Consider the following 57671-nt stretch of genomic DNA (forward strand, 5'->3'; position numbering starts at 1 on the left):
GCCCGCGCGCCGGCCCCCGGCCGCGCCCCGCACCCCCCCCCCCCCCCCCGCCCGGGGGGGGGGGCGGGGGGGGCGGCCCGGGGGGGGGGCCCCCCCCACGGCGTGGGGACCGAGGGCTCGCCCCCGTCCAGGTGGGATCAGGCGGCTTGGACGAGTTCGGCGCGGCCGAACAGGAGGGCGTAGCCGGGCGGGAGTTGGGTCAGGATGCGGTTGAGGAGGTCGTTGCCGGTGAGTTGTCCGACGAGGGCCAGGACGGTGCCTACGTCCCACCGCGTGGTGGCGTGTGTGCCGCCGGTGCGTGTGGCGAGGTCTTTGACGAAGCCCCAGCCGGTGAGACGTTCGGCGTCGGGGGCGGCGTCCGTCATGATCCGGGCGGCCTCGGTGGGCAGGCGCGCGGCGAGTTGCACGCGCTCCTCACCGGTCAACTGCCTGCCGAGGGCCGCCAGTACCATCCTGACCGTGCGCTCCGCCCGGTCCCTGGTGGGATACGCCCCGTCGTACCGAACCCGTTCCAGCATCTGACCGTACGTCATCACGGGTGCCGGGGGCGGTGTCTGTACCTGGGCGAACATGGTGCGGATGCCTCTCTTCATCAAGAGAGTCGGGCGGAGACGGTGATCGTGGGCGGGGATCAGGTGTGGAGTTCCCTGCGTCCTGCTCCCGGGCCGACGGTGATCTTGCGGGGCTTGGCGCGCTCGGTGACCGGGATGCGCAGGGTCAGGACGCCCGCGTCGTAGTCGGCCTCGATCCGTTCCGTGTCGAGCGTGTCGGCCAGCATGACCTTCCGGGAGAAGGCTCCCAGGGGCCGCTCGGAGAGGTCCATGCGCGCCTCGTCGGAGTGGGCGACCGGGCGCCGCTCCGCCTTGATGGTCAGCATGTTCCGCTCAACGTCGATGTCGATCGCCTCGGGCGAGACACCGGGCAGATCCAGCGCGATCACGTAGACGTCGCCGTCCCGGTAGGCGTCCATCGGCATCGGGGACGGCCTGGACCAGGTGCCGGTCGCACCCAGGAGCTGCTGGGAGAGACGGTCCAGCTCACGGAATTCGGTACGCATCAACATCGTGAAACACCTCCAGTTGGCTTGGGCAGAAACTGCCGATGCGCTGCGGCTGACACCGTTGTAACATGTCATCGAAACGATGACAACCAGGATGTCGTCGAAAGGATGACGCGCCGAAGGAGCGACCGTGACCGCAGCGGACCAGCCCCCACCAACCCCGGGAACCGCCCTGCCCCCCGCCACCTTTCTCGCCGCCTCGGCCGCCCTGGACGCGATCGACCAGGCCGTGCAGACGGCGCAGACAACCGACCCTCCCGACGAAACCGGTGCACCGCGCACCAGCAGCGAACAGGCCCTGGCCGCCCTGCTCCTGCTCCGCGAGGTACGCGAACGGCTCGCCGCCTGGGAACCGGGCCTGATCGAGGCCGCGAGGGACGCCGGAGCCAGCTGGGCCGACCTCGCCGGCCCGCTGGGCGTCGCCAGCCGCCAGGCCGCCGAACGCCGCTACCTGCGCGTACGCCCCGGCGCCCCCGGCACCACCGGCGAACAACGCGTCCAGACCACCCGCGACCGGCGTGCCGGCGAGCGCAGCGTCAGCCACTGGGCCCGCGACAACTCCGCCGACCTGCGCCAGCTCGCCGGCCAGATCACCGCCCTCACGGGACTACCCCCCGACGCCCGAGCACGCCTCGGCCTGCTCGCCACCGCCCTCGCCGACGACGACCCCGCCGCCCTCCTGGCCCCGCTCACCGCCGCCCGCCCCCACCTCGAAACAAGCCACCCCGACCTCGCCGACCGCGTCGACACCATCACCCGCCACACCGACCACCTCCGCCACGACGACACCTGACACGCCGGACGCCACAGGGACAATCGGCGTCCCGTCGAAGGCGATGGAGTCGGTCGTGGCACTTCCCGCCGCCCTGACGCGCCTCCTCAGCCCAAGCACCGCGCCGATTCCCTGAGATCCGGGGCGTGGCCGGTGCAGCCGCTGGGCAGTGGCAGGAAACGACGCCGCCGCCCTCCTCCTCATGATTCCCGTGTACGACGCCCGAGGGGCCGCGCGACCCGAGGGACTCAGCCCATTGCAGAACGGCCCGTTGTCCCGCCGAGGTGTCCGGCTGTTGCCCTCCAGGCGCGAGCGGTCGGTTCGCCTCTTCTCCAGTTCGCCGGGGGCGGACAGGAAAGGTCCCGCACAGAGTGGCCATCGGGTCGGGAGGCATGTCAACGTAGACGACATTCCCCGGAAATCCCAGGTCAGAGACGTGCACGTCCGCAGCCGTCGCTCGAGCGAGCACGGCCTGATCACCTCTGACCCAGCCGTGCGGCTGCCCGAGGCGCGGCTCAGTGGTGTGTGAACCCGTCGTGCTCCGCCGACGGACGACCCTCCTGATCGGACAGGGGCGAGATGCCCTGGAGACTCTTGCGTGCCCACCCTTTCTCCCGTGCGAGGCGGTTCCGTGGAGACCATGGAGACGACCGTCGGCGATCTCATCGATCTGCTGTCCGCCTGCGACCGGAGCGCTCCGCTGCGCCTGGCGATGAACCCGTTCTTCCCGATGGAGCACCAACCCGCCCAAGTCGTCCAGGCCGGCGAGAAGGAGCGGCCTGTTGTCTATCTGGCCGGGGCCGTGATCCGGACAGCCACTCGGGCCTCTGCCGCCCGAGGTCGCCGCTGCCCTCACCTGGCAGGGCCCCGTCCAGGCACCCCCGCGACGCACCCGCCGCTCCGCGCGGCGAGCCGATGGTCAGTAGTGCCCGCTCGATCTCCTGGAGGTGTTTCTGAATCCAAACTCCCCGCCCGACCCGCTCGGACCGGCCGCCCCGTCCGCATACTGGGTGGGTCCCCGGCATCTGACCGGTGACGACGGCCGGCTCTACGACTCGGTGGCCGACACGCTCACCCGCCTCGGCTGGACGAACCTGACCATCGTCCGAGGCAGGCAGGAGCCGGAGTAGGCGCCGGAGGGCCGGCAGGTCCTGCGCGGCACCGTCCTGCACATCAGCCCCGACACGTTGCGGTGGGCCCAGTGGGTCCTGGCCGACGAGCCGTCCCTTCTGGGGGAGTTGCCGGTCGCCTGGCAGGTCTCCGTCCGTACGGACGTGAGCGGTCCACTCGCCGCGTGGTCGGCCTACTTCATCCCCGAGGTCCCCGGTGAGATCCTCGGCGACTTTCTCCACGCGCTCGACGCCAACGACTGGTCTGCCGTGTCGCTCGGCGGCCCCGAGCTGGTCCTCGACGCGGTCACCGCGCACGGCTGGCTGCGCGGCATCGACCAATCGGATGCCAGGGCGACGGACCCGACCTTCACCACCCGTCTCGGCCTCGGCGAGGTGCCCCCGCTCATCCAGGACGGTGATCCGCGGTCCCCGACCGTCGCGCCGGACGACGCGGGCCGGGCCGGGTGGCAGGCGTGGGCCGAACCCGTGCTCGGCGCACCGTACTTGTGGGCGGCGTCGTTCTCCGCGGGCGTGCGCGGGAAACGCTCCTGGTGGTGCTCGACCAACTGCCGGAGACCGAGAAGCAGCGCACGGTGATCCTTGGTGATCTCGCCATGGTGGAGGCCATCGACCGGGGGCCTGAGGAAGCCTGAGCCTATGCCCACCAGGCCCTGGACCAGCTCGAAAGCACCTGGTACGCGACCGACATGGAACGAGCGAGGGAGATGCGCAAGCGTCTCACGCCGTACCAACACCAGCCGTGTGTAATCCAGTTGGAGGAACAGCTCTACGCGTGGGCGACGACTGTCAGTGCTCTTGCTGGTTGAACTCCCTGATGACCGTGGACAGTTCCGAAAGGCTCTCGATCCGGAAGGTGGGCAGCTTCGTCTTCTCGCTGTTCCACTGGATTGTGGCCCACGGCCCACGACGGACCAGTGCGGTCAACATCCCAGCAGCTAGTGCCGGCTCAATGTCGTTGTCGAGGCGGTCTCCCACATAGACGATCTCGTGGTTCTCGTGGGGCACCGCATCGGCAACCCGGTTGAAGAAGAGAGCGTCAGGCTTGGACGCGCCCCCCAGTCGTCGCTCGTGCCGATCAGATCCACGTTGTCGCTGAACAGCGACCGTAGAATCCCCCCGGCGCGAACCGTCTGGTTCCCCGCGATACCGAGCCACAGCCCATCCTTACGCAACTGGCCCATTGCGGGGCGAACGTCACCGTAGAGATCGTCTTCGTTAAAATGCTCGGGCTGACCGGCCGCCGCCCGCGCCGCCCGCTGCCCCGTCAGGTCAAACCCTGGTGCGAACTCAGCGAACACCTCGCGGTAGTCGCGTCCTTGGGAGACAACCGCGCCGAACATGGCCGCGAACGTGTGGCGCGACACACCGAGCCAGTCCGCCCACGTGCCGTACTCCCGTGTCTCGTCAACCAGGCACTCGCCAACATCAAATACAACTGCATGAATCATGAGCAGATCGTAGGTCGACAACTGGCCACCGCTGTCGGATACCGGCAAGGTGCCGTGTCGGCAAGCGCCGCACCGTCACAGAACCGCTCCGGGCTCCAGAAGAGAACCCAAGAAAGATCAGACAGCGACGACAGCGGCGAGGAAGCCAACGACGGACAGCGACCGACCTCCCCGCGACTCAAGGCCTTCTTCGTCGGTGCCCTGGGATCCATGGGCGCGGTGACGGTGGTCAACCTGAACCTCCTCAGCCACTCCCCACCGCCCCCAGTCCGTGGCTATGCCGCAACTCCCGCAGCGGTAAGGCCAGGCCACGAGTTCCTCCTCCGTAGTCGACATCCTGGGCGTCTCGCAGCTAGCGCCTCACCGTCGGCAGTCACAGAGGGCCGCCGCAGGCGGTCGGTACCTGACGCCGCCAGGGATCTTGATGAACCTCGATCTGACAGGTGGGCGCTGAGCTGAGCTTGTTCTTTATGGTCTGAGTCGCCTGAAAGCGTGCGGCAAGGCCAATCCAGCCCCTGAGTAGGGTTGTGGCCATGGCCAAGGGAATGGGGCGGCGGCCCAAGGTGGATCTGGACAGCGGCGTCGAGGACGCGACGATGCTCATCCTGGAATGGCTCGGCGAGCAGGGTGTAGGTGCCATGATCCGGGTCGACGCGGAGCGCATGCGTGACGGTCAGCCGGCGTGGACATTCGCAGCCTCTGGTGGGCCTCTGGATGTTGGGATGAGGGCCGATGGGGCCTCGGCCGCCGAGTGCTTGGGCAGGGCATTGCTTGGATTGCGAGAAGCCGGGCTGGTCGTTCCCTTCTGAAGCCGTGTTCAGCGTCTGAGCTGGTCGCGTTCGGTGATGCTTTCGGGGCATCTGGTGGTCTTGCCGACGTCATAGCGGGTGGCGGGGCGCCGGTTCTTCGAGCCGAGCGGCCTGCCGGGGCCGGGCCGGTTGGGTTTTGGCGCACGGGCCGGACAGGGCAGGTTCGGGCGGAGGTTCCTGAACCCCCGGCGAACCCGGGCCGGGGTGAGCCGGCCGGGCTCGGCCGGCTTCTCCCACGGACGACGAAGGTCGGCGACCAGGGGCCGGGCGAGGCGGAGTTGGGTGTGGGCCGCGATGATCAGCCAGGTCCACCGGTCCGCCGCCGCGGGCGTGCGGATCTTCGGGCGGGTCCAGCCCAGCGTCTGCTTGATCATCCGGAAGGTGTGTTCCAGGTCGAATCTGCGCAGGAACGCCTGCCAGCGCAGATCGACGTCCTCACCCGACAGGCCGGTTGCCGACGACCAAAGCCAGACCGGCAGTGGATCGTGACCGCCGGGCAGGCGGTCGACCTCCAGACGGATCAACGTGCCTTCGATGACCGGGAGTTCACCGGTGTGATCGATCCATGCCGAGCGTGTGGTCAGCCTCGGGTTAATGCGGTCCCAGGCCATCACGCGAGCGGCGCCGTAGCGGTCGGTGACCTGCACGGTCTCCGCGTCCGGATCGCCCCAGGAATCCGGCTTGGCGAAGCGGAACTCCTTGCCGTGCTTCGGTGGGCGTCCTCCCTGTGGCGGAGAGATCCACGGGACCGGAACTGGCTTACGCATCACACGGTCCGTGCGCATCCGCCCCAGGACCTCCACAGGCAGTCCGGCCAGGAGATGGGCCATGCGCGGAGCGTCGTATCCGGCATCGAAGACAACCAGGATGTCGCGGTCACCCGGCTTCCAACGCCCCATCTCGATGAGGTCGGTGACCACCCGGCGGACCTGGGCGCCAGTGACATCGTCGGCCGGCCCCAGCCGCAGCGCGTCCAAGATCTGACACCACGAGGTCCGGCCCGACTCCAGCGCGGCGACGAACGAGTAGGGCCAGCCGGGCACGAACTGGTCCGATGAGCGTCCGCTGCGGCCGTAGACGTGACAGAACAAGCGGTCCGCACTGGTCGGCGCGTCCGGCCGTAGCCAGTGGGTGACATCCACGGCCAGGGCCAGGCGCCCGTCGGCGGCCTCGGGCTGCGGCAGCCCGGCCAGCACCTGCCGCAGCCGTGGTACATCGACGTTCCCGCCGTTCAAGGCTTCGTACATCGCGCCGTGCCCGCGCCGGTGTTCGGCGGTCAGCGTGAGGTCGACCGGCGTCTTCACCGGCCCGTCCGCACACAACAGGGCGTCGGTCAGCTCGAACGTATCCCGCCGGACATCGTGATGCAGCAGACTCATTTCCCCACGGCCTTCGTACTGGTCAAGTGCATCTTTCGTCGGAGCACAGATTCAGACGAAGGCCGTGTTCACGTCCCCGGAATCCTCGTTTGAGCGAGCACGTTCGGCGCATCGTTCGAGGTTAGACCATAAAGAACAAGCTGAGTGCCTGTTTCGGAAGCCAGAAGTGGTGGAATCCTCCGCATGTGTGATCACGGCATCCTCGGGGAGAGGGGGCCGGAGTCGGCGGGGGTCGTCGTCTTTCTGATGCGTTGAGGCTTACTTCGCTGCTCCCTGAGCGGATCAGTCCGGGGTAACCAATGGAATCTGTACTTGCATCGCTTTGGGGACTCGTCACCTTTGCTGGATTCGTCAACTCACTGCTGATTCCGAGGGCTGACGACTACGTGACGAGGTTCAGGGACTCAGTTGGGGAGCGCGAGCGGCGGGAAGCACACCGGTGGACCATGACTATTCGTATCATCCCAGTCGTGATCTTGTTTGTGGCCGCCGTCTTGGTCGTGGCGGCACGAATCACTATTGACACCAGCGCGATGGATCTTTGCCTGCTGGTGCTGACCGTGCTTGCGCAAGCAGGTTTTACTGGGGCTGTGCGGTATCTTGTACCAGCTGTCCCGGCCTCTATTCCGAGCATCACCGTGACACGCGGCGTGGACTGGCAGCAGCTCAGGTCACAGAACACCACACGCCAGACCGCAGTCCGTTTCGTCAATGCCTCCGCAGTCCCGCTGGATTTGAACTGGGTCGACTGGGGCGGTCAGCTGCAATCCTATGGAACAATTCAGCCCGGCCAGCATCGGGTGCAGAGCACTTATGTCGGGCATCCGTTCTTGTTGAGGACCGCTGATGGGCGCGACGCGGCTATAGTCGAGCCACTCTCACGGCCAGCGGTCGTGAGGATCGGCAATACCGATCTCCCCAGCGGACCAGGCGCGCCAGTGCAATAGCTCGTCAGGTGTCCGCCGACGCGAGTTTCCTGGGCCAGTTGGCCGGAGCGGTGGTGACGGCCAGTCGCGCGTGCGCGCGCCGGGCGAACTCTGCGGCGATGGGCTCTCTCCGCCATTCGGCGAGTTCGCTGATGAAGGCGTCGACGTAGCCGCGCGCCCGTACGGAATGAACCGTGGCGATGAGGCCAACTGCTCTGTCGGCCACGGTGATGGCCTGTTCGAGTTCCCGGGCGTGAAGGTAGGCCGTCGCGGTCGCCGTGAGCCGCAGTCCCACCGAGCGGGTGTAGGCGTCTGCCGACATGGCGTCCGCTCGGCCGTTCCACATCAGCGCCGCACTGGGTTTCCGCAGATCCCGGTAGACCTCGGTCGCGTCGGCGGCGAGTCGCGTGTGAGTGACATTGGCGATCCACCGTGGCTCGTCGCTGTCCTTCAGAGCCCGGTCGAGCAGTGCCTCGGATGCGATGAGGGCGGCCGTGGCCGCTCTCTCGTCGCCGGTCTTTGCGTGGGCCCGCGCTTCCATCAGTTTGGCGAAACCCAGCACCCGGGGCGCGGCGCGGTTCTTGGCCCGCTCGTAGGCGCCTTGGGCCATGTCGACAGCCTCACTGGGGTACCCGCGGAGCACGGTCTGGAGGGCCATCGTCGACAGGACGTAGCAGCCCATGCCCACGTCGCCGCCGGCCCGTGCCAGCCGCAGGCCCTGGATGAAATGGCGCTGAGCGGTGTCGTGTTGGCCGGTGTCGACCGCAGTCCAGGCGGCAACGCGGGCAAGTTCGGCGGTGACGGTGAAAAGTTCGCGCCCCGTCGCCTCGGTGTAGGCACCGCGCAGCAGCGGGGCGGCGCGTTCGCTGAGGCAGGCGCTGGCGGAAGCGGCCTCTCGGCTGCCGCCTCCGTACTTGGAGTCCCAGCGCTGCGCCTCGCTGACGGATTTCCACAGACCCGTGATGTCGTTGCGTCCGACGCGAGGTCTGGAGACTCGGGCCAGGCCGGTGTCGGCCGGGTGGACGAGCCATCTGGTGACGGGCGTGGCGTAGGAGCTGATGGCGAAGCCGATGACGTCGCGTCGTTCCACGTCGCTGTCGCTCCAGAAGTCGGCGGCGCCGAACACGGCGTCGGACGGGTCTCGCTCGAATCGAAGTCCGAATGTCGGCGTCTGACGCGAGTTGCGCGTCCATGCCGATCTCTTCGGTGGTGACTGCACGGCCCAGGCGTTCTCCAAGCGCTTCGGCTATCAGGGACGGTACTGGGGGGCGGGGGGACATCCCGCGTTCAGTCCAGTTCACGACACCCGTATGGACGCACTTCGCGGCGATCCCCGGGCAGGTCTCCTTCATGCCCCGGCCCGGGGACTACCTCATCGTCGACCAACGCCGCTCCCTGCACGGCCAGGACTAGAAGAAGCCCAGCTTCTTCGGCGAGTACGACACCAGCAAGTTCTTCGTCTGCTGGTAGTGGTCCAGCATCATGCGGTGGTTCTCGCGGCCGATGCCCGACTGCTTGTAGCCGCCGAACGCCGCGTGTGCCGGGTACGCGTGGTAGCAGTTCGTCCAGACGCGGCCCGCCTGGATCGCGCGGCCCGCGCGGTAGGCGGTGTTCATGTCGCGGGTCCAGACTCCCGCGCCCAGGCCGTACAGCGTGTCGTTCGCCGTCTTGATCGCGTCGTCGAAGTCGGCGAAGGACGTCACCGCGAGCACCGGGCCGAAGATCTCCTCCTGGAAGACCCGCATGCGGTTGTCGCCCTCGAAGATGGTGGGCTGGACGTAGTAGCCGCCGGCCAACTCGCCCTCGTACTCGATTCGCTGACCTCCCGTCAGGATCTTCGCGCCCTCCTGCTGGCCGATGTCCAGATACGAAAGGATCTTCTGGAGCTGGTCGTTGGACGCCTGGGCGCCGATCATCGTGTCCGTGTCCAGCGGATGGCCCGGCACGATCGCCTCGGTGCGGGCGATGCCCGCCTCCAACAGGTCGCTGTAGTGGCCGCGTTGGATCAGTGCGCGGGACGGGCAGGTGCACACCTCGCCCTGGTTGAGGGCGAACATCGTGAAGCCCTCAAGTGCCTTGTCGCGGAAGTCGTCGTCCGCGGACCAGACGTCGTCGAAGAAGATGTTCGGGCTCTTGCCGCCCAGCTCCAGCGTGACGGGCTTGATGTTCTCGGAGGCGTACTGCATGATCAGCCGCCCCGTGGTGGTCTCGCCGGTGAACGCGACCTTCGCCACCCGTGCGCTGGACGCGAGCGGTTTGCCCGCCTCCACGCCGAAGCCGTTGACGATGTTGACCACGCCCGGCGGCAGCAGATCGGCGACCAGGCTCATCCAGTAGTGGATCGACGCCGGGGTCTGCTCGGCCGGCTTGATGACCACCGCGTTGCCCGCCGCCAGCGCGGGCGCCAGCTTCCAGGTCGCCATCAGGATGGGGAAGTTCCACGGGATGATCTGCGCGACCACGCCCAGCGGCTCGTGGAAGTGGTACGCGACGGTGTCGTCGTCCAGCTCGCTCAGCGAGCCCTCTTGGGCCCGGAGCGCGCCCGCGAAGTAGCGGAAGTGGTCGATGGCGAGCGGGATGTCGGCGGCCAGTGTCTCGCGGACCGGCTTGCCGTTCTCCCAGCTCTCCGCGACGGCCAGCTCCTCCAGCTTCGCCTCCATACGGTCGGCGATCTTGTTGAGGATGTCCGCGCGCCCCCCGGCCGACGTCTTTCCCCAGGCCGGAGCGGCTCCGTGGGCCGCGTCCAGCGCACGTTCGACATCGGCCGCGGTGCCTCGGGCGATCTCGGTGAAGGGGCGGCCGTTGACCGGGCTCGGGTTCTCGAAGTACTTGCCCTGGGCCGGCGGGACGTACTCGCCGCCGATCCAGTGGTCGTAACGGGACTCGTACGAGACGATCGCGCCGTCGGTGCCCGGCGCTGCGTATCGGGTCATCTCTGTGGCCTCCCGGTGGGGTGCCGCCCGCCTTTGGACGGCGCTCACCGTGAGGCTAGGAGCGCGGACGTTGCGACCACGTTGCGCAGCGCACTCCCTCGACGTGCCTCCTCGACGTGCGGCTCAGTCCGCCTTGATCATGTCCGCGCACTTCTCGCCGATCATCATCGTCGTGATGCACGGATTGACCGCGGGCAGGAACGGCATCACGGACGCGTCGGCCACCCTCAGCCCCCTCACGCCCTTCACCCTCAACTGCGGGTCCAGCGGCGAGTCCGCGTCGTCCGCCGCCCCCATCCGCACCGTGCCCGCCGGGTGGTAGACGGTGTTGTGCGTCTTGCGGATGTAGTCGAGCAGCTCCTCGTCGGACCGCGCGTCCGGCCCCGGTGCCAACTCCCGTCCCTTCCACGCCGCCAGCGGTTCCTGCGCGGCGATCTCACGGGCGAGCCGCAGCCCGTACGTCATCACCCGGATGTCGTGCTCGTGGGTGAAGTAACGCGGATCGACCCTCGGCTTGTCCCGGAAGTCGCGCGTACGCAGCCGTACGGTGCCGAGCGAGCGGGCGCGGGTGACGTTCGGCGTCAGACAGAAGGCGTTGTCGGTGGTCGGATAGCCGCGCCGGTAGGTGTTCATGTCGAAGGGCACCGAACCGTAGTGGAACATCAGGTCCGGCCGGTCCAGACCCGGCTCGGTCTCGGCGAAGATCCCGATCTCCCACCACTGCGTGGAACTGGTGACCATGGGCCGCCGCGCCTCCCACATGATCACGCCCTCCGGGTGGTCCTGGAGGTGGGAACCGACGCCGGGGGAGTCGACCCGTACGTCGAGACCGTTCTCCCGTAGATGCCCGGCCGGGCCGATGCCCGACAGCATCAGCAGCTTCGGCGAGTCGATCGACCCGCAGGAGACCACGACCTCACGGCGCGCGTAGACGGCGCCGCTGTGCACGGTGTCCGGCTCCAGATACTCCACCCCCGTGCAGCGGTGCCGGTCGCCCGGGTCGTCGAACAGCAGCCGCTTCGCCTGGAGTCCCGTACGCACCTCAAGGTTGGGCCGTCTGCCGAGGATCGGGTGCAGATACGACACGGAGGCGGACGAACGCGTGCCGTCCGGATGCGAGTTGATCTGGAACCAGTGCGCTCCCCGCAGCACCGTCCGGCCCGTGTTGAACGGCGTGGTGGGGATCCCGGCCGCCGCGCATGCCTCCAACAGGGCGGTGCCGCAGGGGTCGTTCGGCGGGATCGTCATGATGTTCACCGGGCCCGAACGGCCGTGGTGGTCGCCGGGCGCGTCGTTGGTCTCCAGCCGCCGGTAGAGCGGGAAGCAGTCCGGCGCGCTCCAGCCCGCGCAGCCGAGGGCGCCCCACTCGTCCAGGTCCTCGGCCGGCGCCCAGAAGGCGATGCACGAGTTGTGCGACGAGCAGCCGCCGAGGACCTTGGCGCGGGCGTGGCGCATGAAGTCGTTGCCGTTCTCCTGCGGTTCGACCGGGTAGTCCCAGTCGTATCCGGACTCCAGCAGCGCCATCCACCGGTCGAGCTTCAGCACATTGTCGTCGCCCACGTCCGAGGGGCCGGCTTCCAGTACGCAGACGGTGACGGCGGGATCCTCCGTCAGGCGCGCGGCGACGACGGCCCCCGCCGTACCACCGCCGACGACGACGTAGTCGAACTCGGCCACGGGACGTGCTGCGGACATCGCTTCTCCAGACGCGGGGGTTGGGTGGGGGAGCCGTGCGGCGGCTACTCGGCGGGGGTGGCGGGCGACGTGGGGTCCGCCGACTGGAAGGCGTGCTCGGCGAGCACCCCCGTCTTGTGCCGCTGGACGAACCAGTAGTAGGCGAAACCGCCGAGCGCGACGATGCCGATGAACACGAACGCGCCCCAGCGCAGATACCAGTGCTGCGGACCGGTCGCGTTGTACACCGCGGCGCGCGGCCAGGCGAGGTTGAGCGACATCGCGAGGCCCCACACGACGGCGGCGATGTTGACGGGCAGCCCGAACCGGCCCAGCGAGAAGCTGCCCTTCAGCGGCTGCCACTCGCCACGCAGCCGCTGGATCAGCATGGGCAGCGTGACCAGCAGATACGCCAGATAGATCATGATGATCGCGATGCTCGTGATCACCGAGAAGATCTGCGGCTGGTTGATGTTGATGACCAGGATGACGACGCCCACGACACCCATCACCACGGCGGGCACGACCGGTGTGTGGAAACGCGGACTGACCCGCGCGAGATGCGAGCCCGCCGGCAGGTTGTTGTCCCGCGCCATGGCGAACATCAGCCGGATGCCCGCCGCCTGGACCGCCAGCACACAGACGGTGATCGCGATGACCACGCACCACAGGAAGACCTCGCCGACGGTCTTGCCGAGGGTGCTGAGGACGACGAACTGTAGACCGCCCGTCGAGAGCTGCTTGGACGCCAGGTCCGGCACCGACAGCAGTGCGGTGAGCAGGATGAGCCCGCCGAGGAGGAAGGAGGCGATGAGCGCGCGCAGGATCGCGCGCGGCGCGTTGCGGCGCGGGTTGTGCGACTCCTCACCGAGCGACGAGGCCGTGTCGAAGCCGTACATCACATACGCGGACGCCAGCGACGCGGTGAGGAACGCGCCGAAGTACCCGAGTGTCTCGCCGGTGCCATGACCGTGCGTGTCGGTCAGCACGGTGGCGGGGCCACGGGTGATGTGCACGGCCAGGAAGATGACCAGCGCGACGGCGGCGATCAGTTCGATGAACACACCGGCGGAGTTGATCCGGGCCATGAGCTTGACGCCGAAGGCGTTGACGGTGGTGGAGAAGAGGATGAGAACGGAGCCGAGGAGTACGGCGTTGGCCGCGTCGTCGTACTTGCCGGTGCCGCTCCCGATGAACTGGAACCGGCTGTCGATCTGCGGCAGCGTGATCTGGTACGCCAGCGCCACCGCCGACAGCGTCACCATGGACGCCGTCATCATCATCCAGCCGCCGAGCCAGCCGACGTGCGGACCGCCCATCTTCTTGGCCCAGTTGTAGATGGAGCCGGCGACCGGGTAGCGGGCGGCCAGCTCGCAGAAGCACAGGGCCACCATCAGCTGGCCGACGAAGACCATCGGCCAGGACCACCAGTAGGCCGGTCCGCCGAAGCTGACGCCGAAGTAGAAGAGCTGGAAGGTGCCGGTGAGGATCGAGATGTAGCTGATGCCGGCCGCGAAGGTGTGGAAGTTGCCGAGGGTCCGCTTGAGTTCGGGCCGGTAGCCGAGCGCGCCGAGAGCGTCGTCGTCGTCCTGGTTCTGGGTCCGCGCGGGGCCGTTCGCGTCCGGCGGGGGGCCGGCGGGGGAGCCCGGCGGACCGGGTGTCTCCGGCGTACTCACTCGAACCACCCCTGCGGAGTCGGCGAGAGATTGCGCCACACGTGCTTGGCCTCCTGGTACTCGCCCAGCCCGGCGGGCCCCAGCTCCCGCCCGAAGCCGGACTGCTTCATCCCGCCCCACTCGGCCTGGGGCACGTACGGATGGAAGTCGTTGATCCATACGGTGCCCGCCCGCAGCCGCGACGCCACGCGCTGCCCGCGCCCGGTGTCCTGCGTCCAGACCGCCCCCGTCAGGCCGTAGACGGTGTCGTTGGCGACCGCGACCGCCTCGTCCTCGTCCCTGAACCGTTCGACGGTGAGAACAGGACCGAACGATTCGTCACGGACCACCGACATCCCCGGGGCGCAGTCGTCCAGCACCGTCGGCGGGTAGAAGAACCCGTTGCGCAGCTCGGGGTCGGTGGGGCGCTTTCCGCCGCAGCGCAGTACGGCGCCTTCGGCGAGACCCGCCGCCACGTACGCCTCGACCTTGTCCCGGTGCGCCGCCGAGATCAGCGGCCCGGTGCGGGCGTGCTCGTCGAACGGGCCGCCCATCGGGATCGCCTTGGCCCGGCGTACCAGCTCGTCCACGAACGAGTCGTGCAGCTCGTCCTGGACCAGCAGCCGCGCGCCGGCCGAACAGACCTGCCCGGAGTGCAGGAACACCGCCGTCAGCGCGTAGTCGACCGCGCTCTCGAAATCGGCGTCCGCGAAGACGATGTTCGGATTCTTGCCACCCAACTCCAGCGCGACCTTCTTCACCGTCGGGGCGGCGGCGGCCATGATGCGGCGCCCCGTCACCAGACCGCCGGTGAACGACACCATGTCGACGCGCGGATCCTCAGTGAGCGGCGCGCCCGCCGTCGGACCCGCGCCGAGGACGAGATTCGCCACACCGTCGGGCAGCCCGGCCTCGGCCAGCAGCCGCATCAGCATGATCGCGGTGTGGGGGGTCAGTTCACTCGGCTTCAGTACGAAGGTGTTGCCGGCGCCGAGCGCGGGCGCCACCTTCCAGGCCGTCTGGAGCAGCGGATAGTTCCACGGGGTGATCAGCGCGCACACGCCGACCGGCTCGTGGACGACGCGGCTGTCCACGCCGGGGTCGCCCGTGTGGACGACCCGGTCGGTGCCGCCCGCCGCCGTCAGATTGCCGAAGTAGCGGAAGCAGTTCGCGATGTCGTCCATGTCGTACTCGCTCTCGACGAGCCGCTTCCCCGTGTCCAGGGACTCGGCCCGCGCGAACGCCGCCTTGTCGCGCTCCAGCAGCTCGGCGACGCGCAGCAGCAGCCTGCCGCGATCGGCGGACGCCGTGCCGGGCCAGGGGCCGCGGTCGAACGCGTCACGGGCCGCCTCGATCGCGGCAGCCGCGTCCTTCTGGTCCGCCTCGTCGACGGTCGCGACGAGAGTGCCGTCCGCCGGACAGCGGATCTCGCGGACCTGACCGCCTGCGGCGGTGGTCCACTTGCCACCGATGAACAGCTCCGGCATGGCGGACTCCTCGGGTTCGGATGAAAGGGCACCGCGCGCGTCGTCTGTGGTGCTCTATCAACAGAGAGTAAGGAGCCGGGGCCGGGTCCGCCTTCCGGGAGGGACCGGAGGGGACCGCGTGGCCGCCCGCCGGTGGGGCACCCCCGGCGGTACCGGGAGCGGTTCCGGAGAGCCGTGCCGGGGAGCGGTGCCGAGAGCGATGGCGGGAGATGTCGGCGAACGGACGTGGACGTCTGGACCTCTGGACGTCCTACGGGGTCAGGCCCGTTGCCACGCGTCCAGCTCGCGCACGCGCGCGAGGGCGGCGGGGCGCTGCCGCGCGGGGAGTGCGCCGGCCAGGGCGCGCCACACCGCGAGGTCGTCCTCGCCCCAGGGGCTGTACGCCCAGTCGGCCAGCAGCCCCGGATCCCCGCGGGCGATCAGTGCCGCCCTCAACTGGTCGGCGAGCCTGCGCCGCAGGCGTACGACGGCGGGGGACAGGGAGGAGGGCAGCAGCGGCCCCGCGTACGCGCTCATGGCGCCGGTGACCGCGCCCGACGCGAGCCTTCGGGTGACGGTGTCGAAGTCCGTGTCGACGGGAGCGGTGAGCCGGTACGGCCGTGAGCGCAGCAGGTCGGGGCCGAGCAGTCCGCGCAGCCGGAACAGCTCCGCGCGCAGAGTGACGGGCGTGACGGACGCGTCCTCGTACAGCTCGATGAGCAGTTCGTCGCCGCAGATGCCCTCGGGGCGGTTCGAGAGCACCGTCAGGATCTCGCTGTGACGGCGGCCGAGCCGGGCCTTGCGGCCGTCCACGACGAGCAGCGCCTCGTCCCGTCCGAGGACCGACAGCTGTACGGATCCGGGGGCCGGGGGCGGTGCCAGCAGGGCGAGCTGGGACTCGGCGGCGCGGGCGACGGCGCCCACGAAGGCGAGGCTGTGCGGATGGGCCAGCCGGTCGCCGCCGGTGATGTCCACGGCGCCCAGCAGCCGCCCGGTGCGCGGGTCGTGGATGGGCGCCGCGGCGCAGGTCCAGGGGTGCACGGGGCGCAGGAAGTGTTCGGCGGCGAACACCTGCACGGGCCGGTCGACGGCGATGGCGGTACCCGGCGCGTTCGTGCCAGCGACGGCCTCGGACCAGCGGGCGCCCGGCACGAAGTTCATCGTGCCGGCCCGGCTGCGGGTCGCGGCGTGCCCCTCGACCCACAGGAGCCGGCCGTGCGCGTCGCACACCGCGACCAGATGCTCGCCGTCGGACGCGTAGGCGCCCATCAGTTCGCGGAAGAGCGGCATCACACGGGCGAGCGGGTGCGCGTCCCGGTAGGAGCCGAGATCGTCGTCGGACAGCTCGACACTGGCCGTCCCTTCGGGACGGACACGGGCGCGGGCGGACCGCTGCCAGGAGTCGGCGACCACGGGCCGTACGGGACGGTCGACCCGGCCGGCGGTCGCGAACGACTCGTACGCGCGACGCAGCGCTCCGCGTCGCTCCGCCGGATCCGCTCCTTCTTGCAGGGCCACCCACGCGTCGGTCAACTCGGCCTCCCGAGGCCACTACTGCACCGGCCTCTCCCATGTTCGCCCGGCGTGCGCCACCGGGCAAGGCTCCGGCGTCGCCAGGGGAGTCACAGCCCGTGCGGTGTGCGAGGAGTGGGGGCATCCTCAGGCGCGCCGGGGTTTGAGGGGGCGCTGGGTCCAGGGCCGGAGCTCTCACGCGCGCGGAGCCGTACATCGACACTGCTGGGAAAGGACGGGGAGGGGAACGGGCCCGCTCACACGCGCCCGCCCCCCCCGCACCGTCAGGCCCCGGCTCCCGCCTCCGTCTCCACCCCCACGCTCGACAACGCCGACGCCGGATCAGGCGCGGCCGGCCCCGCCGGGACCCAGCGCCCCCGCACCTTGCGGTAGGGCCACCAGCGCCCCTCCCGCCCGTAGCGCAACTGCGCGTCCGCTCCCACGACCGTCCACCGGCCCGCCACTCCCGCACGCAACTGCGGCCGTTCGCTGTCCTCCCAGGCGCCCGCCAGATCGGCCCGCACGCGGGCCAGAGCCTCGGGCTCCGGCTGCCACTCCTCCTCCAGTACGGCGAGGGCCGCCGCACCGCCGTGGCGCCAGGCCTCCACCGCCAGGTCCAGCTCGGCACGCTGCCGGCCCGTGCCCTCCGCGAGCCGCACCGCGATCAGCGGATCGCCGCACCAGGCCGCCAGTCGGACGGCGTCCTGGCCGGGCGTCAACTCCACCTCCAGCGGCTGCCGTTCGTGTCCGGCGGCCAGCGAGTCGACCAGCAGCCGCAGCGCGCGCCCCGCCGCGTCGGCCGCCAGGAACTCCAGCGCGTCCGCGTCGATCCCGGGCGGCGGTTCCGTCTCCGTGTCCAGCGACGGCGGCGTGCCGGGTTCCTGAGGGACCGGCGGGGGAGGCGGCAGCGGCGGGAGGATGTCCCGCGCGCTGAACGCCTCGTCCGCGCGTATGCCCGCCGGTTCGTCGGCCGGCTCGTCGCCCGTGCCGTCGGCCGGGCTCCGCCCCGTACGCGCGGCCCGCGCCGAACGCACCTGCAACTCGTCGAGCAACTGCCGTTCGCCCCGGCCGCGCATCAGTAGGAGGATGAACGGATCCTCGTCCAACAGCCGCGCCACCTGGTAGCACAGGGCCGCCGTATGCAGACAGAGGTCCCAGGCGTCGCAGGCGCACTGCGGCTCCAGGTCGCCGATCCCGGGCAGCAGTTCCACCCCGGCGCCCGCCGCGTCCTCCACAAGATGCGGCGGCATGTCCCGGTCCAGCAGGGCGGCGATGTGCCCCGCGCGCTCGACCGCCATGTCCAGGAACTGGTCCCACTCCTCCGTACTGAGCTGCTGCAACAGCACGTCGCTGCGGTGCGCCGTGCCGTCCCTGTCCCGTACGACGGCCGTGATCCGCCCCGGCCGTACGGACACCGCGCCGACCGCGCCGTCGCGGGCCTGCTTGCGGCCCTTCTTGAGCTGCCCCAGGTCGAGCGCCGTGTCCTCAAGGGCCTTCAGCCACGCCCGTCCCCACCAGGTCTGCGCGAAGGCGCGGCCGTGCGCGGGCGGCAGGGCGGCGAAGGTGCGTTCGTTCCCTTCCGTGCCGCGACCACCTTCCGTGCTGCGACCGCCGTCGGCGCCGCTGCCGATGCCGCTGTCGGTTCCGGTCATCGCGCACTCCCTCGCAGCTCGACCAGCTCGGCCAGCTCGTCGTCGTTCAGTTCGGTCAGTGCCGCCTCGCCGCCGGCGCCGAGGACGGAGTCCGCCAGTTGCTGCTTGCGCGCCAGCATGTCGGCGATCCGGTCCTCGATGGTGCCCTCGGCGATCACGCGGTGGACCTGCACGGGGCGGTTCTGGCCGATGCGGTACGCGCGGTCCGTCGCCTGCGCCTCGACGGCCGGGTTCCACCAGCGGTCGAAGTGCACGACATGCTCGGCACGGGTCAGATTGAGACCGGTGCCCGCCGCCTTCAACGACAGCAGGAAGACCGGGACTTCACCCTCCTGGAACCGCCGCACCATCTCCTCGCGCTGCCCCACCGGCGTTCCGCCGTGCAGGAACTGCGTCGGGACGCCTCGCGCGGCCAGATGCCCTTCGAGGAGCCGCGCCATCTGTACGTACTGCGTGAACACGAGCACGCTCGCCTCCTCGGCGAGGATCGTGTCGAGCAGTTCGTCCAGCAGCTCGACCTTTCCCGAACGCCCCGCGACACGCGGCGAGCCGGCCTCCTTCAGGAACTGCGCGGGGTGGTTGCAGATCTGCTTGAGCGAGGTCAGCAGCTTCATGACGAGGCCGCGGCGTTCCATGCCGTCCGCCACCGAGATCGCGGCGAGGGTTTCGCGTACGACGGCCTCGTACAGCCCCGCCTGCTCCGTGGTGAGCGACACCGCGCGGTCGGTCTCCGTCTTCGGCGGCAGCTCGGGCGCGATGCCCGGATCCGACTTGCGCCGCCGCAGCAGGAACGGCCGTACGAGCGCGGACAGCCGCTCCGCCGCCGCCGGGTCGCCGCCCTCGACCGCCTGCGCGTATCGCGTACGGAAAGTGGCGAGCCGGCCGAGGAGGCCCGGCGTCGTCCAGTCGAGGATCGCCCACAGCTCGGAGAGGTTGTTCTCCACCGGGGTGCCGGACAGGGCGACGCGCGCCTTGGCGCCGATGGTGCGCAGTTGACCGGCGGTCGACGAGTACGGGTTCTTCACGTGCTGCGCCTCGTCGGCGACGACCATGCCCCACTCGGCGGCGGCGAGTCGCGCCGCGTCCAGGCGCATCGTGCCGTACGTCGTGAGCACGAACTCACCGTCGGCCAGGGCGTCCAGACCGCGCGACGCGCCGTGGAAACGGCGCACCGGTGTGCCGGGTGCGAACCGCTCGATCTCTCGCTGCCAGTTGCCCATCAGCGACGTCGGGCAGACGACCAGGGTGGGGCCCGCCGCCGACGCGTCGCTCTGACGGTGCAGATGGAGCGCGATGACCGTGATGGTCTTGCCGAGCCCCATGTCGTCGGCGAGGCAGCCGCCGAGGCCCAACGAGGTCATCCGGTGGAGCCAGTTGAGGCCGCGCAGCTGGTAGTCGCGCAGCGTCGCCGTCAGGGCCGCCGGCTGGCCGATCTCCAGGTCCGTGCCCTCCGGGTCGGCGAGGCGGTCGCGCAGCGCCGCGAGCCAGCCGGACGCCTGCACCTCGACCCGGCGTCCGTCCACCTCGGTGGACCCGGTGAGTACGGCTCCGAGCGCGTCGACCGGGGTGAGCTTGCGGTCCTGGCCCTCCCGCGCCCGTCTGGCCTCCTCGGGGTCGATGAGGACCCACTGGTCACGCAGCCGGACGACGGGGCGGGTGGCCTCGGCGAGCCGGTCCAGTTCGGCGCGGGTGAGTTCCTGGTCGCCCAGCGCGAACCGCCAGTTGAAGGCGAGCAGCGCGTCGGCCGACAGGAAGGACGGCAGGCCCGATTCACCCGTGTCCGCGCGCCGGTCGCCGCGCGTGTCGCCCTCGTCGCCGGAGGGGCCGCCCGGCGTGTCGTCCGGCGTGTCGTCCGGCGGGCCGATGACGGCGCGTGCCGTCAGCTTGCGCGCCAGGGACTTCGGCCAGTGCACCTCGACACCGGTGGCGGCCAGCGCGCGGGAGGCCTCCCCGAGCAGTTCGGTGACCTCTTCGTCGGCGAGGTCGATGGCGTCGGGCACGGTGGCCGACAGGAGCGGGGCCAGCGGCGGCCAGGCGCGTGCGGCGCGTCTGAGGGCCAGCAGGGCGTCCATCCGGGCCCGGGGGCCGAACGCCTCGCCCGAGGCGTCACCGGCCCCCGTACCGGCCCACACCTCGGTGGCGTCGGCGACGACCGCCGGGTCGCTGACGCTGTGCATCTGTAGGACGGCGCGGAACGCGGGGGCTGATCCGGATGCGCCGCCGTCGGGCGAGTGGCCGTCCGGTGCGGCCGTCAGGCCGGGCAGTTCGATCCGGAGCGACAGCCGTACCCCAGCGTCGTGCCCGGCGGCCACATCGGCGGCCCAGCCGCGCAGTTCGGGCAGCCGGCGCGGCTCCGGCGCGGCGAAGGCGGGTGATCCGGCGGCGATCGGCGCGGCGGGCGTACGTACGAGACCGTCGGCGACCGCGTCGAGGAACTGCCGAAGCAGCCGTTCGGGATCGGGGAGCAGGAGCGGGTCCGCCGTCGTGGCGTCGAGCGGTACGGCGTGCGCCGTGGGCGGCATCGACGCGGCGAGCGCGCGGACGCGCTCCAGGTTGTCGGCGGCGAGGGGGCCGGCCCGCCAGGCGTCGTGTCCGCCCGTCGAGAGTCCGGGCAACAGCTTGCCGCGCGCGGCGAGTTGCAGGGCGAGCAGGGACGCCGCGCCCCAGAACGCCGCGGCGGGCGAGGCGTGGGCCGAGGCCCTGGCCCGGGTCAGCACGGGCAGTGCGTCCCGTACGGGCAGGGACAGGGCCGGGACGGTCCTGAGCCGTACGTCGTCGCCGACGACGGTCAGGTCCTCGACGCGGCCGGCGGCCGGCTCAGTCGCGTCCGTCGCGTCCGACGTGTGCCGCGAGGCGGTTGCGTCGGTGTCCGGGGTCGCGGGCGGCCCGGGCAGGTCGGGCAGGGCCTCGCCGTCCGGGCGCCAGAAGGCGATTCGGCCGGTACGGGCCGGGACGGCGGGCAGGAAAAGCGTGTGGCAGCGGGCGAGTTCGGCGATCTGGGAGGGCGTAGCCGCAGGGGGCCTGTGTACGGCGATGACACGTTCCTCAAGTTTGACTAGTGGAGATGGAGAGGCCGAAGGGTACCCCGTGCGGAACGCCGGTGGGTGGCGGCGGACGGTGACAAGAATCATGGGCCTTGGCAGGGGTGTAGGCAGCACCACCCCCTGAGTCGGGAATAACCCCCGTCACCTCGGGGTGGTGGCCGCATGGCCCTGGAGGGCCAACTCCGCGTACGTTTCTCCCGATCGGCGTGATCAAGCTTGATCCACGCCACTCGAACGGCCCCATCGACCTGCCATTTCCCACCTAAACGATCTACACGATCGTCGGCCTACAGACCGGAGACCGACATGCCCCAGGCCCCCGCAGCAGTCGCGGAGACCACCGATCCCGGCCCCGCCGCCGCCCGCACGGGCGGCAGCGACTTCGCGCCCCTTCTGCGGACGGTCCGGGAGCAGGGCCTCCTCGAACGGCGGACCGCCTGGTACGCCCGCGGCATCGCCGTCAATCTGCTCGGGCTGGCGGCGGTGGTGACCGCCATGGTGCTGATCGGAGCGTCCTGGTGGGCACTGCTCCTGGCGCCCGTGCTGGCGCTCCTCTTCGGTCGGATGTCGTTCGTCGCGCACGACGCGGGCCACTCCCAGATATGCGCCGGCCGCGGGAGGAACCGTCTCGTACAGCTTTTCCACGCCAATCTTCTGCTCGGAATGAGCCAGGACTGGTGGAACGACAAGCACAACCGGCACCACGCCAACCCCAACCACCTGGAGAAGGACCCGGACGTCGGCGCCGACATCCTCGTCTTCGCGCAGCACCAGACCGAGGGCCGTAAGGGATTCCGCCGCTGGCTCACCCGCCACCAGGCGGTGATGTTCTTCCCGCTGACGACCCTGGAGGGCATCGCCCTCAAGGTGTACGGATTCCGGTCCGTGTTCTCCAGCGCCACCAACCGCCAGACTCCGCGTGAGCGCCTCCTTGAGGGCTCACTGCTCGTCGTGCACGTCATCGCCTATCTGGCGCTGCTCTTCACGACGCTCAGCGTCGGTCAGGCCGTCGTCTTCCTGTTGATCCACCAGATGATCTACGGCCTCCACCTGGGCATGGCGTTCGCGCCCAACCACAAGGGCATGAAGATCCCGACCGAGGAGGAGTTCGCGAGCTGGGGACATCTGCGCCGGCAGGTCCTCACCTCCCGCAACATACGGGGCGGGTTCTTCACCGACTGGTTCCTGGGCGGTCTGAACTACCAGATCGAGCACCACCTCTTCCCGAGCATGCCCCGTCCCCATCTGCGGCTCGCCCAGCCGCTGGTCCGCGCGCACTGCCAGGCGGTGGACGTCGCCTATGTGGAGACGGGCCTGGTCGACTCGTACCGGCAGGCACTCGGACATCTGCACGAGGTCGGCGCACCGCTGCGCGCGGCGGCCTGACCCGTCGATGGCGGACGCCGCTCACCGGGGCGCCGGGCACGCGCGCGGCGCATAGTGGAACTGGGGGACGCCCACGAGCGTTCAATCAGCAGCAAGTGGCTTCGGCCGCGGAGGAGGAGTCGAAAATGTCGACCAGGGCAAAGATCGCTGTCGGGGGAGTGGCCGTCGGTCTTCTCCTGATTCCTTTCATCGGATTCTGGATGTCGCTGCTGGTGGTGCTCGGCGTGCCCGCCGTGGCCTATCTGATGCTCGACCCGTCGCAGCGCCGTCGGCTCAAGCGCATCACGCGCAAGGAGATCGGCCGCTGACCAGGCACTGACCGGCGCGAACGCCCCCGTACGTCCCCCGGACCCATGGCGCGGTCCCGGACCCGTACGGGGGCCCTTCACGCGCCGGGCAGGTCAGGAGGGGCGGACGGCGATGCCGTCGAGCGCCGCGAGGAGCTTCGGCAGTTCGGGGCCGCGGCCCACCGGCAGTACTTCGTTCGGTTCGTCGTCCAGCAGGATGTAGGCGATGTCGTCCGTCCTGGCCACGAGGGACCAGCCAGGGCCGTCGGCCCGCAGCATCCGGGCGCCGTCGGGCGCGAAGCCGGAGCGGACCCGGCCCAGCGGCGGGGGCGACTCCAGATAGCCGCGCAGCTCCTTCAGCACGCGCCGTACGCCGTCGTGGAGCACGCCGTTCGGACCGTCGGCACCGCCGGCCTGTGCCATGTCGTCAGAGGGCGCCTCGGCGCCCGCCCCCTCCGTGTCACCGTCGTCGGCGCCGTCCCCCGCGCCGCCCTCGGCCTTCGCGGTATCCGGGTCCCCGCCCCGCTGCTCGTCCTCGGAGTCGAACTGCGCGCGCCACGCCTCCCACTGAAGCGCGATCTCGTCCGCGCCGAGGCGGCGCTGCGCGGGCCCCCACCCGGCCGTGTCGGGCGGCGCGAGCGCCGGTCTCGCCCCGTCGTCCTCCGCACCCGGCTCGGGCTCGGGATCGTGCGGCGCGGGGATCCCCGGCGCCGCCACAGCCAGCGCCAGCGGCCAGCCGGGCAGCGCCGCGATCACCGTGCGTTCGTCCGGCGACAGGTCGTACTCCATGCCGCAGTCCCACGCGGCGATGGCCACGGCGACCAGCGACACATCGTCTACGGCCACCGTCCAGCGCGCGCCGCCGCCGTCCTGCCCGAGCACCAGCCCGTAGCCGCGTTCGTACGTCTCCAGCCCGAGAGCCGCGCACGCCTCGGGGAAGTCGTCACCGAGCACGCTGGGGAACTGCGCCGGTGTCAGCAGTACGGCCGACAGTACGAACAGTGCGTCGTCATCGGCGGGTACGTCCGGACCTGTCACGGCACCTCCCCATGCGATCGGTCCTGTCCGATCGGTCGTCGGCGCACCTTAGCCAGTCGGCCGCCCGGCCGTCGAGAGGTTGGTGGACTGCCCGCCGCGTCCGTGTCCCGCCGTCACGCGGCGGGCAGCCCCAGAAGGCTGCGCGCCACCGTCTGGGGCGACTCGTCCCGCTCTCGGGCCAGCGCGATCACGGCCCGGCACGCCAGCTCACTGACCCCGAAGGACAGCGCCTCGGGGGAGACCCAGCCGGACGCCTCGTCCATCCGGTCCTGATCGTCGTCGGCGGTCGCCGCGACATAGGTGGCAGCCGCCTCGAAGAGGTTGTGCTGCCGTGCCCGGCTCCGGGACGACGCGGCCGGTTCGACGACCGGCGCGGCGGTCCGGTTCGACAGGAACAACCGGCGCAGCTTGTCGAACATCGTGCCTCCACCCTTCGCGCATTTCTCGGGCCCGCCTTCTACGTAGGGTCGATACCCGTTCACGCGCCGGTGCACGCGGTACCGGCCGCCCCTGCGCCCCTCCGGGCTGACCGGAGAGGGTCAGTCCGCGCGTACGGCGAGTGCGAGGAACCGCTCGTCCTCGTCCACGTACGACTCCATCCGCCACCCCGCCTCGGCGAGCAGCGGACGTAGCCTGTCCTCGGCGCGCAGATCGTCCGGTGTGATCCGCCGGCCCTGCCGGGCGGCCAGCGCGGCCCGGCCGATGGGATGGAAGAGCGCCAGCCGCCCACCGGGGCGTACGACCCTGGCCAGCTCCCGCAGATCGGTGGCGGGGTCCGGCAGATGGGCGATCAGTCCGGCGGCGAAGACCGCGTCGAGACAGCCCGCACGCAACGGCAGACGGGCCACGTCGGCGAGCAGCAGGACGCCGAGCGCGTCGCGACCGCCCCGTACGGCAGCCGAGAGCATCTCGGGGGTGAGATCGGCGCCCAGCACCCTGCCCCGCGGTCCCACAGCGTCCCTCAGGGCCACCATGGCGCGCCCGGTGCCGCAGCCCGCGTCCAGGACGCTGTCGCCGGGACGCAGCCCCATGCCGGCCGCCGCGGCGGCGTAGGCAGGGCCGTCGTCCGGGAAGCGAGCGTCCCAGTCCGCCGCCCGGACACCGAAGAATTCCTTTACGTGCGTGTGGTCGTGGGCCATACGGACATGATCCCCCGCCGCGCGGCGGCCGGCCCGCCCTCGTCCCGCGTTGCGGGGCGGCCGTCGCCGGGCGAATGTCGAAGCACCTAGTCAGAGGAGGACGGTCCCATGCCCATCGCCACGGTCGACCCCGCCACCGGCGAGACCCTGAAGACGTTCGACGCCCTCGGGTCCGACGAGATCGAGCGGCGGCTGGCCGCGGCTGCCGCGGCCTTCGACCGGTATCGCACCACGGACTTCGACCACCGGGCCACGCTGATGAACCGGGCGGCTGACCTCCTTGAGGAGGATCAGGCCGACATCGCCCGCACCATGACCACCGAGATGGGCAAGCCGATCGGCGCCGCACGCGCGGAGGCGGCCAAGTGCGCCAAGTCGATGCGCTGGTACGCGCGGCACGCGCCGGAACTACTCGCCGACGAGCACCCCTCCGCCGCCGACGTCAAGGACTCGGGCGCCGCACGCGCGTACGTCCGCTACCGCCCGCTGGGCGTCGTCCTCGCGGTCATGCCGTGGAACTTCCCGCTCTGGCAGGTCGTACGGTTCGCCGCCCCCGCCCTCATGGCGGGCAACGTCGCTCTGCTCAAGCACGCCTCGAACGTCCCGCAGACCGCCCTCTATCTCGACGACCTCTTCAGGAGGGCGGGATTCCCCGAGGGCTGCTTCCAGACACTGCTCGTCGGATCCGACGCCGTCGAGGCCATCCTGCGCGACCGGCGCGTGGCCGCGGCGACCCTGACCGGCAGCGAGCCCGCCGGGCGCTCCGTCGCGGCCGTGGCGGGCGACGAGGTGAAGCGGACCGTACTCGAACTCGGCGGCAGCGACCCGTACATCGTGATGCCGTCCGCGGACATCGACCGGGCCGCGCGGACGGCGGTGACCGCCCGGGTGCAGAACAACGGGCAGTCCTGCATCGCCGCCAAGCGCTTCATCGTGCACGCCGACGTCTACGACGCGTTCGGTGAACGCTTCGTCGCCGGGATGCGGAAGCTGACCGTCGGCGACCCGATGGACGAGACCACCGACGTCGGCCCGCTCTCCAGCGAACGGGGCCGAGCCGATCTGGAGGAGCTGGTCGACGACGCCGTCAACCGAGGCGCCATGGTCCGCTGCGGCGGCCGGCGCCCCGACGGACTGAGCCGCGGCTGGTACTACGAACCCACCGTCCTCACGGATGTCTCCCCCGACATGCGCATCCACCACGAAGAGGCGTTCGGCCCGGTGGCCACCGTCTACCGTGTGGCCGATCTCGACGAGGCGGTGCGCGTCGCGAACGACACTCCGTTCGGACTGAGTTCCAACGTGTGGACGCGCGACGACGAGGACGTGCGGCGCTTCGTGACCGACCTCCAGGCCGGCGGCGTCTTCTTCAACGGGATGACCGCGTCCCATCCCGCGCTCCCCTTCGGCGGCGTCAAGCGCTCCGGCTACGGACGGGAGCTTTCGGACCACGGGATCCGCGAATTCTGCAATGTCACGACCGTCTGGCACGGTGCCGAACCGGACGGCGACGGCTGAGCGAACCGGCCCGCGAGGGCCGGTCCGGGCCTCCACCCACCCGCATCAGGCCCCCTGAACACCACTGTTTGCCCAGGGTGTTCAGGGGCACACGCTCCCCGGTGACGACGGCCACGTCGAGCGAGGAGCTGACGAGCATCATGACCCCCCGGGTGATGGCGTACCGGGTGAGGCACGAGGACGTGCCTGACACCTCGGAGGACTTCGAGCGGGCCGCCGCGCTGCCGGACGGCCCCGAGAAGGACCGGACGCGCCGGGAGATCGTGTGCGCCTGGCTCCCGATGGCCGACCGGCTGGCGGGCAGGTTCCGGCACCGGGGCGAAGCGCTGGAAGACCTGCGGCAGGTCGCGGCGATCGGACTGGTGAAGGCCGTCGAACGGTACGACCCGCACCGGGGCACCGCGTTCGAGAGCTTCGCCGTCCCCACGATCACCGGGGAACTGAAGCGGCACTTCCGCGACCGGCTCTGGTCCGTCCATGTGCCCCGGCGCGTGCAGGAGCTGCGGGCCCGGGTGGGCGACGCGCGCGACGAACTGGCCCAGCGGCACGGGATCCTGGCACCCACGATCGAGGAGATCGCCCGCCACACCGGCATGACCGAGGACGAAGTGATCATGGGTGTGGAGGCGATGGACTGTTTCAGCGTGCTGTCGCTCGACGCGAGCCTGTCGGCCACGGAGGAGGGCCCCACGCTCGGTGACTCCCTCGGCGCCCGGGACGCGGCGCTGGACGCGGTGATCGACCGTGAGTCGGTCAAGCCGCGGCTGCGCCGGCTTCCCGACCGGGAGAAGAGGATCCTCTATCTGAGGTTCTTCCGCGGGATGACACAGAGCAGCATCGCCGAAGACCTCGGCATCTCGCAGATGCATGTGTCCCGGCTGATCAACGACTCCTGCGCGCGCATCCGTAGGGAAGTGCTGCGGGACGCCGCATAGGGCGCTACGGCAGCCGGCTCGGCGCCTGCGCGCCAACCGATCCGTCCGTCATCGGGCGCCGTCCATCCCGGCGCCCGATGACCGACCGGCGGGTCAGGACGGTTTCGGCGCGGACCCGCCCTGGTGCGGGACCGCCGTCCCGGCGCCCTCCCCGTGGCCGTACTGCTCCGCCTGCATGTGGAACATCGAGGCGTACCGGCCCCCGGCCGCCAACAGGCTCTCGTGGTCGCCCTGTTCGACGAGCCGGCCCTCGTGCAGTACGTAGATGAGATCCGCGTACCGCACCCCGGACATCCGGTGTGTGACGAGCACGACGGCCCGCCGTTCGTCGGCCAGCCCCCGGATCCGGTCGAAGGCCGCGATCTCCGCGCCCGGATCGAGGGCCGACGTGGGCTCGTCCACCACGATCATCCGGGCGTCCCGGTAGTGGGCGCGAGCCAGGCCGAACTTCTGCCACTGCCCGCCGGACAGCTCGGAGGCGCCGCGGAAAATCCGGGCCAGCAGGGTGTCGAAGCCCTTCGGCAGGGTCTCGGCGACCCGGTCGGCGCCCGAGTACCGCGCCGCCGCCGTCAGGTCGCCGTCGGTGGCGTCGGGCCTGCCGATCTCGATGTTCGCCCTGGCGGTCACCGGCCATCGTTCGAAGTCCTGCGTGAGCAGCGACACCCGGTCGAAGATCTGCTCGCGGTCCGCCTCGGTGACGTCCACGCCGTCCCACGCCAGCCGCCCGCTGTCGGGCAGGTGCAGTCCGGCGAGCAGTTTCACGAGCGTGCTCTTGCCGGAGCCGTTCTCACCGACCAGGGCGACGACCGAGCCCATCGGGATCGTCAGGGACAGCTCGGCGAGCGCGGGTGTCTCCCGGCCCGGATAGCTGAAGGACACCCCCTCCAGGGTGATCACCTTCGTCGGCTCGGGGAGGGGGAGCCCGCCGGTCGGGATGGACCTGTTGCCCGCCTCCTTGAGGAAGCGCTCCATGTCGCGTACGTACAGAGACTCCTCGTGCAGCGAGTTGGTGGTCAGTACGAGAGCGCCCAGGCTCGCCGAACCGGAGCGGACGGCGATCACGGCGGTGCCCGCCACGGCCAGCTCCATCCGGCCCGACATGATGAGCGCGGCCATCGCCCCGTACGTCATGAGTGCCGCCACGCCCGACAGCGCCGCGGCGAGCAGTTCGGTGGCCGCCTTGTCCTTGGCCAGCCGAGTCGCCTCGGTCTCCGCGTTCTCCGCCATGTTGCGGTAGTGCCGGAGGAGGAAGCGCCCCACGCCGTGCACCCGTACCTCGAGCGCGGCGGAGCGGGAGATGAGCAGACCGGCGATGAGACGGCTGGCGCGCAGATGCTCCACCCAGGCCATGACCGACAGATATCGCCGCTGGGACACGCGCATCGCGCCCCAGCCGCGCGGCGCCGCGATCAGCAGGAGCATCGGCAGCAACAGCGGGTGCAGCACGGTCAGCACACCGCCGACGGCGAGCAGTGAGACGACGCCGTTCATGGTCGCGACGCAGGCACCGATCATGTGCCGCGCCGACGGCGGACCGTACTGCGCGGTGTCGATCAGCCGGCGGAAGTCGCCGTCCTCGATGGCCTCCAGCTCCACCCGGGCCGCGGCGCGTAAGTACTGCTCGTTCGCGGCCCGTTCCACCTTCGGCTCCAGCCGGCCGGCCGCCGATGTCGACCAGGACGCCAGGAGGGCGCCCGCCACCGCGACCACCGCGCCCACGATCAGGGCGGGCACCGCGTCGGAGACACGGTCGGCGGCGCTACCGCCCGCCAGGAGCGAGCCGAGCACGGAGTTGACCACCAGCAGACCCAGCGCGGCCGTCAGCCCCTGGCCGGCCTCGGCGACTCCGACGGTCAGCAGTGCCGGGCGGTCCGTGCGCCACGCGAGCCGCAGGGTGCCCGCGACCATGCGCGGCATCGCGCGCACCGCGGACAGCATGCCGATCTCGAGAGAGGCCCATTCGTGGTCCGCCCAGCCGGTGTCGTAGCGCAGCGGTCCGCCGAACAACTCTCGCTCGCTGTCCGACACCGCGCTCTCGACGGGCCTGGGCCGTTTCAGCAGTCTCATGCGTCGCCCCCGACGTCAATCCGGCGCATCGCCGGCCGGGCGGAGACCGGCCGTCTCTCGAACGCACGGTGAACACCGAGGGGCGGGGAGTTGAGCGTCATCATTCCTCCAGGTGCGACGTCGCCGTACGGGGCGTTGGATGAACGCCGCTGATCAAGTGGTCGTAACGGGGGGAGCGTTGCGAATTGTCGACGGAGGGTCCGCGTGGACGGGCGGAGACGGGCGGACGTGCGTGAAAGTGGCCGTAATCCTGTGTTCGTTTCACTCCCGTGTGACAGATGCCTCGATCGAGGGATGGCGTTGCGGTGGTGAATTGACGGAAACGGCGTCCCGGCGCCGGAGGCTGTGGAGACGGAGCGGTCTGATGCCGTTGGTGGGGCGGAGAGTTGCGAGAGCATACGGCCGGGTCCGGTGGTGATCGTTCCGACTGACGGGAACGGCCGGTTCCGTGTGACGCTCCGAGGCACCGGGACCGCTTGCCCGTGAGCAGTCGGTGCGCGAGGCTGGGCGACCGACGGGGGAGATACGGGGCACAGGGCGCGGTACCTGTCGGAACGGGGAGAGTGGTCACGAATGGCGTTGGAAGACGGGCTCGACTGGCTTCTGGAGGATCTGACCGGTCGGGTCGAGCCGATACGGCACGCCCTCGTGCTGTCCAACGACGGGCTGGTGACGGGGGCGAGTTCCGGTCTGGCGCGCGAGGACGCCGAGCATCTGGCGGCGGTCTCGTCCGGTCTGCACAGCCTCGCACGAGGCTCCGGCCGGCACTTCAACGCGGGCAGGGCGCGGCAGACCATGATCGAGTTCGATGACGCGCTGCTGTTCGTCACGGCCGCCGGGGACGGCAGTTGTCTGTGCGTGCTGAGTGACGCGGACGCGGATGTCGGCCAGATCGCGTACGAGATGACGCTGATGGTGAACCGCGTCGGCGAACATCTGGGCATCGCGGTGCGGCAGTCGGGGCCCACACATACGACGGTCACGGACGGCTGAGAGTCCCGGGAAAGTTATCCACAGGGGCAAGCGGGATTCTTGACGCGGGGATACGGTCGTCACCGAGAGTAGTCAATCACTCGCGGGGGAGACCGCCGATGTCCGTCAGGGAAATCTCAGAAACGCTCGCCGCCGGCCGGGCGGCACAGGAACTGCGCCTCAGGCGGGGCGAGTTCGAGCTGGCCACACAGTTGGGGCATGTCCGTACGGTCGGCGGGTCCGTGAGTGGCCGCCGGAGGGTCGCGCGGGGCGAGGTCGAGCGCCTTCGGCGGGCGGCGGGCTTTCCCGCCGCGCTGCGCGAGCGGGTGCGGACGGTGGGTACGGCCGAGGGGGCGGAGCTGATGGACATCAGCCCCGGCCGTTTCACCCGGCTCGCGCGTGCGGGGTATCTGGTGCCGGTGCGCTTCTATCTCAATCGCTATCGAGCGGTCGTCTGGCTCTATTTGGCCGAGGAGCTACGGGCGTTCGCGAGTGGTGAGCCGGGCCTGCTGACGGGCCGGTTGCCACGCCCGGCGGCGACCGGCGGATCCGGGGCCGGCCCCGAGGGGGCCGAGGAGAAGCCGGAGGAGGACTGCCGCCCGCGCAACTGGCGTGGGCGCCGTATCGGGCTTCTGCTGCACGAGAGCGACGACCGGTGGGAGCGGGCGGCGATCGTCGGTTCCGTGCTCGATCCGGTCCAACTCGCCGAGCTGGTACCGGATCCGTACGAGCGCGCGTCGCTGAACCGGCTGCGGCCGGACCTCGCGCCCGGTCGGCCGGGATCGGAGGCGGCGCGCGAGACCGTGCGGCGGCTGCTGACCGCCGACGACCCGGACGAGATCAGCTGGCACCGGTCCAGCCTGACCGCGCTGCTGGCCGACGCCCGGCGGGACCGGGAGGCGCCACGCCCGAGCGGTACGGCCCCCGAGCGGGTCGGCGCTCCCGAACCGGCCGACCCACCTGGGCCGGCCGACGCACCTGAACCGGTGCGGGCGTCCGAACCGGCGCGGGTGTCCGAACCGGCGCGGGTGGCCGACGCCGTGCGGCCGTCCGTGCCCGCGCGGGAAGCTGAACCGCTCCCGCACGGTGCCGGGCGGGGACGTCCGTTGCTGACCAGGCTGAGGATCAGGCGGGGCCGGGACCGGGGGAGCGCGCCGTGTCTCGTGGCGGCGGCGTCGACGGGTGAGGCCGAGCGGGACCGCTCGGCCCGACTGCCCCGGTCCGGCTAAGGACCCTCGTCCTGCGCCCGCCCGGGATTGCGGGACGGCTCCTGGATCAAGGCTTGGCCTCGCCGGTGACCATGGTGAGTTCGGGGGAGAAGCTGCCCCACTCCCCGTCCGGCAGCTTCGCGCGGATCTTCACCTTGTAGCTGACGCCGGGCTTCTTGCCGGCGAAGACGCTCTCGGTGGTCTTGCCCACGGGCGGCTTGTTGCCCCAGACCAGCGTGGTGGTCAGCTTCCCGTTGAGATGGATCTCGTACGAGGGCACCTTGCCGTCGACCTTCGGCGGCAGCCACGACAGATCGAGGTAGTACGCGCCCTCCTTGGCGTTCTTGTGGCGCGCGACCTTGAAGCCGACCGGTGCCGTGTCGGGGTCGTCGCCCGGCCCCTTCGGGGTGCTGATCTTCACCGGGTCGCTGGCCGGCGAGGTGTTGTCGGCCGCGTCGCGGGCCTGGAGGGTGAAGGAGTAGGCGGTGCCGGGGCGCAGCCCCGTGACCTTGGCCGTGGTCTCGTCGCCACCCACGCTGTGGATCTTCGAGCCACCCTGGAGGATGTCGTAGGAGGTGATGCCGTCGTCCTTGCCCGGAGCGCTCCAGGTGAGTTCGGCGCCCTTCGAACCGTCGTGCTTGCCGCGCAGCTTCACCGGCCGCGCCGGAGCCTTCTTGTCCTCCGCGGTCACGGCGGGCGTGGTGACCGGTTTCTCCTTGCTGTGCGGCGACAGGTTCCCGGCGGCGTCCTTGGCCCGCACGGAGAACGAGTAGGCGGTGGACGGCTTCAGGTCGGTGATGTCGACCATCGTCGTGTCGGCGGGAACGTCCTTGACCTTGTCCTTGCCGCGGTACACGACGTATCCGCTGACCTCGACATTGTCCTTGGCCTGTTCCCACATGACGTGTGCGGACAGCGCGCTGCCGGCCTGAACGCTGAGACCGGTAGGGGCCGATGGCGCCTGCGAGTCCTTGTCGTCACCGCCGCCGCAGGCGACGAGGGTCAGCGCGGTAGCGGTAACGAGCGCGACCTGGGTGGGGGTCCGTCGCACGATCGTCTCCTCCGTCGAAAGCAAGGGGCAATGGTCTAGACATATATGACACACTGTCGGGTGCACTTCAAGAGGCGGTGCCAGTCCTATTCCGAAAGGAACCGAACGCACAAGGCGATACGGACTCGATCGTTCGCCGATTTCTGATTGATGACAGGATGGCTCGCTGTGCAGACCAACACGCTTGTCGTCCGTCGCGCGGTGCCCGCCGACGCGTCCGACATCTCCGGACTGTGGCTGAGATCCTTCGCGGTCGCCCTCCCGAGCGTCACCCGCCCCCACAGCGAACAGCAGGTACACGCCTGGATTCGCGACATCGTCCTGCCCACCCAGGAGACCTGGGTGGCGACCGCCGGGGAGGCGGTCGTCGGCATGATGGTGATCGAGGGCGGGGACGTCGACCAGTTGTATCTCGATCCGGACCACCGGGGCCGTGGCATCGGCGCCCGGCTGATCGACCTGGCGAAGCGGCGCCGGCCGGCCGGACTGTCCCTGTGGACGTTTCAGATCAACGGCCCGGCACGGCGCTTCTACGAGCGTCAGGGCTTCGTCCCGGTCGAGAAGACCGACGGCCGGGGCAACGAGGAGAACGAACCCGACGTCCGCTACTGCTGGTACCCCGAACCGGGCCCCGGCGCGATCCCCGGTCCCGCGAGGGAGCCGGACCCGGCGGCCCACTGACGGCAGTCGTACGGCCGCTCGCGCGTGCGGGTGTGCCGGCCAAGGGTGAGATCGCGTCACATCCGCGGCGTCGGCGGGCCGTCGTGTCCGTTGACCGAGGCCGGTCGCGGGCCGCGGGCCGCCCGGCGGTGACCGATGTCGTGGACATGCCCTGCTCACCCACCTCGAACAAGGGTCCTGGGCCCGCCGGTTGGGGCGCGACCGGCCGAAACTCGTCAGTTGGTCTAGACCTTGACAGGTGGTGAGGATTCCGGTTTGGTTCCCTCACCCCCATGGCGGCCGTCCCGCAACGACGGCCGCGCGAAGGAGTGAGTCGCTTGCGTCAGCGAATCCTTGCACTGTTCACCGCATTGGTCTCGGCCATGGCCCTCGCGGTATTCCTGCCCGCCTCGACCTCGGCGGCAGCCACCTCCGCCGCCGCGTGCGTGACCGGCTGGAACGCGTCCACCGTCTACTGGGGCGGCGACACCGCGTCGTACAACGGCCGCAACTACACGGCGAAGTGGTGGACCCAGAACGAGAGACCCGGCACCGTCGACGTCTGGGCCGACAACGGCGCCTGTGGTGGTGGCCCGACGGACCCGCCGCCCACCGGTGGCTTCGTGGTCAGCGAGGCGCAGTTCAACCAGATGTTCCCGAGCCGGAATTCCTTCTACACCTACAACGGTCTCACCGCCGCGCTCAGCGCCTACCCGGCGTTCGCGAAGACCGGCAGCGAGACCGTCAAGCGCCAGGAGGCCGCGGCCTTCCTCGCCAACGTCAGCCACGAGACCGGTGGCCTCGTCCACATCGTGGAGCAGAACACCGCCAACTACCCGCACTACTGCGACACGTCGCAGTCCTACGGCTGCCCGGCCGGCCAGGCCGCGTACTACGGCCGCGGTCCCATCCAGCTCAGCTGGAACTTCAACTACAAGGCCGCGGGTGACGCCCTCGGCATCGACCTGCTGAACAACCCCTGGCTCGTCCAGAACGACTCGGCCGTCGCCTGGAAGACCGGCCTCTGGTACTGGAACACCCAGAACGGTCCCGGCACCATGACCCCGCACAACGCGATGGTCAACAGCCGCGGCTTCGGCGAGACGATCCGCAGCATCAACGGAAGCATCGAGTGCAACGGGGGCAACCCCGGTCAGGTGCAGAGCCGGATCAACAACTACCAGCGCTTCGTCCAGATCCTCGGCACCACCCCCGGCGGCAACCTCAGCTGCTGAGTCCGGAACGTCACTACGACAATCGGACGTAGTTCAGAGAACTGTTCTGCGACCTCCTCGTTGACTGGTTCGGGGCAGAGGCCCATCTGCCCCGGACCAGATCAGCGTCCGTGTCCCGCCGCCTTCGTGCGGCGGGGCCACGGCCGACGAGTGGAGGTTCGCCATGGCAGGCAGTACCCAACTGGAGCCGAGCCCCGTCGCGGCCCGGCCCGCGGAGGCCGTGGCCCTCGTGCCACCCCGGCCGCCCCGGCTACCGCGACCGCCCCGGCTAAACCGGCCGCCCCGGTCCTCTCAGCCGCCCCGGTCCAGCCGCACCCGGCGCTTCTTCCTGCGCGCGGCCTTCGCCTTCGGGGTGACCGGTGGCACGGCCGCGGCCCTGACGCCCATCTTCCGGGCCGATCCTCGCGAGACCGGCGCACCCGCCGCCGAGGTCTTCGACGAGATGTACGCCGGCCGGCGTATTCAGGGGACGGCGTCCGGAGTCCGTATCGACGGCCGTCCCCTGCATCTCATGCGGCGCGCCGACGGCGGCTACGTCAGCGTGGTCAACCACTTCGAGTCGTTCCCGACGGCGCTCGCGACCGCCCGCGCGGCCGTCGACGACCTGGGTGGTACGCAGCTCTCGCTCGCCGGACCGGCACTTCACTGACCGCAGGGAGGACCCTCCACGGTGCACATCAGAAAGAATCAGCGCAATCTCACCAGCGCGGAGAAGAAGCGCTTCGTCACCACGGTCCTGGAGCTCAAACGCCAGGGCGGTTACGACGCGTTCGTCCGCCAGCATGTCCAGTACTACCGGGCCGACGGTGACAACGGACTGCGGGCCGGCCATATGGCGCCCTCGTTCTTCCCCTGGCACCGCAAGTATCTGCTGGAGTTCGAACGGGCGCTTCAGCGCATCGACCCCAAGGTGACGGTGCCGTACTGGGACTGGACGACCGACAACACACCGGCCGCGTCACTGTGGGCGGAGGACTTCCTCGGCGGCGACGGCCGTTCGTCCGACGGCCAGGTCACCACCGGGGCGTTCGCCTACGCGGCGGGCAACTGGACCATCAACGACGGTGTGCTGGAGCGGAAGTTCCTCGCCCGCGCCTTCGGCCGCCCCGCTTCCCCGATCGCGCTGCCCACCAAGGCCGAACTGGCCTGGGCGACGGACGAACCGGTCTACGACGCCGCCCCCTGGGACTCCACCGTCACGCGCGGTTTCCGCAACCGCCTCGAAGGCTGGACGGTCGGCAGCGACAGGACGCGCTGGCGCAACCACAACCGTGTCCACCGCTGGGTGGGCGGCCAGATGCTGGGAGCGACCGCGCCCCACGACCCGGTGTTCTGGCTCCACCACGCCTTCGTCGACCTGCTCTGGGACCGCTGGCAGCAGAAGCACCCGAAGTCGACCTATCTGCCGCAGCGCAGGCTGGCCGACGACGATCCGCAGGCCGGCCGGGCGATCAGCGTGGACGAGCTGATGCCGCCGTGGGGGACCAAGCCGTCGGAGATGCTCAGCCACCGGAGTCTGTACCGGTACGACGCCTGAGCCGGACTTGGGGCCCGTACGCGCAACGGCCTCCCGCGTGTGATGCGGGGGGCCGTTGCCTCATGCGTCAATCAGGGACGTAGGTCCCGGGGAGCCGGTGGCTCAGCGGCCGTAGCCGCCGTCGTGGTGCTTGGCGTCGGCGTTGACGCACGTGTTGCCGAACGCCGGGTTGAGCAGACCGATCACGTCGATGGTGTTGCCGCAGAGGTTGACCGGGATGTGTACCGGCACCTGGACCACATTGCCGGAAAGGACTCCGGGCGAACCGACGGCCGCGGCCTCGGCGCCGGCGTCGGCAGCGGCCATACCGGCACCGCCGGCCAGCACGGCGCCCGTGCCGGCGAGAACAGCAGCTGCCTTCGCGATACGCGACATCAAGTTTCTCCTTGAACGTTTCGAGCCCAGCCGCGGGATGCGCGGCCTTCACGCACGTTCAACGCGCAAACTCACACTCGGTAACGAAATTGGTCCAATCGGTGAGCGAACTCCATGTGACAAAGGGGTGCACGGGTGTTTACCCTCAGGGTGAACGCTTGTGCACCCCCCCTTTGTGTCCGGAGAGCAGATGCCCGCAGGAGAGATATCGAAGCCGGAGCCCGTCGAAGGGCAGCGCCGCCGCTTCCTCGTCGCCGTACTGGCCTTCTGCGGTGTCGTGGTCGCCGTCATGCAGACGCTCGTCGTCCCCCTGCTGCCGCACGTCCCCGCCCTGACGGGCAGCACACCGGCGGCGGCCAGCTGGCTCGTCACGATCACGCTGCTGACCGGCGCCGTCTTCACACCGGTACTCGGCCGCGTCGGCGACATGTACGGCAAGCGCAGGGTCCTCATCGCCTCGCTCGGTGTGCTCGTCGCCGGGTCGGTCCTGTGCGCCGTCAGCTCCCACATCGGTGTGCTGATCGCCGGGCGGGCCCTCCAGGGCGCGGCGCTCGCCGTCGTACCGCTCGGCATCAGCATCATGCGCGACGAACTCCCGCCCGCGCGGCTCCTGTCCTCCGTCGCCCTCATGAGCTCGACCCTCGGGATCGGCGCCGCCGTCGGGCTCCCGGTCGCCGCCCTCGTCGTGCAGAACTTCGACTGGCACACCATGTTCTGGGCGTCGGCCGTGCTGGGGCTGGTCGACATCGTCCTCGTCCTGTGCTGTGTCCCCGAGTCCCCGCTCCGCTCCCGGGGCCGGTTCGACGCCATCGGCACGCTCGGCCTCTCCGCCACCCTCGTCAGCCTGCTGCTCGCCGTCACCCAGGGCGCGGACTGGGGCTGGACCTCCGTGCGTACCGTCGGACTGCTCGTCGCCGCCCTTGTCGTCGGGCTGCTCTGGGGCGCGTACGAGCTGCGCACCACGTCCCCCATGGTCGACCTGCGGGTGTCCGCGCGCCCCGCCGTGCTGCTGACGAACATCGCCGCCCTTCTCATCGGCTTCGCCTTCTACGCCAACTCCCTGGTCACCGCGCAGATGGTCCAGGAGCCCACGAGCACCGGCTACGGCCTCGGGGCCTCGATCGTCGTCGGCGGACTGTGTCTGCTGCCCGGTGGTCTCGCGATGGTGGCGCTCTCCCCGGTGTCGGCCAGGATCTCCGCGAAGTACGGACCCAGGACGGCACTCGCGCTGGCCGCGGCGGTGATGGCCGTCGGATACGTGGTGCGCTTCTTCACCAGTCACAGCCTGTGGCCGATCATCGGCGGTGCGACCGTCGTCGCGGCGGGTACCGCCATCGCCTACTCCGCCCTGCCCGCGCTCGTCATGCGCGCGGTCCCGGCGGGCGAGACCGGCGCGGCCAACGGCCTCAACACCTTGATGCGGTCCGTGGGGCAGGCCTTCTGCAGCGCGGTGGTCGCCGCCGTACTCGCCAACATCACCTTCCAGGCCGGCGGCCGTACCGCACCCACCCTCCACGCCTATCTGCTGGTCTTCCTCATCGCAGCCGGCGCGGCCCTGCTCGCCCTGGCGGTCACCCTGTGTCTGCCGGGCCGTGCGGTGTCGGCCGAGGCGGGTACCGTCGGCAGGGAGCAGCAGGCAAGCCGTACGTTCGCCGAGGAGGGCGCATGACGACGACCGGGCGGCACGCGGCCGACAGGACGGAGGATCCGCGCGGCGAATCCGGCGGACATGCGGGCGCGAGGCCGGAGCCGGAGGCGGGTTCGGGTGCGGAGCCGGGCGCCGGCAGGGGTGTGGATCCCGCCGAGGACGGTGGCGCGGACCCCGGTACCGGCCGGCTCGCGATCCTGCGCGCCGCGCGCCGCGCGTTCACCCAGCGTCCGTACGCCGAGGTGACCATGCGGGGCATCGCCGCCGACGCGGGCGTCAGCGCCTCGCTCATCGTCAAACGCTTCGGTACCAAGGAACGGCTCTTCAACACCGTCGCCGACTTCGGCCCCGCCGCCGACCGGCTCTTCGCCGCGCCGCCCGCCGACCTCGGCAGACACCTCGTGCTGACCATGGTCCGGCTACGGCGCGAGAACCACTCCGATCCCCTCCTGCGCGTCGTCTTCTCCCTCGGCAACATGGACGAGCGGACCCTGCTGCGCGAGCGTTTCCGCGAGCAGGTCACCGCCCGGCTCGCCGCGCTCATCGACGGGGAGCGGCGCGAGCTGAGGGCCGAGCTGATCACCGGCCAGCTCCTCGGCCTCGGCGCCACGCTCAGCCTGCACCGCCCGGGCGCCGGGGAGCGCGCCACCCCCGAGCAGCTGGCGGACCTCTACGCGCCCGCGCTCCAGCGGCTGATCACCGGTTACTGAGCGCGCGCAAAAGCGCCGGGGCTCGTACGATTTCGTACCGGCCCATACCGCCCGCTTGCGGTCCGTACCGGTGCCGGGCACACAATTGACACCAGAAGGTGCGAACAAACGACCTGCCGTGCCCGCGACTGGGAAGAGGGGCCCGTGAGTGTCGACCCGCCGCCCGGCCCTCCTTCTCCGGATCCGTCGGACCCGCCAGATCCCTCCGGCCCGTCGGACTCGGCAGCTCCCTCCGGCTCGTCCGATCCGTACGCGGCCGATCCGGACTGGCCCGCCGGCGCCGACGTGACCCTCGCGTACAACCGCGTGGGCAGCTTCGACATCGATCTGCCCCGCGAGCACATGCATCTCGATCCCGCCGCACTCGACGTGTTCGACCTGCGCCCCGACGAGTACGACGGCCATATGTCGGTCGCGAACCGGGTGCCGGCCGAGGAACTGGAGCGCATGGAGACGCTGATCCGGCGGGCACTGGAGAACGGCAAGGACATCTACGGCGCCTACTTCCGGATCCGCTGCCGCGACGGATCCCGCCGCTGGCTCCACACCCAGGGCCGTCTCGTGCGAGACACGGCGGGCCACCCGTACCGGGTCATCGGCATCGTGCGCGACGCCGCCCGTGAGCTGGACGACGCGGCCCTGCGCACCGAACTGGTCGAGACCCGTCGCCGGCTGACCAGCATGGTCCGCCGGGTCACCGCCCTGCTGGCTCGCGCGACGACCGTCGAGGACGTCACGGACGCGCTCAAGGACACCGAGGCGCTCAGCAACCTCGGGGCGGTGAGCGTGATGCTCGGTGTCGTGGAGAACGGACGCGTCCACACGGTCACCGAGGGGCGGCTGGGTCTGTACGTCCCGGAGCTCCAGTACACGCGGATCGACGCGCCGTTCCCGATGAGCGAGGTCGTCCGTACGGTACGGCCCCGCTACATCACCTCACGCGAGGAGTTCCGGCGCTGCTTCCCGCCGCTCTGGGAGCACATCGAACAGCTCCCCGTGGCGTCCGGCGCCTATCTGCCGCTGATCGTCCAGGGCAGGACCATCGGCGCCCTCGGCCTGCTCTACTCCCGCCACGGCGGCTTCACCGGCGAGGAACGCAACCTTCTGGTCACACTCAGCAGCAGCATCGCCCAGAGCCTCCAGCGCGCGATGCTCTTCGAGCAGGAGCACGATCTCGCCGAGAGCCTTCAGCGGGCCATGCTGCCGCACCGTATCCCCGAGGTCTCCGGCGCCCGCATCGCCGTGCGCTACCGCGCGGCCAGGGCGGAACGCGACATCGGCGGCGACTGGTACGACGTGATCCCGCTGCCCGGCGGCCGGGTCGGCCTGATGATCGGGGACGTCCAGGGGCATGACACGGACGCCGCCGCCGTGATGGGGCAGCTGCGGATAGCGCTGTGGGCGTACGTCTCCGAGGGGCACTCGCCCGCCACTGCCATGGCGCGCGCCTCCACCTTCCTCCACGAACTGGACACCGAACGCTTCGCCACCTGTACGTACGCGGAGGTCGACCTGTCGACAGGGATACTCCAGATCGTCCGGGCCGGACATCTCGAACCGATGGTGCGCCGCGTCGACGGCACCTGCGTCACCCTCGACACCGAGGGCGGACTGCCGCTCGGCATCCCGCACGGGGCCGACCGGCGCGGCGGTACCGACTACCCGGTCACCCGGGCGACCCTCGCCCCCGGCGAGACCCTGCTCATCTACACCGACGGGCTGGTGGAGCGGCCGGGAGCCACGCTCGACGAGGGACTGGACCGGCTGGGGCGGGCCGTGACGGACGGCCCCGAGGACATCCAGCGACTGGCCGACAGTCTCGCCGACCTGGTGGGGGAGCACGGCGGCGGCGACGACATGGCCCTGCTGCTCATGGGCAGGGATCCCGCACCGCGCGCCGTGTGACACGGCGAGCCCCGCACCATGTGACAGACGGGTCCCGACACACCTCCACGACTGTCGGGCACCGAAGTACCTCTCGGACCGTCGGACACCGACACACCTCTCGGACCGTCGGACACCGACACACCTCCCGGACCGTCGGGCGCGACACGTGACGCGCCCTCGCCGGATCTGAGCGCCCCTCGCGCCTGTCTGACGCATCATCAGCCGTGGCGATGGGTGCCCGCCCCCACTTCGGCGGACATCCCACGTCACTTCCACGGTGCCCCCTGTTCCCCCCGACGTGTCCCCGAACCCCTGGCGAACCGGGGCACACACGGCGATGCTGGGCGGCTGACAGCGCTTTCCATCGGCGCCAACCCCCCGTACTACAGGAGAACTTGTGGGCCCAGGCATTGCCCGCCGGTCCGTCGTGCTGCTCGCGGCGGTCACCGCACTGACAACGGGAGCCATCACCCCGTCCGTCGCCGACTCCACGCCCGACCCCCGTCCGCGCAACGCCGCCGAGGTGCTGCGCCCCGTCGCGCCACCGCCGGCCAGCAGACCGGAGGGCACCCCCAGATCCGTCGTGGACGGCGACGGCATCGAGACCGCGCGCGGCTCCCGGCCCGTCGCGCCGGGGGTCAGCCTCACCTCGTACGACCGTCTCGAATCCGACAAGTGGCTGCGCGTCGACGCGCTCTCGGTCGACCTCGACGGCGGCGGTGTCCGGGCCGACTACCTCTCCTCGGGCAAGGTCGCCGACCGGCGCAGTGTCTCCGAACTGGCAGCCGGCCACGACCCCGGCAAGGGCCGGCGCACCGTCGCCGCCATCAACGCCGACTTCTTCGACATCAACGAGACCGGCGCGCCGCAGGGAGCCGGCCTCAAGGACGGCGCCCTCACCCAGTCGCCCGCCGCCGGCGCCAACCGGGCCGTAGGTATCGGCCCCGGGAACGCCGGACGGGTTCTGGAGCTGTACTTCGACGGCACCCTGACGCTGCCCGCCGGACCGTGGCCGCTGGCCGCGTACAACGCCGCGAACGTGCCCGCGGGCGGCATCGGCGCGTACAACTCCGCGTGGGGCCAGGCCAATCGCGCGCTCACCGTGGACACGGCGGCGCCCGTCGCCGAGGTGGTCGTACGCGACGGCAAGGTCGTCACCGTCACCGACAAGCCCGGTGCCGGTCCGATCGAGCCCGGCACCACCGTCCTGGTCGGCCGGGAGGCCGGCGCCGTACAGCTCGGGGCGCTGCGCCCCGGCGACCCGGTGGCCATGGAGTACAGCCCGCGCACCAACGGCGGGCCGCTGCCGCGTACGGCGGTCGGCGGGCGGGAGCTGCTCGTCGTCGACGGTGTCGCGCAGAACCACGAGGGCCAGGGCAACAACACCGCCGCCCCCCGCACCGCCGTCGGATTCTCCAAGGACGGCAGCGAGATGCAGGTGGTCACCGTCGACGGCCGGCAGGCCGACAGCGGTGGTGTCACCCTCACCGAACTCGCGGTGATGATGAAGGGAGCCGGCGCGTACAACGCGCTCAACCTCGACGGCGGCGGCTCCTCGACGCTCGTCGCCCGGGAGCCCGGCAGCGACGCCCTCCAGGTGGAGAACGCCCCCTCCGACGGCAGCGAACGCACCGTGCCCAACGGCCTCGCCCTCACCGCGCCCGACGGCAGCGGACGCCTCGACGGCTTCTGGGTCGAGACCCGTACGCCCGCCGGAGCCGCGCCCGGTGACGACCCCGTCCAGGGCGGCCACCCCGAACGCGTCTTCCCCGGACTGACCCGCGCGCTCACGGCGGCCGGTTACGACGAGACGTACGGCCCCGCGCAGGGCGACCCGCGCTGGCGCACCGAACGGTCCTCGGTCGGCCGGGTGAGCGACGAGGGGGTGTTCACCGCACGCCGTAGCGGCACCACCGAGGTGCGCGCGGAACGCGGACGCGCGGACGGATCCATCGAGTTGACGGTCCTCGACGACCTCGCCCGGATCCGGGCGACCACCACCCGCGTCGGCCTCGCCGACGGCGAGGCGACCGGCACCTTCGGCATCGTCGGTCTCGACGCGCACGGCGCCTCCGCGCCGGTGGAGCCGCGCGACGTGCAACTCACCTACGACCGTGCCCTGTTCGCCGTCACAGACGACGGCAAGGGCTCCTTCACCGTCAGCTCCAGGACGGGCGCGGGAGCCGGCCGGATCACCGCGACCGTCGACGGCGTCACCACCGCCCTCGCGGTGAGCGTGGGACTTGAGGAGCAGCAGGTCTCGGCCTTCGACGACGCCGCGGCCTGGAAGTTCAGCCACGCCCGCGCCGCCGGTTCGGTCGCGGCGACGCCCGACGGCCAGACCGGCACCGGCCTGACGCTGACCTACGACTTCGGACTCTCCACGGCGACCCGCGCCGCGTACGCGAGCCCGCCGCAGCAGATTCCCGTGCCCGGCCAGCCGCAGTCCTTCAAGCTGTGGATCAAGGGCGACGGGAAGGGTGCCTGGCCGACGCTGCATCTCAAGGACGCCGCAGGGTCGGACCAGTTGCTGCGAGGGCCGTACGTGACCTGGACCGGCTGGCGGCAGGTGACGTTCGCGGTGCCGCAGGGGGCCGCGATGCCGCTGTCGGTGTTCCGCTTCTATCTGGCGGAGACCGCCGCCGACAAGCAGTACACCGGCGAGATCGTCGTCGACGGGCTGACGGCGCAGGTGCCGCCCACCGTCGCCCTGCCCGAACAGCGGCCCGCCGCCGACCCGTTGATCGATCCGGCCGCCGAGACCGAGGGCCGGGACTGGCAGTTCGCCGTGATGTCGGACGCGCAGTTCGTGGCCCGCGAACCGGACAGCGCGATCGTCCAGCAGGCACGGCGCACCCTGCGGGAGATCAAGGCGGCGAAACCCGATTTCCTCGTCGTCAACGGCGACCTGGTGGACGAGGGTTCGCCCGCGGACCTCGCCTTCGCACGGCGGGTGCTCACCGAGGAGCTGGGGGACGAGCTGCCCTGGTACTACGTCCCGGGCAACCACGAGGTGATGGGCGGGAAGATCGACAACTTCGTCGCCGAATTCGGCCCCGCGCAGCGGGTGTTCGACCACGGCGGGACGCGGTTCGTCACCCTTGACACCTCCAGTCTCTCCCTGCGGGGCGGCGGCTTCGCCCAGATCAAGGCCCTGCGCGCCCAGTTGGACGCGGCGGCCGACGATCCGCGGATCAGCTCGGTGATGGTCATCGAGCACGTACCGCCGCGCGACCCGACCGTGCAGCAGGGCAGCCGGCTCGGAGACCGCAAAGAGGCGGCGCTGCTGGAGAACTGGCTCGCCGACTTCCGCCGTACGAGCGGCAAGGGCGCCGGATTCATCGGCAGCCACGTCGGGGTCTTCGACGCCTCGCGCGTCGACGGCGTCCCGTATCTCATCAACGGCAACTCCGGGAAGAACCCGGCGGCCCCGGCCGACGAGGGCGGTTTCACCGGCTGGTCGCTCGTCGGCGTCGACAAGGTCTCCAGGAGCGAGCAGTCCGAGGCCCGGCGCGAGCCGTGGGAGGGCGGGCCCGACTGGGTCTCCGTACAGACGCGTGCGCACACCGACGCGCTGGCGCTCGACGCGCCCGCAGCGCTGGCGCCCGGGGACGAGGCGCCGGTCACGGCGACCGTCACCCAGGGCGCCAGGAAGGTGCCGGTCGGCTTCCCGATGAGCGCGGACTGGACGGGCTCGCCGAACGTGCACATCGGTGACCCGGACCGGGCGAACCGTCGCGACGTGGCGGCGTTCGACCCGGCGACCGGGACGCTGACGGCGCTGCGGCGGGGCTCGGCCACCCTCGCGGTGACGGTCAACGGGGTCACGGAGCGGGCGGAGATCCGGATCGCCGCGTAGGTACGGCACGACGAGGGGCCCGCACCGCGTCGCCGGGTGCGGGCCCCTCGTCAGGTCCTGAGGGCTCGGCTGCGCCCCCGGAACTCGGCCAGCACGTCGTCCCCGCGCGTGATCGTGACGTCGTAGACGCCGCCACGCCCGAGCCGGGTCCGCTCCCGCGCGGTCGCGGTCAGGACGTCGCCCTCGTGCGCGGGACGTACGAAGTCGATGTCGGCGCCCACCGCGACCGTCACGGGGCCGTGGCTGTTGCAGGCGCACGCGAAGGCGCTGTCGGCGAGGAGGAAGAGATAGCCGCCGTGTGCTGTCCCGTGCCCGTTCACCATGTCGGCCCGCACGCTCATCCGCAGGGTGGCCCAGCCGGGACCGGTGTCCACGAGCGCGATCCCCAGGCTCCGCGAGGTCGGGTCACCGGCGAAGTAGTCCCGCCCGGATCCACCGCCGAGGCTCTCACCCGCACTGTTCATGGGCCCGATGGTATCCACCGGCCCCCGGCCGCAGCGCGACCGCGAACCGACCGCGAACCGGCCGGGACGCGGCCCCGCGCCCGGCCCGCGCCCACGGCGCGGACTCACGGCGCGGACTCACGCGCTCCGCAGCGTCGCCCGTACCGGGGCTCCCGGCTGGAGCGTGAGGCCCGTCCTCGGGGGGATCTCGCGCGGGGCCAGGTCCAGATGGAAACGCTGCGCGAGCGTCGCCAGGACGAGGACCGCCTCCACCGTGGCGAAGCGGGCGCCCAGACAGGCGCGGGCGCCCCCGCCGAACGGGAACCACGCGTGGTCCGGGACCGGGCGCGCGTCCTCGTCCCAGCGTTCGGGGCGGAACGCGTCGGGCTCGGGGAACCAGCGCTCGTCGCGCTGCGCGCTCCACTGGCTCGCCCACAGCACCGTGTCCTTCGCCACCGGCCGGCCGCCCAGCGTCGAGCCGTCCTTGGCGATACCCGTTATCAGCCACACGGGAGGGTAGAGCCGCAGCGTCTCCCTGATGATCTGTTCCGTCCAGCGCAGCTCTTTGAAGTCGTCGAAGCCGGGCGTACGGCCGTCCAGCACGGTGGTCAGCTCGTCCGCGAGACGCCGCCGCGCCTCCGGGTTGCGCGAGAGCAGATACCAGGCCCAGGTCAGCGTCGTCCCCGTCGTCTCGTGGCCGCCGATGTAGAGCGTGACGGCCTCGTCGCGGATCTCCTTGTCGGTCAGCCGGTCGCCCTGTTCGTCGCGGGCGGCGAGCAGCCGGCTGAGGAGGTCGTCACGGTCCGCGCCGTTGCGGTGCCGTTCCTCCGTCACCCGGTTCACCTCGGCGTCGATGACGGCGACGGCCTTCTTCAGCCGCTGCCGTCCGGGCGTCGGGATCCACGGCGGCAGGAACAGTGTGAGCCCCCGGAACTCGGCGCCGATGGCCGCCTGCGCGACATCCATGGCCGGGCCGATCATGTCCTCGCGGCCCGCCGTGTCCGTGCCGAACAGGGTCCGTACGGCGATGCGCTGCGTCAGGCCCAGCATCTCCCGCCGTACGTCGATGTGCTGACCCGGCTGCCAGGTCTCGGCGAGCGAGGAAGCGCAGTCCGTCATGGTGTCCGCGTAGGCGCGGACCTGGCGGGGTCGCACCACCGGCTGTACGAGGGCGCGCTTGCGGCGCCACGCGGCGCCCTCCGAGGTGACGACGCCCTCGCCGAGCACCAGCTTGAAGGCCCAGCCGAGTTCGGGGTGGCGGTACTGCGTCTCGACCCCGGCGAGCAGTTCGCCGATGTGCTCCGGCCGCGACAGGAACAGCGCGCGCTGCGGGCCGAGCCGCCAGGAGACGACATCGCCGTGGCCGCGCAGCTTGGCGAAGAAGCCGAGCGGGTCGCGCGAGAAGGCGGGCAGATTGCCGATCAGGGGCAGTTGCCGGGGGCCGGGCACCGGGGTGGCGGAGGGGCCGGGCGCCGGCGCGGCCCGGCCGGTCGGGGAAGACGTACCCGTGGTCATCTGAAGTCCTTGGCGCTGAGGGCGGCGTACTGGTGCGCGTACGGTCATCAGCCAACCCGCCCCGCGCGGCGGGCGCCAGACGACATTCGGCCCGTGATCTCCCGACCACGGGCCGAATTGGCGCGAGGGCGGCCGTCGCCCGCCGCCCGGGGGCGGCGGGGGCGACGACCGCCCTCGAACAGTTCCGCGTGCCGTCGGCTCAGCTCACCGGCGTCGGCGACGACGGCTTGTCGCCGTCCGCCACGGTCTGCTTGGCCTCCTCGGCGAGCCGTTCCATGCCGCTGGTCGTCTTGAGCGGCTTCTCCTTGATGAACACCACGGCCAGCAGCGCGAGCGCGGCGAACGGGGTGGCCACCAGGAACAGTTCCGCGGTCGCCACACCGTAGGCGTGCTCCACGATCTCCCGCATCGCCGTCGGCAGCTTCGACACGTCCGGCACGGAATGGCTGGACCCGCCGGCCGCCCCGCCCTCGGTGCCCAGGCTCTTGGCCATCTCCGAGGCCACCCGGTTGGCCAGGATCGCGCCGAGCACACTGGTGCCGATCGTGCCGCCCATGCTGCGGAAGAACGACAGCACGGAGGTGGCGGCGCCCAACTCGGAGGCGGGGACGTCGTTCTGGGCCGCGAGGACCAGGTTCTGCATCAGCAGACCGACTCCGATACCGAGAATGGCCATGTAGAGGCTGAGCAGTCCGAAACCGGTGTTGGCGTCGATGGTCGCCAGCAGCGCCAGACCGACGGTCATGATGACCGCGCCCGCGATCAGATAGATCTTCCACTTGCCGGTGGCGCTGATGATCTGGCCCGCGATGGTGGACGCCACGAGCAGACCCAGAATCATCGGCAGGCCCATCAGCCCCGCCACGGTGGGCGACTTGCCGAGGGCGATCTGGAAGTACTGCGAGAGGAAGACGGTGCCGCCGAACATCGCGACACCGACCAGCAGGCTCGCGATCGTGGTCAGTGTGACGGTGCGGTTGCGGAAGATGTCGAGCGGGATGATCGGTTCCGGCACCCGCGCCTCGACATAGACCGCGGCGACGAGCAGCAGCACACCACCGCCGGTCAGCGCGGCCGTCTGCCAGGACGCCCAGTCGAACTGGTTGCCCGCCAGCGACGTCCAGATGAGGATCGCGGAGACACCGGCGACGATCAGGAACGCGCCCAGGTAGTCGATCTTCACGTCCCGGCGGACGGTGGGCAGATGCAGCGTGCGCTGGAGCAGCGCGATCGCGAGCAGCGCGAAGGGGACACCGATGAAGAAGCACCAGCGCCAGCCGAGCCACGACGTGTCGACCATGACGCCACCGACCAGCGGTCCGGCGACGGTGCCGACGGCGAACACCGCGCCGAAGATGCCGGCGTACTTGCCGAGCCTGCGCGGCGGGATCACGGCGGCCATCACGACCTGCGCGAGCGCGGTGAGACCACCGGCGCCGATGCCCTGCATCACCCGGCTGAAGATGAGCAGTTCGATGCCCTGCGAGAATCCGGCCAGCAGGGACCCGACGACGAACATGCCGAGCGAGAGCTGGAGCAGCAGCTTCTTGTTGTAGAGGTCGGAGAGCTTGCCCCACAGGGGCACCGTCGCGGTCATCGCGAGCAGTTCGGACGTGACGACCCAGGTGTACGCGGACTGGCTGCCGCCCAGGTCGGCGATGATGCGCGGCAGCGCGTTGGCCACCACGGTGCCCGCCAGGATGGCGACGAACATGCCGGCCATAAGGCCCGACATGGCCTGGAGTATCTGTCGGTTGTTCATGGAGGTGGGCGCCTGGTCGGACGCCTCTGTTGCGGTCAAGGTGGCCTTCTTACGATTCCGTGGTCCGACCGCCGGAAGGACGGTCGTCGGTCTGGGCGGGCGGCAGAGGCAGCCCGGCGGACAAGTGGGTGAAGACGTCCCGGAAGATCTCGGGGAACGCCCGCGGCGGCGAGTGCGCGTACCAGTGCTCGATGGCGACGCGCGCGGCCGTGCCCGCGACGGCGGCGAGCAGGCGTGGGTACAGCTCGATGTCGGAGTCCTCGCAGCGGTCGGCGCCGGTCGAGCCGGCACGGTCGCTCCCCGTACCGCCGTCGGAAGCGCCGGGAGACCCCGAGGCGCCGGGACCGTCGGAAGCCTTGGTGCCGTCCGGATCGATCCGGCGCGCGATGGTCCGCGCCATGTCCCGTTCCTCCGCCATGTGCAGACCGAGGCCCCGGGCGAGCAGATGCGGGGATTTCTGGAGGACCTTGGCGCGCAGGCTCCACACCTCGTGCTGCCGCTCGACACCGGCCAGTTCCTCGGCCATCGCTTCGCGTACCGCGTCGAGGGGGGACAGCTCGGCGGGGGCGTCCCGGATCGCACGCCGGACGCGCTCCCCGACATCGGGGTCCGTCATGACGAACACGTCGTCGTGGGTGTCGAAGTAGTTGAAGAACGTCCGCGGGGAGACACCGGCCGCGTTGCTGATGGCTTCGACGGTGACGTTCTCCGCGCCGTGCTCGGCGGCGAGCCGTACGGCCGCTTCGCTCAGAGCCGCTCGCGTGGCCTGTTTCTTGCGTTCGCGGAGACCCGCTCCGGCACCCTTGTTCGTCACACATTGCATGGTATGCAAATGTGCAGACTCCTGCAAAATTACCTTTGGCCGGCGTCGTCGAATAACGCGTGAGAAATGCATTCACGCAGTTCACAAACCGTTTGCGACCACTTGTCTGCGCAGTGTAAGTAGCACAATTGGCGCGCAGGCTACACTGTTCATCAGGAGGCCCCAGCCCCTGATTTCCCGCTGTCCCATGAGGTGGGCAGCAGCACTGGTCCTCGGTGAGGATGTCAGCGGCATTCGTAGCGGCCATACCCAGTTGTCGCGCACCGGAGTGGACCACGTCCGACCGCATGCAGCGATCGCGCTGTCTGCCGCAGTTGCCCACCCGTCCACGACCGGCAGCGACGTCCCCCTGGGCTTGTGTTCCTCACCAGCCACCCTGCCTGCCGAGCCGTCATACACCGGCACACGGTCGTGACACATTCGAAAGGCGTGGCCGCATGTCAGTCAACACCGTCAGTACCGTGGAGGGTTCCGCGGTACTGGAACCAGGCGCCGATTTCGCGGGTGAGGCCGCGGATCAGGCGTGCAGGGAGACGGGCAGCGACTTCGCCCGGCTCTCCAAGAAGATCATCGCGGCCGGGCTGATGCGCCGGCGGCCCTGGTACTACGCCCTGCGGGTCTCCATCGTCACCGGCCTGTTCGCCGCCGGCTGGGTCGCCTTCGCGCTCGTCGGCGACAGCTGGTGGACGCTCGCCGTCGCCGGCTTCCTCGCCGTGGTCTTCGGTCAAGTCGCGCTCCTCGCCCACGATGTGGGCCACCGTCAGGTGTTCCGGCTGCGCAAGGCCAGTGTCCGGGCCGGCAAGATCGCCGGAAACCTGGCCATCGGCATGGGGTACGGCTGGTGGCAGGACAAGCACTCCAGGCACCACGCCAACCCGAACCACGAGGAGCTGGACCCGGACGTCGTCCCCGACATCCTCGTCTGGACACAGGGGCAGGCCAGGGCCGCCAAGGGACTTCCGCGCCTCATCGGCCGTTCGCAGGCCTTCCTGTTCTTCCCGCTCCTCACGCTTGAGGGCTTCAACCTCCATGTCGCCGGTGTGCGCGCGCTGGCCAACCGCTCGCTGAAGCAGCGGACTTCGGAGGGCATCCTGCTCTTCACGCACTTCGCGCTCTACCTCGGCGCGCTGTTCGTCGTGCTGCCGCCCGGCAAGGCCATCGCCTTCCTCGCCGTCCACCAGTGCCTGTTCGGTCTCTACCTGGGCTCGATCTTCGCGCCCAACCACAAGGGAATGCCCACCCTCAGCGGCGACGACCGGCCGGACTTCCTGCGCCGTCAGGTGCTCACCTCGCGCAATGTGCGCGGCGGCTGGTTCATCGACGTCGCGCTCGGCGGACTCAACTACCAGATCGAGCACCACCTCTTCCCGAACATGCCGTCGCCGCAACTGCGCGAGGCGCAGCCGATCGTCCGCCAGCACTGCGAGGAACTGGGCGTCAGCTATCTGGAGACCGGCCTGATCACCTCGTACAGCCAGGCCCTGCGGAGCCTGCACGACGCGGGCGCCCCGATCAGGGCGAAGGCGCCGGACGTGGTGGACGTGGCGGATGTGAAGGTCGACACGACGATCGACGTCAAGGCCGACGCGTAGGACCCGCGCCCTCGCTCACGCCGTCGGGTCCGAACCCGTCGTCAGATGGACGACGTTGGACTGCTCGCCGTAGACGAAGGCGCGTACGCGGTACGACGCCCGCTTCTCCTCGGGCAGCGTGATCAGTCCGAACGAGTTGATGTCCGGATCCAGCAGTGCCACAGGCCGGTAGCCCTCGCTGCCGGCCTGTCGCACTTCCAGCAGATGGCCGTCCTCGTCGGCGGCGCGGTCCGTCCAGGTGAAGTGGATACCCGTGGCGTGCTTGACGGTTGTTGTGAGGTCCGTCGGGGTGGCCGCCGCGTTCGCCTCGACCGTGTCGCGGGGGGTGAGGCGCGCGGTCCGGACCTTCGGTCCTTTGAGGGTGCGCGGGGTCATCCACTCCTGGTTGTCCGCGAGTTCGCTCTCCGACGGCTCACCGGGCGGCAGTGCCACCTCGACCGGTGCGGACGCCGGGCCGAAGTAGGAGCGCAGCCGGTAGTAGAAGGGTGTCTCGGGCATCAGATCCGGGTGCCGGTACGTCGTACGGCCCGGCGGTACGAACTCCAGCACCGTGTACGGTCCCGCCTTCTCGGTCGCGAACTCCACCGTCCGGCCCGCCGCTCGGGGCTCGTCGGCCCGCCAGCGAAGGGTGACGTCGACGGGTGAGTCGAGCGTGGCCGCGAGCCGCGCCGTGCTCTCCGGCTTCTCGGCCGGTCCGTCCGGCGGTGCGGAGGAGCAGGCCGCCGACGCGCAGAGGGCCAGGACCGCTGCGGTCGCGGCGCGGAGCCGTGGGCGATGGGGCACGGGGCCGTCCTTCCGGGCTGTGGGGGGGGGTGTGCGGTGACCGCGCGGCTCTCGTACCCGTCCCACGCGGTCACCGGGTCTGTGTGAGCCTCGACCGCCTTACTTGCGCCAGAACTTGACGCCGCTCCACACCACGTTGGCCGGCCCGCTGCCGCTGTCCGTGCGGTACGCGCCGAACTTGTCGTAGAAGCTGCCGCCGGGGCTGGCGTAGCTGTGCTTGAGCGAGCCGTTGATGTAGGTACGGTGCTCGCTGCCGACCTGGTGGACGGTGTTCACCCGGACCGTGGCGCCGACCGTGCCCGCGTTGGACAGGGTGGTGCCGCCGTGCACCGCGTACAGCCGTCCGCCGCGCTCACCGGCCAGCATGAAGAACGGTCCGGAGGCCGATTCGTTGAACGTCTGCTTGAGGCTGATACGGGTGCCGCCCATGCTCGCGATCCGGAAGTAGCCCTCGAACTGGCGGGTACCTCCGGTGTAGGTGGCGTAACGCCGCTCGGCGCGCTGGTCACCGCTGCCGGTGGAGCAGGTGAGTGTGAAGGTCAGGTTGTCGACCTGGCCGCAGCCCCTCTCCTGGACGGTGAAGGAGGGCGACGTGGAGGTCCACCCTCCGGGTTCGACTTCCGCGTACGCGTGCGGCGCCGTCAGCGTCATCGCCGCGGCGGCGCTGAGAACAGTGACGGTGCGCTTGATTCCGGGCACGTCTCACTTCTCCGATTCGGTGGGGGCGTGGCGCTGGAGTCGCATCAGAGTAGAAGTGTCCACGTCAAGCAACAAGAGATTCAGCAGAACTTCATGAGGTTCAAATCCATGAACGGGCATTCCTCGTAAAGGGGGTATACGTGAATGCCCCGCCGGTCATATGCGCCCGGCGGGGCCATGTACGTGAACAAGTGTTGTGCGTGCGATCGGTCCTCAGGCGCTGTGCGGCAGGTCCTGGACCGTACGCAACAGGCTGTCGGGGAGCGCCAGATTCCATGCGGTGATGACCGGGTTCCCGTGCTCGGTGCCGAGCCTGGACACCGTGCCGGTCGCCAGCTGGAACAGGGCGCCCTCGGCCGCGGTGAGTCCCAGATAGCGCGCGGTGAGCACCCGCAGGAAGTGGGAGTGGGCCACCAGGGCGATGTCCTCGTCGCCCGAGCGTTCTGCGGCGGCGCGGACCTCGGCGAGTACGCGGTCCGCCCGGTCGCTGACGTCGGACGGGCTCTCGCCCAGGTGCTCGCCGGGGCCCGGCGTGGTCCCGTCCGTCCAGAGATTCCAGTCCGGGCGGGTGCGCCGGATCTCCTCGGTGGTCACGCCCTCGTATCCGCCGTAGTTCCATTCGTGCAGGTCGGGGGAGATGCGGGTGGAGCGCAGTCCGGCGAGTTCGGCGGTGCGCCGGGCCCGCGCCAGCGGGCTGACCAGGGTGAGTGCGATCTGGCGGTCGGCCAGCAGGGGGACCAGCGCGCGGGCCTGGTTCTCACCGTGGGCGGTCAGCGGCAGATCCGTGTGGCTGGTGTGCTGTCCGGACAGCGACCACTCGGTCTCGCCGTGTCTGATGAGGATCAACTCGCCCATGGGTGCTATCCGTTCGTTCGTGCTGAGGCTCTGAGTCTCGAAGGCGTGCGGGCCGGCGTGCGCCGGGGCCCGCGTCTCCGGCCGGTCCGGATCCACGATCCCATCACGCGGCGCTCCGTGCGCCCGGGGGGCGCGCCCGGCGCGGGCAGGTGCGGGCCGGTGCGCGGCGCCGGCGCCCGTGGCGCGGCTCACAGGGGCTCCACCGGCGCACGGGGAACACTCCGCTGTGGTTGAGCGTTCATCTACATGTGGTCGCGGAGGGGAAAGTGACGACTCCGCGACCACACTGAACGGCCCCGGCTGGTCCATCCCCCGAACCAGCCGGGGCTCCTTTCATGCCAGGGGCCCGCGCCGCGTACGGCTCAGACGTCGTCCCCCGGATCCCAGTCCAGCAGGCGCACCTTCGCCACCGTCCGCACATGGCGGCGCATCGCCGTCGCCGCCACCTTGCCGCGCCGGGCCTCGATCGCTTCGAGGATCGCGCGGTGCTGGGTCAACGAGCGCTGGGGGCGGCCCGGCTGGCGCAGCGACTCGTTACGGCTCTCGGTGATCTGCTCAGCGATGGACCGCATGAATTCCGCCAGCAGACCGCTGTGGGCCGCGGCCGTCACCGCCGCGTGGAAGAGCCGGTCGCCCTCGACGCCGTGGTCGCCCGCCTCGATCTCGTCGGCCATGTGGTCGAGCGCCGCCCGCATCGCGGCCAGATCCTCCGGTGTGCGCCGCTCGGCGGCCAGTTCGGCGAGTTTGGTCTCCAACGCCTCGCGCGCTTCGAGCACATCGGGCAGTCGGCGCTTGCGCTCCACGAGCCGTTCGACCGGTTCGGCGTCGAGGCTGTCGCGGACGAGATAGGTGCCACCGCCGTGCCGCACCTCGACCAGTCCCTGCACTTCGAGGACGACGATCGCCTGCTTCACGGACGCCCGGCTGACGCCGAGGCGACCGGCGAGTTCACGCTCGGGCGGCAGTCGGTCGCCGGCCCGCAGACCGCCCTCCGCCACATGGTCGCGGAGCCTGTCGAGGACCTGTTCGTACAGTCGTGGCCGGGCCATCGGCCGCAGTGCGTCGGACACACGAACCCCCCATAACTGGTCGTTCGCAGCCTAACACCGGGCGGTCAAGTGGCTGAGCCAATTCCTGTCGAATCCCTTGACGCCCCGCTGGGCCGGTGTTCAAAGTGGTCCAGCCACTTGGCCAATACCGTTTGGCCAGTTATCCACGGGACCCAGGGACGGGAGCCCCCGATGTCCGCCGAACTGATCTCGATCCTTGTACTCGTGGTCGTCTTCGTGATCGCCACGACCCGCTCGATCAACATGGGCGCGCTCGCCTTCGCCGCCGCCTTCGGGGTCGGCGAACTCGTCGCCGACCTGGACGCGGACGGTATCTTCGCCGGATTCCCCGGCGACCTGTTCGTGGTGCTCGTCGGGGTCACGTACCTCTTCGCCATCGCACGCGCCAACGGCACCACCGACTGGCTGGTGCACGCCGCCATCCGCCTCGTACGCGGCCGGATAGCGCTGATTCCCTGGGTGATGTTCGCGATCACCGGCGCGCTGACCGCGATCGGCGCGGTCAGCCCGGCGGCCGTCGCCATCGTCGCGCCCATCGCCCTGAGTTTCGCCGCGCGTTACGGCATCAGCCCGCTGCTGATGGGCGCGCTCGTCGTGCACGGTGCCCAGGCCGGCGGCTTCTCACCGATCAGCATCTACGGCTCGATCGTCAACGGGGTGGTCGAGCGCGAGAATCTGCCGGGCAACGAACTCGTCCTGTTCTTCGCCTCGCTCGTCGTCAACCTGATCATCGCGGCCATCGTGTTCGTCCTGTTCGGCGGTCTGAAGCTGAAGGGCCGTGACCTCGCCACCGAGGGAGACGACGGGACGAAGGGGAACGACGGGACGAAGGGCGGCGACGGGACGAAGGGGGGCGACGCCGGAGAACTGGCCGCCGACGCCAGGCACCTCACGCCCGCCCGTACCGCCACGCTCACCGCCCTCGCCGCACTCGTCGTCGCCGTCCTCGTGTTCGACCTCGACGCCGGGCTCTCCGCCATCACGCTCGCCGTCATCCTCAGCGCCTTCTGGCCGGACGCCAGCCGCAAGGCCGTCAGCGAGGTCGCCTGGCCGACCGTGCTCCTCATCTGCGGTGTCCTCACCTACGTCGGTGTCCTGGAGGAGATGGGCACCATCGAGTACGCGGGCAACGCCGTCGGCGACATCGGAGTCCCCCTGCTCGCCGCCGTACTGCTCTGCTACATCGCCGCCATCATCTCCGCGTTCGCCTCCTCCGTCGGCATCATGGGCGCGCTCATTCCGCTCGCCGTGCCCTTCCTCGCCCAGGGTGAGATCGGGGCGGTCGGCATGATCGCCGCGCTCGCCGTCTCGGCGACCGTCGTGGACGTCAGCCCCTTCTCCACCAACGGCGCCCTGGTGCTGGCCGCCGCGCCCGATGTCGACCGGGAGCGTTTCTTCCGGCAGTTGATGGTGTACGGAGGCATCGTGGTGGCGGTCGTACCCGCCGCCGTATGGCTCGTGATGGTGGTGCCAGGCTTCGGATGATCCACTCACCCGGACGACCGGTCAGACTCGTCGACAGCAAGGAGAACGACGCGTGTCCCCTCTCTTCCCGGCCCTCGCCGCGCGTGCCGCCCGGCCCGCCCTCCAATTCGGCGACCGGACACTGAGCCACGCCGAACTGGCCACGGTGGCGGGCGCCCTGGCCGCCAGGATCGCCGGCGCGCCACGGGTCGCCGTCTGGGCCACGCCCACCCTCGGTACGGCGGTGGGCGTGGTGGCCGCGCTGCTGGCGGGGGTGCCCGTGGTGCCGGTCAACCCCAAGACGGGCGAGCGGGAGCTGACGCACATCGTCACGGACAGCTCGCCCTCCCTCGTCCTCGCCGAACGCGGCGCCGAACTGCCCCCGGCCCTCGCCGGGTTGACCCGCCTGGACACCGACATCCCGGACATCCTCCCGGACACCGCGCCACTGCCCGGCGAACCGTCCCTGGAGGCGCCCGCGCTGATCGTCTACACCTCCGGCACCACCGGGCCCCCCAAGGGCGTCGTCCTGCCGCGCCGCGCCGTCACCGCCACCCTGGACGCCCTTCAGGACGCCTGGCAGTGGACCGAGGACGACGTCCTCGTCCACGCCCTGCCCCTCTTCCATGTCCACGGCCTGATCCTCGGCATCCTCGGCCCGCTGCGCCGCGGCGGCTCGGTGCGCCACCTCGGCAGGTTCGGCACGGACGGGGTGGCGCGCGAGCTGTCCTCGGGAGCCACGATGCTCTTCGGCGTACCGACGATGTACCACCGCATCGCCGAGGCGCTCGCCGACGATCCCGCACTCGCGAAAGCCCTCACCGGCGCCCGCCTGCTGGTGTCGGGATCGGCCGCGCTGCCCGTGCGTGACCACGAGCGCATCGCGGCGGCCACCGGACGCCGCGTCGTCGAGCGCTACGGGATGACCGAGACCCTGATGAACACCAGTGTGCGCGCGGACGGCGAAGCGCGCGCCGGCACCGTCGGCCTGCCGCTGGCCGGGGTCGAACTGCGGCTGGTCGACGAGACGGGCGCCCCGATCACCACGTACGACTCCGAGACCGTCGGCGAGATCCAGCTGCGCGGCCCGAACCTCTTCACCGAGTATCTGAACCGCCCCGACGCGACGGAGGCCGCCTTCGACGACGGCTGGTTCCGTACGGGCGACATGGCGGTCCGCGACCCCGACGGCTATGTCCGTATCGTCGGCCGCAAGGCCACCGACCTCATCAAGAGCGGCGGCTACAAGATCGGCGCCGGTGAGATCGAGAACGTGCTGCTGGAGCACCCCGGCGTACGCGAGGCGGCCGTCACCGGCGAGCCCGACGAGGACCTGGGGGAGCGGATCGTCGCCTGGATCGTCCCCGCACAGGCCGACGCGCCGCCGTCCGCCGAGGAGTTGGCCGCCCACGTCGGCGCCCAGCTGGCCTCGCACAAGCGGCCCCGCACCGTGCGGTATCTGGACGCGCTGCCCCGCAACGACATGGGCAAGATCATGAAGCGGTCACTCCATGGCTGAGCGGATGAGCGCCCGGCGGGCGATCGCCGCCCTCACCGGCGCGACCCCCGCCGGCGCTCCCGCCGCCTTCACCGAACTGCCCGCGGAACTGTCCGCGCCGAAGGACACCGCCGCCCCGGACGGCCCGCTGGGCTGGCCGGGTTACGACGAGGCCCGGGCCCGCGCGGCCCG

The 57671-nt window shown here is 70.6% G+C and carries 45 protein-coding genes and 3 pseudogenes (1 of these 48 running past the window's edge); 22 read left to right on the forward strand and 26 right to left on the reverse strand.

Annotated elements, in window-relative coordinates; genetic code table 11:
- Window positions 1-137 precede the first annotated feature (137 nt).
- Both ACFYNU_RS36570 and ACFYNU_RS36575 read right to left on the reverse strand, forming a co-directional pair.
- The gene (locus ACFYNU_RS36570; protein ID WP_356585357.1) at window positions 138-593 is read right to left on the reverse strand and encodes a DUF2267 domain-containing protein; all 456 of its coding nucleotides are present in this window, start codon (window positions 591-593) and stop codon (window positions 138-140) included.
- Between the two features lie 38 nt (window positions 594-631).
- Entirely contained in the window at window positions 632-1063 is a 432-nt protein-coding gene (locus tag ACFYNU_RS36575) for an Hsp20/alpha crystallin family protein (RefSeq protein ID WP_356585358.1), read from the reverse strand.
- Between the two features lie 127 nt (window positions 1064-1190).
- Here ACFYNU_RS36575 and ACFYNU_RS36580 point away from each other — a divergent pair, with 127 nt between their 5' ends.
- Together ACFYNU_RS36580 and ACFYNU_RS36585 are read left to right on the forward strand one after the other, a co-directional pair.
- Window positions 1191-1853, forward strand: coding sequence for a type III effector protein (locus ACFYNU_RS36580; protein WP_356585359.1), 663 nt, complete (start codon window positions 1191-1193; stop codon window positions 1851-1853).
- 920 nt (window positions 1854-2773) lie between these two features.
- Window positions 2774-3541, forward strand: a pseudogene (locus tag ACFYNU_RS36585) (DUF317 domain-containing protein).
- Window positions 3542-3751: 210 nt separating this feature from the next.
- Here ACFYNU_RS36585 and ACFYNU_RS36590 read toward each other — a convergent pair.
- Window positions 3752-4413 (reverse strand): annotated as a pseudogene (locus ACFYNU_RS36590) (HAD family hydrolase).
- 533 nt (window positions 4414-4946) lie between these two features.
- On the opposite strand from ACFYNU_RS36590, the gene ACFYNU_RS36595 reads away from it, so the two are divergent.
- Window positions 4947-5222, forward strand: coding sequence for a hypothetical protein (locus tag ACFYNU_RS36595; protein ID WP_356585360.1), 276 nt, complete (start codon window positions 4947-4949; stop codon window positions 5220-5222).
- A gap of 8 nt (window positions 5223-5230) precedes the next feature.
- On the opposite strand, the gene ACFYNU_RS36600 is transcribed toward ACFYNU_RS36595, so the two are convergent.
- Window positions 5231-6601: an NF041680 family putative transposase gene (locus ACFYNU_RS36600; protein WP_356585361.1), complete on the reverse strand. Its 1371-nt coding sequence runs from the start codon at window positions 6599-6601 to the stop codon at window positions 5231-5233.
- Between the two features lie 446 nt (window positions 6602-7047).
- Here ACFYNU_RS36600 and ACFYNU_RS36605 point away from each other — a divergent pair, with 446 nt between their 5' ends.
- Window positions 7048-7548 carry a hypothetical protein gene (locus tag ACFYNU_RS36605; protein WP_356585362.1) on the forward strand — a complete coding sequence of 167 codons (501 nt, stop codon included), beginning with the start codon at window positions 7048-7050 and terminating at the stop codon, window positions 7546-7548.
- A 4-nt stretch (window positions 7549-7552) separates the two neighbouring features.
- On the opposite strand, the gene ACFYNU_RS36610 is transcribed toward ACFYNU_RS36605, so the two are convergent.
- The 8 genes from ACFYNU_RS36610 to ACFYNU_RS36645 form a co-directional block, all read right to left on the reverse strand.
- On the reverse strand, window positions 7553-8617 hold the full coding sequence (locus ACFYNU_RS36610) for a sporulation protein (protein WP_356585363.1): 1065 nt from the start codon (window positions 8615-8617) through the stop codon (window positions 7553-7555).
- 319 nt (window positions 8618-8936) lie between these two features.
- A complete protein-coding gene (locus ACFYNU_RS36615; RefSeq protein ID WP_356585364.1) occupies window positions 8937-10460 on the reverse strand; it encodes an aldehyde dehydrogenase family protein in 1524 nt (507 codons plus the stop codon).
- Between the two features lie 123 nt (window positions 10461-10583).
- Window positions 10584-12155, reverse strand: coding sequence for a GMC family oxidoreductase N-terminal domain-containing protein (locus tag ACFYNU_RS36620; protein ID WP_356585365.1), 1572 nt, complete (start codon window positions 12153-12155; stop codon window positions 10584-10586).
- Between the two features lie 44 nt (window positions 12156-12199).
- Window positions 12200-13819: an APC family permease gene (locus tag ACFYNU_RS36625; RefSeq protein WP_356585418.1), complete on the reverse strand. Its 1620-nt coding sequence runs from the start codon at window positions 13817-13819 to the stop codon at window positions 12200-12202.
- On the reverse strand, window positions 13807-15276 hold the full coding sequence (locus tag ACFYNU_RS36630) for an aldehyde dehydrogenase family protein (RefSeq protein ID WP_356585366.1): 1470 nt from the start codon (window positions 15274-15276) through the stop codon (window positions 13807-13809). Before ACFYNU_RS36630 ends, ACFYNU_RS36625 begins: the two co-directional genes overlap by 13 nt.
- 258 nt (window positions 15277-15534) lie before the next feature.
- Window positions 15535-16788, reverse strand: a complete 1254-nt coding sequence (locus ACFYNU_RS36635) for a GAF domain-containing protein (RefSeq protein WP_356585367.1) — start codon at window positions 16786-16788, stop codon at window positions 15535-15537.
- Between the two features lie 263 nt (window positions 16789-17051).
- Window positions 17052-18419 (reverse strand): SWF or SNF family helicase, encoded by a 1368-nt coding sequence (locus tag ACFYNU_RS36640; protein WP_356585368.1) that lies wholly within the window; start codon window positions 18417-18419, stop codon window positions 17052-17054.
- Window positions 18416-21550, reverse strand: a complete 3135-nt coding sequence (locus ACFYNU_RS36645) for a DEAD/DEAH box helicase (protein WP_356585369.1) — start codon at window positions 21548-21550, stop codon at window positions 18416-18418. Before ACFYNU_RS36645 ends, ACFYNU_RS36640 begins: the two co-directional genes overlap by 4 nt.
- A gap of 219 nt (window positions 21551-21769) precedes the next feature.
- On the opposite strand from ACFYNU_RS36645, the gene ACFYNU_RS36650 reads away from it, so the two are divergent.
- Both ACFYNU_RS36650 and ACFYNU_RS36655 read left to right on the forward strand, forming a co-directional pair.
- Window positions 21770-22849, forward strand: coding sequence for an acyl-CoA desaturase (locus tag ACFYNU_RS36650; protein ID WP_356585370.1), 1080 nt, complete (start codon window positions 21770-21772; stop codon window positions 22847-22849).
- Between the two features lie 125 nt (window positions 22850-22974).
- Window positions 22975-23157: a hypothetical protein gene (locus tag ACFYNU_RS36655; protein WP_031228443.1), complete on the forward strand. Its 183-nt coding sequence runs from the start codon at window positions 22975-22977 to the stop codon at window positions 23155-23157.
- 93 nt (window positions 23158-23250) lie between these two features.
- On the opposite strand, the gene ACFYNU_RS36660 is transcribed toward ACFYNU_RS36655, so the two are convergent.
- The 3 genes from ACFYNU_RS36660 to ACFYNU_RS36670 all read right to left on the reverse strand — a co-directional run bounded on the left by ACFYNU_RS36660 (window position 23251) and on the right by ACFYNU_RS36670 (window position 25313).
- The gene (locus tag ACFYNU_RS36660; protein WP_356585371.1) at window positions 23251-24174 is read right to left on the reverse strand and encodes a hypothetical protein; all 924 of its coding nucleotides are present in this window, start codon (window positions 24172-24174) and stop codon (window positions 23251-23253) included.
- Between the two features lie 113 nt (window positions 24175-24287).
- Complete coding sequence (locus tag ACFYNU_RS36665) at window positions 24288-24593, reverse strand: hypothetical protein (protein WP_356585372.1); 306 nt, start codon at window positions 24591-24593, stop codon at window positions 24288-24290.
- A 120-nt stretch (window positions 24594-24713) separates the two neighbouring features.
- Window positions 24714-25313, reverse strand: a complete 600-nt coding sequence (locus ACFYNU_RS36670) for a methyltransferase domain-containing protein (protein ID WP_356585373.1) — start codon at window positions 25311-25313, stop codon at window positions 24714-24716.
- Window positions 25314-25421: 108 nt separating this feature from the next.
- Here ACFYNU_RS36670 and ACFYNU_RS36675 point away from each other — a divergent pair, with 108 nt between their 5' ends.
- Both ACFYNU_RS36675 and ACFYNU_RS36680 read left to right on the forward strand, forming a co-directional pair.
- The gene (locus ACFYNU_RS36675) at window positions 25422-26831 is read left to right on the forward strand and encodes an NADP-dependent succinic semialdehyde dehydrogenase (protein ID WP_356585374.1); all 1410 of its coding nucleotides are present in this window, start codon (window positions 25422-25424) and stop codon (window positions 26829-26831) included.
- A 140-nt stretch (window positions 26832-26971) separates the two neighbouring features.
- Entirely contained in the window at window positions 26972-27766 is a 795-nt protein-coding gene (locus tag ACFYNU_RS36680) for a SigB/SigF/SigG family RNA polymerase sigma factor (protein WP_356585419.1), read from the forward strand.
- Between the two features lie 93 nt (window positions 27767-27859).
- On the opposite strand, the gene ACFYNU_RS36685 is transcribed toward ACFYNU_RS36680, so the two are convergent.
- Complete coding sequence (locus ACFYNU_RS36685) at window positions 27860-29833, reverse strand: ABC transporter ATP-binding protein (protein ID WP_356585375.1); 1974 nt, start codon at window positions 29831-29833, stop codon at window positions 27860-27862.
- Window positions 29834-30406: 573 nt separating this feature from the next.
- On the opposite strand from ACFYNU_RS36685, the gene ACFYNU_RS36690 reads away from it, so the two are divergent.
- Together ACFYNU_RS36690 and ACFYNU_RS36695 are read left to right on the forward strand one after the other, a co-directional pair.
- Window positions 30407-30826 carry a roadblock/LC7 domain-containing protein gene (locus ACFYNU_RS36690; protein ID WP_356585376.1) on the forward strand — a complete coding sequence of 140 codons (420 nt, stop codon included), beginning with the start codon at window positions 30407-30409 and terminating at the stop codon, window positions 30824-30826.
- Window positions 30827-30924: 98 nt separating this feature from the next.
- A complete protein-coding gene (locus tag ACFYNU_RS36695) occupies window positions 30925-32034 on the forward strand; it encodes a DUF6397 family protein (protein ID WP_356585377.1) in 1110 nt (369 codons plus the stop codon).
- A gap of 46 nt (window positions 32035-32080) precedes the next feature.
- Here ACFYNU_RS36695 and ACFYNU_RS36700 read toward each other — a convergent pair whose 3' ends face one another.
- Window positions 32081-33064, reverse strand: a complete 984-nt coding sequence (locus ACFYNU_RS36700) for a fibronectin type III domain-containing protein (RefSeq protein ID WP_356585378.1) — start codon at window positions 33062-33064, stop codon at window positions 32081-32083.
- Between the two features lie 168 nt (window positions 33065-33232).
- On the opposite strand from ACFYNU_RS36700, the gene ACFYNU_RS36705 reads away from it, so the two are divergent.
- From ACFYNU_RS36705 to ACFYNU_RS36720, 4 genes are all read left to right on the forward strand, one after another.
- Window positions 33233-33745 (forward strand): GNAT family N-acetyltransferase, encoded by a 513-nt coding sequence (locus tag ACFYNU_RS36705; RefSeq protein WP_356585379.1) that lies wholly within the window; start codon window positions 33233-33235, stop codon window positions 33743-33745.
- A 362-nt stretch (window positions 33746-34107) separates the two neighbouring features.
- On the forward strand, window positions 34108-34959 hold the full coding sequence (locus tag ACFYNU_RS36710; RefSeq protein ID WP_388768546.1) for a glycoside hydrolase family 19 protein: 852 nt from the start codon (window positions 34108-34110) through the stop codon (window positions 34957-34959).
- 163 nt (window positions 34960-35122) lie between these two features.
- Window positions 35123-35608, forward strand: coding sequence for a tyrosinase family oxidase copper chaperone (locus ACFYNU_RS36715; RefSeq protein ID WP_356585381.1), 486 nt, complete (start codon window positions 35123-35125; stop codon window positions 35606-35608).
- A 21-nt stretch (window positions 35609-35629) separates the two neighbouring features.
- Window positions 35630-36496, forward strand: a complete 867-nt coding sequence (locus ACFYNU_RS36720) for a tyrosinase family protein (protein WP_356585382.1) — start codon at window positions 35630-35632, stop codon at window positions 36494-36496.
- A 102-nt stretch (window positions 36497-36598) separates the two neighbouring features.
- Here ACFYNU_RS36720 and ACFYNU_RS36725 read toward each other — a convergent pair whose 3' ends face one another.
- The gene (locus ACFYNU_RS36725) at window positions 36599-36871 is read right to left on the reverse strand and encodes a chaplin (RefSeq protein WP_356585383.1); all 273 of its coding nucleotides are present in this window, start codon (window positions 36869-36871) and stop codon (window positions 36599-36601) included.
- A 190-nt stretch (window positions 36872-37061) separates the two neighbouring features.
- Between ACFYNU_RS36725 and ACFYNU_RS36730 the strand changes: the two genes are divergently transcribed.
- The 4 genes and pseudogenes from ACFYNU_RS36730 to ACFYNU_RS36745 all read left to right on the forward strand — a co-directional run bounded on the left by ACFYNU_RS36730 (window position 37062) and on the right by ACFYNU_RS36745 (window position 44975).
- Window positions 37062-38540 (forward strand): MFS transporter, encoded by a 1479-nt coding sequence (locus ACFYNU_RS36730; protein ID WP_356585384.1) that lies wholly within the window; start codon window positions 37062-37064, stop codon window positions 38538-38540.
- Window positions 38537-39229: a TetR family transcriptional regulator gene (locus ACFYNU_RS36735; protein WP_356585385.1), complete on the forward strand. Its 693-nt coding sequence runs from the start codon at window positions 38537-38539 to the stop codon at window positions 39227-39229. Before ACFYNU_RS36730 ends, ACFYNU_RS36735 begins: the two co-directional genes overlap by 4 nt.
- A 285-nt stretch (window positions 39230-39514) precedes the next feature.
- Window positions 39515-41119 (forward strand): annotated as a pseudogene (locus ACFYNU_RS36740) (SpoIIE family protein phosphatase); the annotation flags it as partial.
- 394 nt (window positions 41120-41513) lie between these two features.
- Window positions 41514-44975: a phosphodiester glycosidase family protein gene (locus ACFYNU_RS36745; protein WP_356585386.1), complete on the forward strand. Its 3462-nt coding sequence runs from the start codon at window positions 41514-41516 to the stop codon at window positions 44973-44975.
- Between the two features lie 50 nt (window positions 44976-45025).
- On the opposite strand, the gene paaI is transcribed toward ACFYNU_RS36745, so the two are convergent.
- The 4 genes from paaI to ACFYNU_RS36765 all read right to left on the reverse strand — a co-directional run bounded on the left by paaI (window position 45026) and on the right by ACFYNU_RS36765 (window position 49518).
- A complete protein-coding gene (gene paaI / locus ACFYNU_RS36750) occupies window positions 45026-45439 on the reverse strand; it encodes a hydroxyphenylacetyl-CoA thioesterase PaaI (RefSeq protein ID WP_356585387.1) in 414 nt (137 codons plus the stop codon).
- A 117-nt stretch (window positions 45440-45556) separates the two neighbouring features.
- Complete coding sequence (locus ACFYNU_RS36755; protein ID WP_356585388.1) at window positions 45557-46933, reverse strand: cytochrome P450; 1377 nt, start codon at window positions 46931-46933, stop codon at window positions 45557-45559.
- A 199-nt stretch (window positions 46934-47132) separates the two neighbouring features.
- The gene (locus tag ACFYNU_RS36760; RefSeq protein WP_356585389.1) at window positions 47133-48734 is read right to left on the reverse strand and encodes an MDR family MFS transporter; all 1602 of its coding nucleotides are present in this window, start codon (window positions 48732-48734) and stop codon (window positions 47133-47135) included.
- 10 nt (window positions 48735-48744) lie between these two features.
- Window positions 48745-49518, reverse strand: coding sequence for a TetR family transcriptional regulator (locus tag ACFYNU_RS36765; RefSeq protein WP_356585390.1), 774 nt, complete (start codon window positions 49516-49518; stop codon window positions 48745-48747).
- A 437-nt stretch (window positions 49519-49955) separates the two neighbouring features.
- Between ACFYNU_RS36765 and ACFYNU_RS36770 the strand changes: the two genes are divergently transcribed.
- Entirely contained in the window at window positions 49956-51110 is a 1155-nt protein-coding gene (locus ACFYNU_RS36770; protein ID WP_356585391.1) for an acyl-CoA desaturase, read from the forward strand.
- A gap of 15 nt (window positions 51111-51125) precedes the next feature.
- Here the strand turns inward: ACFYNU_RS36770 and ACFYNU_RS36775 are convergent, their stop codons facing one another.
- The 4 genes from ACFYNU_RS36775 to ACFYNU_RS36790 all read right to left on the reverse strand — a co-directional run bounded on the left by ACFYNU_RS36775 (window position 51126) and on the right by ACFYNU_RS36790 (window position 54517).
- Entirely contained in the window at window positions 51126-51893 is a 768-nt protein-coding gene (locus ACFYNU_RS36775; protein WP_356585392.1) for a fibronectin type III domain-containing protein, read from the reverse strand.
- A gap of 99 nt (window positions 51894-51992) precedes the next feature.
- Window positions 51993-52592 (reverse strand): hypothetical protein, encoded by a 600-nt coding sequence (locus ACFYNU_RS36780; RefSeq protein ID WP_356585393.1) that lies wholly within the window; start codon window positions 52590-52592, stop codon window positions 51993-51995.
- A 213-nt stretch (window positions 52593-52805) separates the two neighbouring features.
- Window positions 52806-53447: a histidine phosphatase family protein gene (locus ACFYNU_RS36785; protein ID WP_356585420.1), complete on the reverse strand. Its 642-nt coding sequence runs from the start codon at window positions 53445-53447 to the stop codon at window positions 52806-52808.
- 362 nt (window positions 53448-53809) lie between these two features.
- Window positions 53810-54517 (reverse strand): FadR/GntR family transcriptional regulator, encoded by a 708-nt coding sequence (locus ACFYNU_RS36790; protein ID WP_356585394.1) that lies wholly within the window; start codon window positions 54515-54517, stop codon window positions 53810-53812.
- 171 nt (window positions 54518-54688) lie between these two features.
- Here ACFYNU_RS36790 and ACFYNU_RS36795 point away from each other — a divergent pair, with 171 nt between their 5' ends.
- The 3 genes in view from ACFYNU_RS36795 to ACFYNU_RS36805 are tightly spaced (at most 52 nt apart) and all read left to right on the forward strand, a layout consistent with a single transcriptional unit that may run on beyond the window.
- Window positions 54689-56002 (forward strand): SLC13 family permease, encoded by a 1314-nt coding sequence (locus ACFYNU_RS36795; RefSeq protein ID WP_356585395.1) that lies wholly within the window; start codon window positions 54689-54691, stop codon window positions 56000-56002.
- A 52-nt stretch (window positions 56003-56054) separates the two neighbouring features.
- Window positions 56055-57500 (forward strand): acyl-CoA synthetase, encoded by a 1446-nt coding sequence (locus tag ACFYNU_RS36800; protein WP_356585396.1) that lies wholly within the window; start codon window positions 56055-56057, stop codon window positions 57498-57500.
- On the forward strand, window positions 57493-57671 hold the 5' end (the start) of the coding sequence (locus tag ACFYNU_RS36805; protein ID WP_356585397.1) for a carboxyl transferase domain-containing protein. It continues 1207 nt past the right edge of the window; 179 of the gene's 1386 nt are visible here — the first part of the coding sequence; the start codon lies at window positions 57493-57495; the stop codon falls past the right edge of the window. The genes ACFYNU_RS36800 and ACFYNU_RS36805 overlap by 8 nt, the downstream gene beginning before the upstream one ends.

Origin of the sequence: Streptomyces sp. NPDC006643 (genome assembly GCF_042870175.1) — a bacterium.
In the GTDB taxonomy this organism is placed as follows: domain Bacteria; phylum Actinomycetota; class Actinomycetes; order Streptomycetales; family Streptomycetaceae; genus Streptomyces.

Coding starts and splice junctions, on each gene's coding strand:
- ACFYNU_RS36725 (WP_356585383.1), bottom strand. CDS start 36,871: ATGTCGCGTATCGCGAAGGCAGCTGCTGTTCTCGCCGGCACGGGCGCC.
- ACFYNU_RS36630 (WP_356585366.1), bottom strand. CDS start 15,276: ATGCCGGAGCTGTTCATCGGTGGCAAGTGGACCACCGCCGCAGGCGGT.
- ACFYNU_RS36730 (WP_356585384.1), top strand. CDS start 37,062: ATGCCCGCAGGAGAGATATCGAAGCCGGAGCCCGTCGAAGGGCAGCGC.
- ACFYNU_RS36640 (WP_356585368.1), bottom strand. CDS start 18,419: ATGACCGGAACCGACAGCGGCATCGGCAGCGGCGCCGACGGCGGTCGC.
- ACFYNU_RS36685 (WP_356585375.1), bottom strand. CDS start 29,833: ATGAGACTGCTGAAACGGCCCAGGCCCGTCGAGAGCGCGGTGTCGGAC.
- ACFYNU_RS36605 (WP_356585362.1), top strand. CDS start 7,048: ATGACTATTCGTATCATCCCAGTCGTGATCTTGTTTGTGGCCGCCGTC.
- ACFYNU_RS36715 (WP_356585381.1), top strand. CDS start 35,123: ATGGCAGGCAGTACCCAACTGGAGCCGAGCCCCGTCGCGGCCCGGCCC.
- ACFYNU_RS36735 (WP_356585385.1), top strand. CDS start 38,537: ATGACGACGACCGGGCGGCACGCGGCCGACAGGACGGAGGATCCGCGC.
- ACFYNU_RS36680 (WP_356585419.1), top strand. CDS start 26,972: ATGACCCCCCGGGTGATGGCGTACCGGGTGAGGCACGAGGACGTGCCT.
- ACFYNU_RS36595 (WP_356585360.1), top strand. CDS start 4,947: ATGGCCAAGGGAATGGGGCGGCGGCCCAAGGTGGATCTGGACAGCGGC.
- ACFYNU_RS36650 (WP_356585370.1), top strand. CDS start 21,770: ATGCCCCAGGCCCCCGCAGCAGTCGCGGAGACCACCGATCCCGGCCCC.
- ACFYNU_RS36670 (WP_356585373.1), bottom strand. CDS start 25,313: ATGGCCCACGACCACACGCACGTAAAGGAATTCTTCGGTGTCCGGGCG.
- ACFYNU_RS36575 (WP_356585358.1), bottom strand. CDS start 1,063: ATGTTGATGCGTACCGAATTCCGTGAGCTGGACCGTCTCTCCCAGCAG.
- ACFYNU_RS36600 (WP_356585361.1), bottom strand. CDS start 6,601: ATGAGTCTGCTGCATCACGATGTCCGGCGGGATACGTTCGAGCTGACC.
- ACFYNU_RS36645 (WP_356585369.1), bottom strand. CDS start 21,550: ATGATTCTTGTCACCGTCCGCCGCCACCCACCGGCGTTCCGCACGGGG.
- ACFYNU_RS36765 (WP_356585390.1), bottom strand. CDS start 49,518: ATGCAATGTGTGACGAACAAGGGTGCCGGAGCGGGTCTCCGCGAACGC.
- ACFYNU_RS36710 (WP_388768546.1), top strand. CDS start 34,108: ATGGCCCTCGCGGTATTCCTGCCCGCCTCGACCTCGGCGGCAGCCACC.
- ACFYNU_RS36665 (WP_356585372.1), bottom strand. CDS start 24,593: ATGTTCGACAAGCTGCGCCGGTTGTTCCTGTCGAACCGGACCGCCGCG.
- ACFYNU_RS36675 (WP_356585374.1), top strand. CDS start 25,422: ATGCCCATCGCCACGGTCGACCCCGCCACCGGCGAGACCCTGAAGACG.
- ACFYNU_RS36785 (WP_356585420.1), bottom strand. CDS start 53,447: ATGGGCGAGTTGATCCTCATCAGACACGGCGAGACCGAGTGGTCGCTG.
- ACFYNU_RS36655 (WP_031228443.1), top strand. CDS start 22,975: ATGTCGACCAGGGCAAAGATCGCTGTCGGGGGAGTGGCCGTCGGTCTT.
- ACFYNU_RS36695 (WP_356585377.1), top strand. CDS start 30,925: ATGTCCGTCAGGGAAATCTCAGAAACGCTCGCCGCCGGCCGGGCGGCA.
- paaI (WP_356585387.1), bottom strand. CDS start 45,439: ATGAACAGTGCGGGTGAGAGCCTCGGCGGTGGATCCGGGCGGGACTAC.
- ACFYNU_RS36620 (WP_356585365.1), bottom strand. CDS start 12,155: ATGTCCGCAGCACGTCCCGTGGCCGAGTTCGACTACGTCGTCGTCGGC.
- ACFYNU_RS36570 (WP_356585357.1), bottom strand. CDS start 593: ATGAAGAGAGGCATCCGCACCATGTTCGCCCAGGTACAGACACCGCCC.
- ACFYNU_RS36755 (WP_356585388.1), bottom strand. CDS start 46,933: ATGACCACGGGTACGTCTTCCCCGACCGGCCGGGCCGCGCCGGCGCCC.
- ACFYNU_RS36615 (WP_356585364.1), bottom strand. CDS start 10,460: ATGACCCGATACGCAGCGCCGGGCACCGACGGCGCGATCGTCTCGTAC.
- ACFYNU_RS36690 (WP_356585376.1), top strand. CDS start 30,407: ATGGCGTTGGAAGACGGGCTCGACTGGCTTCTGGAGGATCTGACCGGT.
- ACFYNU_RS36770 (WP_356585391.1), top strand. CDS start 49,956: ATGTCAGTCAACACCGTCAGTACCGTGGAGGGTTCCGCGGTACTGGAA.
- ACFYNU_RS36795 (WP_356585395.1), top strand. CDS start 54,689: ATGTCCGCCGAACTGATCTCGATCCTTGTACTCGTGGTCGTCTTCGTG.